Annotated in this window: 52 protein-coding genes, 1 tRNA gene and 1 riboswitch (1 of these 54 only partly in view); of the genes, 31 read left to right on the top strand and 22 right to left on the bottom strand. The window is 58.3% G+C overall.

Annotation, left to right across the window (positions count from 1 at the left end; all coding sequences use genetic code 11):
- Positions 1–70: 70 nt before the first annotated feature.
- Positions 71–146 (top strand) — tRNA-Trp (locus H7K56_RS17555).
- A 104-nt stretch (positions 147–250) separates the two neighbouring features.
- On the opposite strand, the gene hdfR is transcribed toward H7K56_RS17555, so the two are convergent.
- Positions 251–1,072: an HTH-type transcriptional regulator HdfR gene (gene hdfR / locus H7K56_RS17560; protein WP_031279770.1), complete on the bottom strand. Its 822-nt coding sequence runs from the start codon at positions 1,070–1,072 to the stop codon at positions 251–253.
- Positions 1,073–1,193: 121 nt separating this feature from the next.
- Here hdfR and H7K56_RS17565 point away from each other — a divergent pair, with 121 nt between their 5' ends.
- Positions 1,194–1,532 (top strand): MaoP family protein, encoded by a 339-nt coding sequence (locus H7K56_RS17565; protein ID WP_021507919.1) that lies wholly within the window; start codon positions 1,194–1,196, stop codon positions 1,530–1,532.
- A gap of 28 nt (positions 1,533–1,560) precedes the next feature.
- Here H7K56_RS17565 and H7K56_RS17570 read toward each other — a convergent pair whose 3' ends face one another.
- A complete protein-coding gene (locus H7K56_RS17570; RefSeq protein WP_150361656.1) occupies positions 1,561–3,081 on the bottom strand; it encodes a YifB family Mg chelatase-like AAA ATPase in 1,521 nt (506 codons plus the stop codon).
- A 328-nt stretch (positions 3,082–3,409) separates the two neighbouring features.
- Here H7K56_RS17570 and ilvL point away from each other — a divergent pair, with 328 nt between their 5' ends.
- The 6 genes from ilvL (at position 3,410) to ilvA (ending at position 9,969) form a co-directional block, all read left to right on the top strand.
- On the top strand, positions 3,410–3,508 hold the full coding sequence (ilvL, locus tag H7K56_RS17575) for an ilv operon leader peptide (RefSeq protein WP_071813600.1): 99 nt from the start codon (positions 3,410–3,412) through the stop codon (positions 3,506–3,508).
- A 149-nt stretch (positions 3,509–3,657) separates the two neighbouring features.
- Positions 3,658–5,304, top strand: coding sequence for an acetolactate synthase 2 catalytic subunit (gene ilvG / locus H7K56_RS17580; RefSeq protein ID WP_021507917.1), 1,647 nt, complete (start codon positions 3,658–3,660; stop codon positions 5,302–5,304).
- On the top strand, positions 5,301–5,558 hold the full coding sequence (gene ilvM / locus H7K56_RS17585; RefSeq protein WP_008106624.1) for an acetolactate synthase 2 small subunit: 258 nt from the start codon (positions 5,301–5,303) through the stop codon (positions 5,556–5,558). Before ilvG ends, ilvM begins: the two co-directional genes overlap by 4 nt.
- Before the next feature lie 18 nt (positions 5,559–5,576).
- Positions 5,577–6,506, top strand: coding sequence for a branched-chain amino acid transaminase (locus H7K56_RS17590; RefSeq protein ID WP_021507916.1), 930 nt, complete (start codon positions 5,577–5,579; stop codon positions 6,504–6,506).
- Between the two features lie 61 nt (positions 6,507–6,567).
- On the top strand, positions 6,568–8,418 hold the full coding sequence (ilvD, locus tag H7K56_RS17595; RefSeq protein ID WP_021507915.1) for a dihydroxy-acid dehydratase: 1,851 nt from the start codon (positions 6,568–6,570) through the stop codon (positions 8,416–8,418).
- Positions 8,419–8,424: 6 nt separating this feature from the next.
- Positions 8,425–9,969 (top strand): threonine ammonia-lyase, biosynthetic, encoded by a 1,545-nt coding sequence (gene ilvA / locus H7K56_RS17600; protein WP_150361657.1) that lies wholly within the window; start codon positions 8,425–8,427, stop codon positions 9,967–9,969.
- A 1-nt stretch (position 9,970) separates the two neighbouring features.
- On the opposite strand, the gene ilvY is transcribed toward ilvA, so the two are convergent.
- Positions 9,971–10,852 carry an HTH-type transcriptional activator IlvY gene (gene ilvY / locus H7K56_RS17605; protein WP_021507913.1) on the bottom strand — a complete coding sequence of 294 codons (882 nt, stop codon included), beginning with the start codon at positions 10,850–10,852 and terminating at the stop codon, positions 9,971–9,973.
- Between the two features lie 162 nt (positions 10,853–11,014).
- Here ilvY and ilvC point away from each other — a divergent pair, with 162 nt between their 5' ends.
- On the top strand, positions 11,015–12,490 hold the full coding sequence (ilvC, locus tag H7K56_RS17610; protein ID WP_021507912.1) for a ketol-acid reductoisomerase: 1,476 nt from the start codon (positions 11,015–11,017) through the stop codon (positions 12,488–12,490).
- A gap of 309 nt (positions 12,491–12,799) precedes the next feature.
- Here ilvC and H7K56_RS17615 read toward each other — a convergent pair whose 3' ends face one another.
- From H7K56_RS17615 to H7K56_RS17625, 3 genes are all read right to left on the bottom strand, one after another.
- Positions 12,800–14,134, bottom strand: coding sequence for an MFS transporter (locus H7K56_RS17615; protein WP_150361658.1), 1,335 nt, complete (start codon positions 14,132–14,134; stop codon positions 12,800–12,802).
- A gap of 289 nt (positions 14,135–14,423) precedes the next feature.
- Positions 14,424–15,425: an inner membrane protein YhjD gene (gene yhjD, locus H7K56_RS17620; protein ID WP_058759376.1), complete on the bottom strand. Its 1,002-nt coding sequence runs from the start codon at positions 15,423–15,425 to the stop codon at positions 14,424–14,426.
- A gap of 50 nt (positions 15,426–15,475) precedes the next feature.
- Positions 15,476–16,375, bottom strand: a complete 900-nt coding sequence (locus tag H7K56_RS17625) for a LysR family transcriptional regulator (protein WP_031279769.1) — start codon at positions 16,373–16,375, stop codon at positions 15,476–15,478.
- A 115-nt stretch (positions 16,376–16,490) separates the two neighbouring features.
- Between H7K56_RS17625 and H7K56_RS17630 the strand changes: the two genes are divergently transcribed.
- Positions 16,491–17,249, top strand: coding sequence for an SDR family NAD(P)-dependent oxidoreductase (locus H7K56_RS17630; RefSeq protein ID WP_150361659.1), 759 nt, complete (start codon positions 16,491–16,493; stop codon positions 17,247–17,249).
- A gap of 41 nt (positions 17,250–17,290) precedes the next feature.
- On the opposite strand, the gene H7K56_RS17635 is transcribed toward H7K56_RS17630, so the two are convergent.
- Positions 17,291–18,157: a PhzF family protein gene (locus H7K56_RS17635; protein ID WP_150361660.1), complete on the bottom strand. Its 867-nt coding sequence runs from the start codon at positions 18,155–18,157 to the stop codon at positions 17,291–17,293.
- A 114-nt stretch (positions 18,158–18,271) separates the two neighbouring features.
- Here H7K56_RS17635 and H7K56_RS17640 point away from each other — a divergent pair, with 114 nt between their 5' ends.
- Positions 18,272–18,895: a glutathione S-transferase family protein gene (locus H7K56_RS17640; protein WP_058780243.1), complete on the top strand. Its 624-nt coding sequence runs from the start codon at positions 18,272–18,274 to the stop codon at positions 18,893–18,895.
- On the opposite strand, the gene H7K56_RS17645 is transcribed toward H7K56_RS17640, so the two are convergent.
- A complete protein-coding gene (locus tag H7K56_RS17645; RefSeq protein WP_150361661.1) occupies positions 18,862–20,352 on the bottom strand; it encodes an aminotransferase-like domain-containing protein in 1,491 nt (496 codons plus the stop codon). The two genes, H7K56_RS17640 and H7K56_RS17645, sit on opposite strands and share 34 nt — an antisense overlap.
- A gap of 135 nt (positions 20,353–20,487) precedes the next feature.
- On the opposite strand from H7K56_RS17645, the gene H7K56_RS17650 reads away from it, so the two are divergent.
- Positions 20,488–21,075: a LysE family translocator gene (locus H7K56_RS17650; protein ID WP_058759374.1), complete on the top strand. Its 588-nt coding sequence runs from the start codon at positions 20,488–20,490 to the stop codon at positions 21,073–21,075.
- A 277-nt stretch (positions 21,076–21,352) separates the two neighbouring features.
- On the opposite strand, the gene mqo is transcribed toward H7K56_RS17650, so the two are convergent.
- Both mqo and H7K56_RS17660 read right to left on the bottom strand, forming a co-directional pair.
- Positions 21,353–22,963 carry a malate dehydrogenase (quinone) gene (gene mqo / locus H7K56_RS17655; protein ID WP_132466517.1) on the bottom strand — a complete coding sequence of 537 codons (1,611 nt, stop codon included), beginning with the start codon at positions 22,961–22,963 and terminating at the stop codon, positions 21,353–21,355.
- Between the two features lie 526 nt (positions 22,964–23,489).
- Positions 23,490–23,735, bottom strand: coding sequence for a DUF1158 domain-containing protein (locus H7K56_RS17660; RefSeq protein WP_010615729.1), 246 nt, complete (start codon positions 23,733–23,735; stop codon positions 23,490–23,492).
- Positions 23,736–24,020: 285 nt separating this feature from the next.
- On the opposite strand from H7K56_RS17660, the gene mntP reads away from it, so the two are divergent.
- From mntP to treC, 5 genes are all read left to right on the top strand, one after another.
- Positions 24,021–24,593 (top strand): manganese efflux pump MntP, encoded by a 573-nt coding sequence (mntP, locus tag H7K56_RS17665; RefSeq protein ID WP_021507902.1) that lies wholly within the window; start codon positions 24,021–24,023, stop codon positions 24,591–24,593.
- 119 nt (positions 24,594–24,712) lie between these two features.
- Positions 24,713–24,790: a stress response protein AzuC gene (gene azuC, locus H7K56_RS23555; RefSeq protein WP_125310475.1), complete on the top strand. Its 78-nt coding sequence runs from the start codon at positions 24,713–24,715 to the stop codon at positions 24,788–24,790.
- A gap of 190 nt (positions 24,791–24,980) precedes the next feature.
- A complete protein-coding gene (locus H7K56_RS17675; RefSeq protein WP_058759373.1) occupies positions 24,981–25,817 on the top strand; it encodes a fumarylacetoacetate hydrolase family protein in 837 nt (278 codons plus the stop codon).
- Between the two features lie 270 nt (positions 25,818–26,087).
- Positions 26,088–27,530 (top strand): PTS trehalose transporter subunit IIBC, encoded by a 1,443-nt coding sequence (gene treB / locus H7K56_RS17680; protein ID WP_150361662.1) that lies wholly within the window; start codon positions 26,088–26,090, stop codon positions 27,528–27,530.
- A complete protein-coding gene (gene treC, locus H7K56_RS17685) occupies positions 27,514–29,178 on the top strand; it encodes an alpha,alpha-phosphotrehalase (protein ID WP_150361663.1) in 1,665 nt (554 codons plus the stop codon). Before treB ends, treC begins: the two co-directional genes overlap by 17 nt.
- A 52-nt stretch (positions 29,179–29,230) precedes the next feature.
- Here treC and H7K56_RS17690 read toward each other — a convergent pair whose 3' ends face one another.
- The 6 genes from H7K56_RS17690 to H7K56_RS17710 all read right to left on the bottom strand — a co-directional run bounded on the left by H7K56_RS17690 (position 29,231) and on the right by H7K56_RS17710 (position 36,958).
- Positions 29,231–30,016, bottom strand: a complete 786-nt coding sequence (locus H7K56_RS17690; protein ID WP_058759370.1) for a hypothetical protein — start codon at positions 30,014–30,016, stop codon at positions 29,231–29,233.
- A gap of 48 nt (positions 30,017–30,064) precedes the next feature.
- The gene (locus H7K56_RS17695; protein WP_021507897.1) at positions 30,065–31,471 is read right to left on the bottom strand and encodes a radical SAM protein; all 1,407 of its coding nucleotides are present in this window, start codon (positions 31,469–31,471) and stop codon (positions 30,065–30,067) included.
- Positions 31,471–32,745, bottom strand: coding sequence for a glycosyltransferase family 2 protein (locus H7K56_RS23190; protein WP_150361664.1), 1,275 nt, complete (start codon positions 32,743–32,745; stop codon positions 31,471–31,473). The genes H7K56_RS17695 and H7K56_RS23190 overlap by 1 nt, the downstream gene beginning before the upstream one ends.
- A 13-nt stretch (positions 32,746–32,758) precedes the next feature.
- Complete coding sequence (locus H7K56_RS23195) at positions 32,759–34,132, bottom strand: glycosyltransferase family protein (protein ID WP_150361665.1); 1,374 nt, start codon at positions 34,130–34,132, stop codon at positions 32,759–32,761.
- 399 nt (positions 34,133–34,531) lie between these two features.
- A complete protein-coding gene (locus H7K56_RS17705) occupies positions 34,532–35,884 on the bottom strand; it encodes an MFS transporter (RefSeq protein ID WP_150361666.1) in 1,353 nt (450 codons plus the stop codon).
- A 171-nt stretch (positions 35,885–36,055) separates the two neighbouring features.
- On the bottom strand, positions 36,056–36,958 hold the full coding sequence (locus H7K56_RS17710) for a GntR family transcriptional regulator (protein ID WP_021507893.1): 903 nt from the start codon (positions 36,956–36,958) through the stop codon (positions 36,056–36,058).
- 135 nt (positions 36,959–37,093) lie between these two features.
- Between H7K56_RS17710 and H7K56_RS17715 the strand changes: the two genes are divergently transcribed.
- Positions 37,094–38,122: a zinc-binding alcohol dehydrogenase family protein gene (locus tag H7K56_RS17715; protein ID WP_150361667.1), complete on the top strand. Its 1,029-nt coding sequence runs from the start codon at positions 37,094–37,096 to the stop codon at positions 38,120–38,122.
- An 8-nt stretch (positions 38,123–38,130) separates the two neighbouring features.
- On the opposite strand, the gene H7K56_RS17720 is transcribed toward H7K56_RS17715, so the two are convergent.
- Entirely contained in the window at positions 38,131–39,048 is a 918-nt protein-coding gene (locus H7K56_RS17720; protein ID WP_058775149.1) for a nucleoside hydrolase, read from the bottom strand.
- 107 nt (positions 39,049–39,155) lie between these two features.
- Positions 39,156–39,230, top strand: a riboswitch (Fluoride riboswitch).
- 91 nt (positions 39,231–39,321) lie between these two features.
- Between H7K56_RS17720 and crcB the strand changes: the two genes are divergently transcribed.
- Both crcB and H7K56_RS17730 read left to right on the top strand, forming a co-directional pair.
- On the top strand, positions 39,322–39,699 hold the full coding sequence (gene crcB, locus H7K56_RS17725; RefSeq protein ID WP_021507890.1) for a fluoride efflux transporter CrcB: 378 nt from the start codon (positions 39,322–39,324) through the stop codon (positions 39,697–39,699).
- Between the two features lie 106 nt (positions 39,700–39,805).
- Positions 39,806–40,603 carry a sugar phosphate isomerase/epimerase family protein gene (locus H7K56_RS17730; RefSeq protein ID WP_132466538.1) on the top strand — a complete coding sequence of 266 codons (798 nt, stop codon included), beginning with the start codon at positions 39,806–39,808 and terminating at the stop codon, positions 40,601–40,603.
- On the opposite strand, the gene H7K56_RS17735 is transcribed toward H7K56_RS17730, so the two are convergent.
- The 3 genes from H7K56_RS17735 to H7K56_RS17745 form a co-directional block, all read right to left on the bottom strand.
- Positions 40,600–41,205, bottom strand: coding sequence for an alpha/beta hydrolase (locus H7K56_RS17735; protein ID WP_150361668.1), 606 nt, complete (start codon positions 41,203–41,205; stop codon positions 40,600–40,602). The two genes, H7K56_RS17730 and H7K56_RS17735, sit on opposite strands and share 4 nt — an antisense overlap.
- Before the next feature lie 11 nt (positions 41,206–41,216).
- A complete protein-coding gene (locus H7K56_RS17740; protein ID WP_150361669.1) occupies positions 41,217–42,158 on the bottom strand; it encodes a glutathione S-transferase family protein in 942 nt (313 codons plus the stop codon).
- Between the two features lie 98 nt (positions 42,159–42,256).
- On the bottom strand, positions 42,257–43,156 hold the full coding sequence (locus H7K56_RS17745; RefSeq protein WP_150361670.1) for a LysR family transcriptional regulator: 900 nt from the start codon (positions 43,154–43,156) through the stop codon (positions 42,257–42,259).
- Positions 43,157–43,341: 185 nt separating this feature from the next.
- Here H7K56_RS17745 and H7K56_RS17750 point away from each other — a divergent pair, with 185 nt between their 5' ends.
- Positions 43,342–44,466, top strand: a complete 1,125-nt coding sequence (locus H7K56_RS17750) for a GNAT family N-acetyltransferase (RefSeq protein WP_150361671.1) — start codon at positions 43,342–43,344, stop codon at positions 44,464–44,466.
- Here H7K56_RS17750 and H7K56_RS17755 read toward each other — a convergent pair.
- A complete protein-coding gene (locus tag H7K56_RS17755) occupies positions 44,463–46,295 on the bottom strand; it encodes an ABC transporter ATP-binding protein (RefSeq protein WP_150361672.1) in 1,833 nt (610 codons plus the stop codon). The two genes, H7K56_RS17750 and H7K56_RS17755, sit on opposite strands and share 4 nt — an antisense overlap.
- 63 nt (positions 46,296–46,358) lie before the next feature.
- Between H7K56_RS17755 and H7K56_RS17760 the strand changes: the two genes are divergently transcribed.
- Positions 46,359–46,853 carry a GNAT family N-acetyltransferase gene (locus H7K56_RS17760; protein ID WP_058775154.1) on the top strand — a complete coding sequence of 165 codons (495 nt, stop codon included), beginning with the start codon at positions 46,359–46,361 and terminating at the stop codon, positions 46,851–46,853.
- Positions 46,854–47,149: 296 nt separating this feature from the next.
- Here the strand turns inward: H7K56_RS17760 and H7K56_RS17765 are convergent, their stop codons facing one another.
- Positions 47,150–48,064 (bottom strand): sugar ABC transporter substrate-binding protein, encoded by a 915-nt coding sequence (locus tag H7K56_RS17765; RefSeq protein WP_021507882.1) that lies wholly within the window; start codon positions 48,062–48,064, stop codon positions 47,150–47,152.
- A gap of 435 nt (positions 48,065–48,499) precedes the next feature.
- Between H7K56_RS17765 and H7K56_RS17770 the strand changes: the two genes are divergently transcribed.
- The 9 genes from H7K56_RS17770 to kdpD all read left to right on the top strand — a co-directional run.
- On the top strand, positions 48,500–49,894 hold the full coding sequence (locus H7K56_RS17770; RefSeq protein ID WP_059013046.1) for an MFS transporter: 1,395 nt from the start codon (positions 48,500–48,502) through the stop codon (positions 49,892–49,894).
- A gap of 59 nt (positions 49,895–49,953) precedes the next feature.
- Positions 49,954–50,253, top strand: coding sequence for a type II toxin-antitoxin system RelE/ParE family toxin (locus H7K56_RS17775; protein ID WP_059013049.1), 300 nt, complete (start codon positions 49,954–49,956; stop codon positions 50,251–50,253).
- A gap of 48 nt (positions 50,254–50,301) precedes the next feature.
- Entirely contained in the window at positions 50,302–50,634 is a 333-nt protein-coding gene (locus H7K56_RS17780) for a HigA family addiction module antitoxin (protein WP_058775157.1), read from the top strand.
- 91 nt (positions 50,635–50,725) lie between these two features.
- Positions 50,726–51,889: an HD-GYP domain-containing protein gene (locus tag H7K56_RS17785; protein ID WP_021507880.1), complete on the top strand. Its 1,164-nt coding sequence runs from the start codon at positions 50,726–50,728 to the stop codon at positions 51,887–51,889.
- A gap of 108 nt (positions 51,890–51,997) precedes the next feature.
- Complete coding sequence (kdpF, locus tag H7K56_RS17790) at positions 51,998–52,087, top strand: K(+)-transporting ATPase subunit F (RefSeq protein ID WP_021507879.1); 90 nt, start codon at positions 51,998–52,000, stop codon at positions 52,085–52,087.
- The gene (gene kdpA, locus H7K56_RS17795; RefSeq protein ID WP_150361673.1) at positions 52,087–53,766 is read left to right on the top strand and encodes a potassium-transporting ATPase subunit KdpA; all 1,680 of its coding nucleotides are present in this window, start codon (positions 52,087–52,089) and stop codon (positions 53,764–53,766) included. Before kdpF ends, kdpA begins: the two co-directional genes overlap by 1 nt.
- 7 nt (positions 53,767–53,773) lie before the next feature.
- Entirely contained in the window at positions 53,774–55,822 is a 2,049-nt protein-coding gene (kdpB, locus tag H7K56_RS17800; protein ID WP_021507877.1) for a potassium-transporting ATPase subunit KdpB, read from the top strand.
- A gap of 11 nt (positions 55,823–55,833) precedes the next feature.
- The gene (kdpC, locus tag H7K56_RS17805) at positions 55,834–56,406 is read left to right on the top strand and encodes a potassium-transporting ATPase subunit KdpC (RefSeq protein ID WP_150059619.1); all 573 of its coding nucleotides are present in this window, start codon (positions 55,834–55,836) and stop codon (positions 56,404–56,406) included.
- A gap of 108 nt (positions 56,407–56,514) precedes the next feature.
- Positions 56,515–56,907, top strand: the beginning of a protein-coding gene (gene kdpD / locus H7K56_RS17810) for a two-component system sensor histidine kinase KdpD (protein ID WP_182689035.1). It continues 2,283 nt past the right edge of the window; 393 of the gene's 2,676 nt are visible here — the first part of the coding sequence; the start codon lies at positions 56,515–56,517; the stop codon falls past the right edge of the window.

The following is a 56,907-nucleotide window of genomic DNA, read 5'->3' on the forward strand; positions in this document are numbered from 1 at the left end:
TTGGTTAGAATACCTGCCTGTCACGCAGGGGGTCGCGGGTTCGAGCCCCGTCCGTTCCGCCACCCTAATTAGGGGCGTAGTTCAATTGGTAGAGCACCGGTCTCCAAAACCGGGTGTTGGGGGTTCGAGTCCCTCCGCCCCTGCCAGAAAATAATCCTTTGCTTCGGCAAAGGATTTTTTTTGCCTGAAATTCGGCACAGGCAAGAGCCTGAGTTTCATTTCTTCCACTCAAACTCCCTCAATTATTGCTTCAGTGAGTCAGGACCGGATATTTAAGCAGCTGACGAATGTGTGCCTGTTGATCGCTATTCTGCAGCCATACTGCATATAACGGTCGCACTGCGACAGGTGTGTCTGGAATAACCATCAAATCGCTATAAATGCCGTGCCAGAAATCAGGTAAAAAAGCGCAGGCTCCCGTGGTATGCAGCAATTCGCGGGTCACATGTGCTGAAGTGGTAGTTAATACCGGTACGTCATCACTGGAAAGATAACTTTCATGCTGATGGAAATCCGCGCCCCACTCGAGTTTGATGTAATCATATTTTTCACGCTTTTCAGTTTTGCGTGCGCGAAAGAGCGCGAGAGAAATATGACCGATCTGCTGGCTGGTGAGTTCATCCATTTTTGGCGCTTCAGTGGTGATCAGCAAATCGAGCTGACGCTCATGTAACTGCTTGACCAGCAAATGCCGCTGAGCAATACGTGCTTCCAGATGCAGGCTCTCCCGGTTCTCGTATAGCGTCTGCAGCCAGGGCGTAAGATACGCTTCCCAGAGCGATGCACTGGCACCGATTGATAGCTCATGGTGCTGCTGGGTATGCGAAACCTCCTTCTTTGCCATCAGCCAGGTACTCATCAGGCTCTCAGCGTAGGGCAATAAGCGCTCGCCTGCTGAAGTCAGCCGGATATTATTGCGGTGACGGGTAAAAAGATTAACGCCCAGCTGATTTTCCAGCTGACGGATGCGAAAACTAACGGCAGATTGCGTGAGGTAAAGCGCTTCAGCAGCACGCCCGAAATGACGCGTTCTGCTCACTTCGAGGAAAGTTTTCAGTAATTCCGTATCCACAGCATTCTCCCAAAAAATGTTTGTCGTACTGATTTAAATGTTTTGTTTTACACTCTGTCAAGCCTATCTAATACTCCGCGCCATAAATAGCACGGCCATATGAGAATCAGGAGCGTGTAAGATGGCGGACAGCTTCGCAACAACTAATCGTTTCTTTGATAACAAACATTACCCTCGTGGTTTTTCGCGTCATGGTGACTTCACCATTAAAGAAGCTCAGCTTCTGGAACGCCACGGATACGCTTTCAACGAACTGGATCTCGCTAAGCGCGATCCGGAGACCGAAGAAGAGCGTCTGTTTATTGAAGTCTGTCGTGGTCTGCGTGAGCCGCAGACTGAGGCTGAACGTGTCTGGTCAAAATACACTGCACGTATCAAGCGTCCGAAACGTTTTCATACCTTGTCCGGCGGTAAACCGCAGATGGACACGGTGGAAGACTTCAGCGATAGCGACGATTAACATGACGGGGCTGATTTCAGCCCCGTTGTCATTCCAGGCTTTTATGCAGGTAAATCAGTAAACGATCGATACTGCGATATCCCACCGCCTCCTGCAGATGCTGACGCGTAACCTGCCGTTCACCCGCTAAATCTGCGATGGTTCTCGCCACCTTTAAGATGCGCTGCCACGCACGCACCGATAATCCCAGTGCATTCAGGATCTCCTCCAGCCATTCCGCATCCTGCTGCTGTAACACACAATCACGGGCGATCTCCGGATTCGACAACTGCGCATTCACTTTGCCCGCGCGTGCCATCTGTATCGCCCGGGCGGCCAGTACGCGGGCGCGCACCTGCGCGCTGGTTTCGCTGTGCTGCTGCTTCTGGCTGAGCGAGCCGCCCGGTAGCAGCGGAATCTCCAGCGACAGGTCGAAGCGATCCAGAAACGGGCCAGACAGCCGGCTGAGATAGCGCAGCACCTGCTGCGGCGTGCAGCGATTATGATTCCCCTGATAATGGCCCGTCGGGCTGGGATTCATTGCACCAATCAGCTGAAAGCGTGCAGGGAAAGTGACTTTGGCGCGGGAACGGGAAATGGCGATTTCTCCGGACTCAATCGGCTCGCGTAACGCATCCAGTGCTTTGCGCTCAAACTCGGGCAGTTCATCAAGAAACAGCACCCCATTGTGCGCCAGCGAAATTTCGCCCGGCCGCGGTAGTGATCCTCCGCCGACCAGCGCATACAACGATGCGCTGTGATGAGGCGCTCTGAACGGCCGTTTACGCCACTGATGATGTAGCGTACCGCTGCTGACCAGGCTGGCAATTGCGGCGCACTCCAGCGCTTCCTGGTCGTCCAGCGGCGGCATAATGCCGGGCAATCGGGTTGCCAGCATGGTCTTACCGGTGCCGGGCGGGCCCAGCAGCAACAGGTTATGGCCACCGGCGGCGGTAATTTCCAGCGCGTGCCGTCCCTGCTGCTGGCCAATAATATCGCTCAGGTCCTGTTGCTCGTGCGGCACCGTTTCAGGCTGGTAATGGGCGACCGTCAGCGCCGTCTGGTTATGCAGGAAAGCGCAGATCTCCACCAGATGCTTGCCCACCAGCGTTTCACCCTGTTGTATCAGGCCGACATCCTGTTGATTCTGCTCCGCTAAGACCATCTGACGCCCGGCCTGCAGTGCCGCCATGGCAGCAGGAATCGCGGCCTGAACGCCACACAGCGCGCCGTTTAGCGCCAGCTCACCCAGGAACTCATAATGGGCCAATTTATCGCCTGGCAGCTGCTCTGAGGCCGCGAGAATGGCGATAGCGATCGGCAGGTCGTAGCGCCCACCCTCTTTAGGTAAATCTGCTGGCGCGAGATTAATGGTGACGCGCTTCGCCGGAAAGGTGAAACCGCTATTGATAATGGCGCTGCGCACGCGTTCGCGGGCTTCTTTGACGGTGGTTTCCGGCAGACCTACCAGCGTCAATGCTGGCAGACCATTGCTGATATGCACTTCAATCGTCACCAGTGGAGCCTGCACTCCGAGCGCCGCGCGTGTTAATACTTTCGATAAAGACATAACCGCTCCTTGTTGCCTTTATCCTTGCTGAAAAAAATCCACACGGCGATCGCTGAAACTATCATCCCGAAGCGGTATTCAGGAAAATCGCTGCGCTTTTCATCCTGTTCATTAATTTTCGCAGCCAGATCGCAAAAGCAAAATAACGGTTGCGTCGCGGGCGTAATGAATAATTATCACAAATGCGAATAACCTTTTACTTACAAAGCGATAACGCACGTCAGCTGCGCGCGTCATAAAATTTTCCGATGAAAATTATTGTAAATCCCCTGCTAACTATGGTAACTCTGTAGGTATTACTTCGAACTAACGAAAAAACAGACGACACATGAAAGCCCTTCTACAAGTGATTAGCCTAGTCGTGATTAGCGTGGTGGTGATTATTAACCCACCGTGCGGGGCTACGCTTGGAGAAAGAAAGGCTTAAAAATCAAGCCTGGAATTCGAAAAACCCCCGCACCGTAAGGTCCGGGGGTTTTTTTTCGACCAGACGAAATATCAGCGAATCAGCGAGGAACAGATTATGAGCAGTAGCATAAAATTCTGTTGTTCCAGCAGGAATACAGGAGAATAACCATGACAGGTGCACAGTGGGTAGTTCAGGCTTTACGCGCGCAGGGTGTCGACACAGTGTTTGGTTATCCTGGCGGAGCAATCATGCCAGTGTACGATGCGCTCTACGATGGCGGCGTGGAACATCTACTGTGTCGTCATGAACAAGGTGCGGTGATGGCAGCGATCGGTTATGCGCGTGCGACCGGCAAAACCGGGGTTTGCATCGCGACTTCCGGACCGGGCGCCACCAACCTGATCACCGGGCTGGCCGATGCGATGATGGATTCCGTTCCGGTTGTCGCCATCACCGGGCAGGTCTCTTCAGCGTTTATCGGTACCGACGCCTTTCAGGAGATCGACGTTCTTGGCCTGTCATTAGCCTGCACTAAACACAGCTTCCTCGTTGAATCGCTTGATGATTTACCCTCGGTGATGGCGGAAGCTTTCGCCATCGCGCAGTCCGGCCGTCCGGGACCGGTGCTGGTCGACATTCCCAAAGATATTCAGATTGCCAGCGGTGACCTGACGCCGCACCTGCTGCCGGTTGAAGAGGCACTGAGCCATTCACCGCAGCACATTGCCGAAGCGCGCGCGCTGATGGCGCAGGCGCAAAAACCGATGCTGTATATCGGCGGCGGTGTTGGCATGGCGCAGGCCGTCCCGGCGCTGCGGGCTATGGCGCAGGAGACCGGCATCCCGATGGTTTCTACCCTGAAAGGGCTGGGCAGCGCCGAAGCCAGCAGCGATCTCTATCTTGGTATGCTCGGCATGCACGGCACCAAAGCGGCCAACCTGGCGGTGCAATCCTGTGATTTGCTGATTGCCGTCGGCGCACGTTTCGACGACCGCGTCACCGGTAAGCTGGATACCTTCGCGCCGCACGCCAGCGTCATTCATATCGATATCGATCCGGCCGAATTGAACAAACTGCGTCGCGCTCACGTTTCGCTGCAGGGCGATCTCAACCAGGTGTTGCCGGCGCTGAGCATGCCGCTGCAGATCGACGGCTGGCGTACTGAAGTTAAAGCGATGAACGCGGAGTTCGCGTGGCGCTACGACCATCCCGGTGAGGCGATCTACGCGCCGCTGCTGCTGAAGCAGTTGTCAGATCGTAAACCTGACAGCGCGGTGGTAACCACCGACGTTGGCCAGCACCAGATGTGGGCGGCGCAGCACATGCGCTTCAGCGCGCCGGAAAACTTCATCACCTCCAGCGGCCTGGGCACCATGGGCTTTGGGCTGCCGGCTGCGGTGGGCGCGCAGGTTGCCCGTCCGGATGACACCGTTATCTGCGTGTCCGGTGACGGCTCAATCATGATGAATATTCAGGAGCTGGGCACCATCAAGCGTAAGCAGCTGCCGGTAAAAATCCTGCTGCTGGATAACCAGCGTCTTGGCATGGTTCGCCAGTGGCAGCAGCTGTTCTTTGATGGTCGCTACAGCGAAACCATCCTCACCGATAACCCCGATTTCCTCACGCTGGCCAGCGCCTTTGATATTCCGGGCCAGCGCATTAGCCGTAAAGATCAGGTCGACGCCGCGATTGATGCTCTGCTGAACAGTGAAGGTCCTTACTTCCTGCATGTTGCGATTGATGAGCATGAAAACGTCTGGCCACTGGTACCGCCGGGTGCCAGCAACGCAAACATGATGGAGAAAACCGTATGAACCAGCATCAATTGTCTATCGAAGCCCGCTTTCGCCCTGAAATATTGGAGCGCATTTTGCGCGTCGTGCGTCACCGTGGCTTCCAGGTCTGCGCGATGAATATGGCGTCCGCCGTCAATGCGGAGAACATTAATATCGAAATGACCGTTGCCAGCCAGCGCTCTGTCGATTTACTGTCTTCGCAGTTAAGCAAACTTATGGATGTCGCCTGTGTCGAGATCCAGCAACAGACAACACAACAAATCCGCGCCTAGTCGCCAAAGGAAATAACAATGAGTACGAAGAAAGCAGACTTTATCTGGTTCAATGGAGAGATGGTTAAGTGGGAAGACGCCAAGGTTAGCGTTATGTCTCACGCACTGCATTACGGCACCTCTGTGTTCGAAGGCGTTCGCTGCTACGACTCACACAAAGGTCCGGTGGTGTTCCGTCACCGTGAACACATGCAGCGTCTGCACGACTCCGCCAAAATTTACCGTTTCCCGATCAAAGCCAGCGTGGATGAGCTGATGGAAGCGTGCCGCGAAGTTATCCGCGTCAATAAACTGAAGAGCGCCTACATTCGTCCGCTGGCCTTTGTCGGCGACGTGGGCCTCGGCGTTAACCCGCCAGACGGCTTCACCACCGATGTGATCATCGCTGCGTTCCCGTGGGGGGCTTACCTGGGCGCCGAAGCGCTGGAGCAGGGCATTAACGCCATGGTTTCTTCCTGGAATCGCGTGGCGCCAAATACCCTGCCAACCGCGGCGAAAGCAGGCGGTAACTATCTCTCTTCCCTGCTGGTTGGCAGCGAAGCGCGCCGCCACGGCTATCAGGAAGGTATCGCGCTGGATACCCAAGGTTATATCTCCGAAGGTGCTGGCGAAAACCTGTTTGAAGTGAAAGACGGCATCCTCTTCACCCCGCCGTTCACCTCTTCAGCGCTGCCGGGCATCACCCGCGACGCCATCATCAAGCTGGCGAAGGATCTCGGTATCGAAGTGCGCGAGCAGGTGCTGTCACGCGAATCGCTGTACCTGGCGGATGAAGTGTTCATGTCCGGTACTGCCGCAGAAATCACGCCGGTACGCAGCGTGGACGGCATCCAGGTGGGTGAGGGCAAACGTGGCCCGGTGACCACCAAAATCCAGCAGGCATTCTTTGGCCTGTTCACCGGCGAAACCGAAGACAAGTACGGCTGGCTGGATCAGGTGAATCCATAACAAGACAGTAACGCGGGTGCAGCAGCGCCCGCGTCATTTTTCAGACTGGAGTAAATAGAGCATGCCTAAGTACCGTTCCGCCACCACCACCCATGGTCGTAACATGGCGGGTGCCCGTGCCCTGTGGCGCGCCACCGGAATGACCGACGACGATTTCGGTAAGCCGATTATCGCCGTGGTTAACTCCTTCACCCAATTCGTACCGGGCCACGTGCACCTGCGCGATCTTGGCAAACTGGTTGCTGAGCAAATCGAAGCCGCGGGTGGTGTAGCCAAAGAGTTCAACACCATCGCGGTGGATGACGGTATCGCCATGGGTCATGGCGGCATGCTGTATTCACTGCCTTCACGCGAGCTGATTGCCGACTCCGTGGAATATATGGTGAACGCCCACTGCGCCGACGCCATGGTATGTATCTCCAACTGCGACAAAATCACCCCCGGCATGCTGATGGCCTCGCTGCGCCTCAACATTCCGGTGATCTTTGTCTCCGGCGGTCCAATGGAAGCCGGTAAAACCAAGCTGTCAGACAAAATCATCAAGCTGGATCTGGTGGACGCGATGATTCAGGGGGCGAACCCGAACGTCAGCGATGCCGACAGCGAGCAGATTGAGCGTTCCGCCTGCCCGACCTGCGGCTCGTGCTCCGGCATGTTCACCGCGAACTCCATGAACTGTCTGACCGAAGCGCTGGGCCTGTCGCAGCCGGGCAACGGCTCGCTGCTGGCAACCCACGCCGATCGTAAAGACCTGTTCATCAACGCCGGCAAGCGCATCGTTAACCTGACCAAACAGTATTACGAGCAGGATGATGCGCGCGTGCTGCCGCGTAACATCGCCAGCAAAGCCGCGTTCGAAAACGCCATGACGCTGGATATCGCCATGGGCGGTTCCACCAATACCGTGCTGCACCTGCTGGCCGCCGCGCAGGAAGGCGAGATCGATTTCAACATTTCCGACATCGATCGCCTGTCACGTAAAGTGCCGCACCTGTGCAAAGTGGCGCCGAGCACACAGAAATATCATATGGAAGATGTGCACCGCGCGGGCGGGGTAATCGGTATTCTTGGCGAGCTGGATCGTGCCGGCCTGCTGCACACCGACGTACGCAACGTGCTGGGTCTCAACCTGCGCGAAACGCTCGATCAGTACGATATCATGCTGACCAAAGACGAAGCGGTGAAGAAGATGTTCCGCGCCGGCCCGGCGGGCATCCGTACTACCCAGGCGTTCTCACAGGATTGCCGCTGGGATACGCTGGATGACGACCGTCAGGAAGGCTGTATCCGCACGCGCGAACACGCGTTCTCTCAGGATGGCGGTCTGGCAGTGCTGTACGGCAACATGGCGGAAGATGGCTGCATCGTGAAAACCGCCGGCGTCGACAAAGAGATCCTCACCTTTAAAGGTCCGGCAAAAGTGTATGAAAGCCAGGACGATGCGGTGGAAGCGATTCTCGGCGGTAAAGTGGTCGCCGGTGACGTGGTGGTCATCCGCTACGAAGGGCCGAAAGGCGGTCCGGGCATGCAGGAAATGCTCTATCCGACCACTTATCTGAAATCGATGGGCCTTGGCAAAAGCTGTGCGCTGATCACTGACGGACGCTTCTCGGGCGGCACCTCGGGCCTCTCCATTGGCCACGCATCGCCGGAAGCGGCGAACGGCGGCACCATCGCGCTGGTTAAAGATGGCGACATCATTGAAATCGATATCCCGAATCGCGGCATTAAGCTGGCGGTACCGGATAACGAACTGCATGCCCGCCGTGAAGAAGAGGAAGCGCGTGGCGAAGCGGCTTATACGCCGCACGGTCGCGTGCGTCAGGTCTCCTTCGCACTGCGTGCTTATGCATCGCTCGCCACCAGCGCTGACAAGGGCGCGGTGCGCGATAAGTCTAAGCTGGGAGGCTAATCTCTGATGGCTGAGTCTCAACCGCTTTCCGCGTCGCCCAATGGCGCGGAGTATCTGCGCGCGGTGCTGCGTGCGCCTGTGTACGAAATTGCCCAGGTAACGCCGCTGCAAAAAATGGAAAAAATTTCGTCGCGTCTTGGCAACACCATTCTGGTGAAGCGTGAAGATCGCCAGCCGGTGCACAGCTTCAAGCTGCGCGGTGCTTACGCCATGATCGCCGGCCTGACGGAAGAGCAGAAAGCGCGCGGCGTGGTTACTGCTTCGGCGGGCAACCACGCGCAGGGCGTGGCGCTCTCGGCCAGCACGCTCGGCATCAGGTCACTGATTGTGATGCCAGTGGCGACGGCGGACATCAAGGTTGATGCAGTGCGCGCGTTTGGCGGTGAGGCTTACCTGTTTGGCGCCAACTTTGACGAGGCAAAAGCCAAAGCGATTGAACTGGCGGAGCAGCAGGGTTACACCTTCGTGCCGCCGTTTGATCATCCGGCGGTGATTGCCGGTCAGGGCACGCTGGCGATGGAGCTGTTGCAGCAGGATGCGCATCTCGATCGCGTGTTTGTGCCGGTAGGCGGCGGCGGCTTAGCGGCGGGTGTCGCGGTACTGATTAAACAGCTGATGCCGCAAATCAAGGTTATCGCGGTCGAGTCGCAGGACTCTGCCTGCCTGAAGGCGGCGCTTGATGCCGGCGAGCCGGTGGATTTGCCGCGCGTCGGGCTGTTTGCCGAAGGCGTGGCGGTCAAGCGTATCGGCAGCGAAACCTTCCGCCTGTGCAAAGAATACCTCGACGACATCATCACCGTGGACAGCGATGCCATCTGCGCAGCGATGAAGGATCTGTTCGAGGATGTGCGAGCGGTGGCGGAGCCTTCCGGCGCGCTGGCGCTGGCGGGCATGAAGAAGTACATCCAGCAGCACGACATCAAAGGCGAGCGGCTGGCGCACGTGCTGTCGGGCGCCAACGTCAACTTCCACGGTCTGCGCTATGTCTCCGAGCGCTGTGAGTTGGGTGAACAGCGTGAAGCGCTGCTGGCGGTCACCATTCCTGAGCAGCAGGGCAGCTTCCTGCGTTTCTGCCAGACGCTGGGCGGTCGTGCGGTAACTGAGTTCAACTACCGTTATGCCGATGCCGACAACGCCTGCATCTTTGTTGGCGTGCGTTTAACGCGCGGCCTTGAAGAGCGCAGCGAGATCATAAGCCAGCTGACTGAAGGCGGCTATCAGGTGGTGGATTTGTCAGACGATGAGATGGCGAAGCTGCACGTGCGCTACATGGTGGGCGGACGCCCGTCAAAACCGCTGCGTGAACGGCTGTTCAGCTTCGAATTCCCGGAAGCGCCAGGCGCGCTGCTGAAGTTCCTGCAGACGCTGGGCGCGCACTGGAATATTTCACTGTTCCACTATCGCAGCCACGGCACCGATTTTGGTCGCGTGCTGGCAGCGTTCGAGATCAACGACAAAGAGCCGGATTTCGACACTCACCTCAATGCACTCGGCTATGAGTGGCACGACGAGGCCAGCAATCCGGCGTTTCGCTTCTTCCTCGCCGGCTAAACTACAGCAGGTGCCAGAAAGCATTAATCAGCGGCTCCCCGAGCCGCTTTTTTTGTACGCATACGCCAAGCTCCAGCGGCGCCACCGACTCGACATTCTCCAGCGTCAGCACGCGATTGCGCACCGGTTCCGGACTGTTTTCCAGCACCACATCCGGCAGCAGCGCGATGCCGCAGCCGAGCGCCACCATCGACACAATCGCCTCATGACCTGACACCGTGGCGTAAATCTGCGGGTTAGCAATGCGGTGGCGGCGAAACCATAAATCAATACCGCGCCGCGCCGGCCCCTGATCCGGCAGGATAAAGGGAATCTGCGACCAGTCCGGCTGTTCCTGCGTCGCCTGGCTGCGCACCGGGCAGGGCAGCGCCGGGGCGATCAGCACCAGCGGGATCAAACCCAGCGGTGTAAAATCGATACTGGCGGGCAGCGACTCCGGCCGGCCGGCGATGGCCAGATCCGCTTCGCCGGACTGCACCATTTCAATGGCATCGGCGGCGTCGCCGGTGGTTAGTTTGATCTCCACCTGCGGATGCTCTGCGCGAAAGCGGTCGAGAATCGGCGGCAGATGGCTGTAGGCGGCGGTTACTGAGCAGAACAGGCGCAGCTCGCCGCTCAGCGACGGACCGTTCAGGTCCATGACATGGCGCAACTGCTGATACTGCAGCAGGGTCTGCTGGGCGAACTGACGCAGCCGCTCGCCGGCTTCGGTCAGCGTCACGGTACGGTTGTCGCGCAGGAACAGCGCGTGTCCGACATCCTCTTCCAGCCGCTGAATCTGGCGTGATAATGTCGACGGGCTGACGTGCATGGCGCGCGCGGTGCGGCCAAAGTGGCAGCTTTCCGCCAGGTGAAGAAACAGTTTCAGGTCTCGTAAATCCATGCGCGTTTTGCCCTCAGCGTGATGTTGCAAATTCTGCAATGTGACGTTGTTAATATATCAATTTAAGCAACAGATTTCCTGTCATATGATGGGGTCATTCGCGGCGCTAAATCCGGCGCCGTTACTGAACAAAAGCAAACACAACATCTGAGCGGAGTACCCATGGCTAACTACTTCAACACATTGAATCTGCGCAATCAGTTAGCGCAGTTAGGCAAATGTCGCTTCATGTCGCGCGATGAATTCGCGGATGGCGCTAGCTTCCTGAAAGGTAAGAAAGTGGTCATCGTCGGCTGCGGCGCGCAGGGCCTGAACCAGGGTCTGAACATGCGTGACTCTGGCCTTGATGTGTCTTACGCACTGCGCGCTGAAGCCATTGCTGAGAAGCGTGCGTCGTTCCGTAAAGCCACCGAAAACGGTTTTAAAGTGGGCACTTACGAAGAGCTGATCCCGCAGGCGGATCTGGTGGTTAACCTGACACCAGACAAGCAGCACTCTGCCGTTGTGCAGGCCGTTCAGCCGCTGATGAAAGACGGTGCCGCGCTGGGTTACTCTCACGGTTTCAACATCGTCGAAGTGGGCGAGACCATCCGTAAAGACATCACCGTGGTGATGGTGGCACCGAAGTGCCCGGGTACCGAAGTGCGTGAAGAGTACAAACGTGGCTTCGGCGTTCCAACGCTGATCGCTGTTCACCCGGAAAACGATCCAAAAGGCGAAGGCATGGCGATTGCCAAAGCCTGGGCTGCAGCCACCGGCGGCGACCGTGCAGGCGTGCTGGAATCGTCCTTCGTGGCAGAAGTCAAATCAGACCTGATGGGCGAGCAGACCATTCTGTGCGGTATGCTGCAGGCCGGTTCACTGCTGTGCTTCGACAAGCTGGTGGCTGAAGGTCACGACGCGGCGTACACCGAGAAACTGATTCAGTTCGGCTGGGAAACCATCACCGAATCGCTGAAGTTTGGCGGCATCACGCTGATGATGGATCGTCTGTCTAATCCGGCAAAAATCCGTGCTTACGCGCTGTCTGAGCAGCTGAAAACCATCATGGCACCGCTGTTCCAGAAGCACATGGATGACATCATCTCGGGTGAATTCTCTTCCGGTATGATGGCTGACTGGGCGAACGACGACAAAAACCTGCTGACCTGGCGTGAAGAGACCGGCAAAACCGCGTTCGAAAATGCCCCGCAGTTCGAAGGCAAAATCGACGAGCAGGAGTATTACGACAAAGGCGTGGTCATGGTCGCGATGGTGAAAGCGGGCGTTGAGCTGGCATTCGAAACCATGGTTGACGCGGGCATCATCGAAGAGTCGGCTTACTATGAATCGCTGCACGAGCTGCCGCTGATTGCCAACACCATCGCCCGTAAGCGTCTGTATGAAATGAACGTGGTAATTTCCGATACCGCAGAATACGGTAACTACCTGTTCTCCTTCGCGGCCGTTCCGCTGCTGAAAGAGTTCATGACCACGCTGCAGCCTGGCGATCTGGGCAAAGCGGTGGAAGGCACGCAGGTGGATAACGCGCAGCTGCGCGACGTGAACGAAGCGATCCGCCAGCATCCAATCGAAGCCGTTGGCCGCAAACTGCGTGGCTATATGACCGACATGAAACGCATCGCCGTCGCGGGCTAAGGCACGCGAGACACAGTTTTCAGCCCAATCAAACCCCGGCTTGCCGGGGTTTTTTTATGTCTTATGTCTGGGGGCAGAAGGGTTTTTCTCACTATTTCCCTCACCCTAGCCCTCTCCCGCTGGCGGGAGAGGGAACCGTTCGGTGCGGGCTGATGTTTCTACACTTATCTATCAACATCGCGCGGACGCTCCCTCTCCCGTTTACGGGAGAGGGCCGGGGTGAGGGCCAGGGTGAGGGACACACCGCACCATCCCCACACCGCCAATAAAAAACCCGGCCGGAGCCGGGTTCTGTCAACATGCAATCAATCACACCGCTTCATACAGCGTCTGATGGCGTGTCTCTTTACAGGCGATCAGCGCGATCAGCGTCAGCACCGCCATGGAGGCCAGATAGAAGCCCACCGCCTGCAAGCCGTAGTTCGCATTCAGCCAGGTCGCAATATAAGGCGCTACCGAGGCACCAAGTATTGACGACAGGTTGTAAGAGAACGACGCACCGGTATAACGAACTTCGGTCGGGAACAGTTCTGGCAGCAGCGCGCCCATCGGGCCGAATGTCAGACCCATAATACTCAGGCCGAGCAGCAGGAAGCCCATCACCAGAATCTGCGAGCCGGAGCCGAGCAGCAGCGGGAACATCAGCGCAAAGGCGATGATCATCAGCGTAATGGTGATCATCGTTTTGCGACGGCCAAAACGGTCCGCCAGCAGGCCGGCAATCGGCACCATCACACCAAAACCGATGACCGCCACCATCAGCATCCACAGGAAGCTGTTACGCGAATAACCGAGACCAGCCGGCGCCGGCGCGGTGCCGTAGCTCATCGAATACACCGTCATAATGTAGAACAGCGTATAGGTCGCCAGCATGATAAACGTGCCAAGAATGGTCGCGGTCATATGCTTGCTCAGCAGCGTACCGATAGGGATCCGCACCTGTTTCTTCTCTTTCTGCACTTTGGCAAACACCGGGCTCTCATGCAGCGATACGCGCACATACAGGCCGATAATCACCAGCACCGCAGAAAGCACAAAAGGCACGCGCCAGCCCCAGTTCATGAACTGCTCATCGGTCAGCAGCCACGAGAGCAGCAGGAACGTGCCGTTGGCAAAGAAGAAGCCAATCGGTGCGCCCAGCTGCGGGAACGAGCCGTACAGCGCACGTTTCTTCGCCGGGGCGTTCTCGGTGGCCAGCAGCGCCGCGCCGCCCCATTCGCCGCCCAGTCCCAGGCCCTGACCAAAACGCGCCAGCGCCAGCAGCAGCGGTGCCGCCACGCCAATGGTCTGATAACCCGGCAGCAGGCCGATCAGTACGGTAGAAACGCCCATGGTCAGCAGCGAGGCAACCAGTGTCGCTTTACGGCCCACGCGGTCGCCAAAGTGACCAAACAGCGCGGAGCCAATAGGGCGCGCAACAAAGGCAATAGCGAAGGTCGCCAGCGATTGCAGTGTGGCAACCGTAGCATCACCCTGCGGGAAGAAGATATGCGGAAAAACGATTACCGCGGCGGTGGCATAGATATAAAAATCGAAGAATTCGATCGCAGTGCCAACCAGCGAGGCAACTACCACTTTACTGCGTGAGTTAACCGGTGTGCCGTCGTGTGGTTGGTCGGGTGTTTCGGAGATGGAGGCTTGCATAACTGTTTCTTAATTGTAAATGTAAACAAAGAATCTTACGCACCTGTTTTGCCGCATTCAATGACGAAAAACCGCGTCACACCGGGCTTTGGCGGCGAAAAAGAGGATAATTTCTGAGTTACGGCAATCGGCGGCGGATGGGAAGGGTAAGCGCGGCTTTTCTGGCGTGATTCTCTGCAAAAGGGCCAAATAAAAGTGACCCTTTAGCGTTTCCTGCTGGTTTTTGCTGCTTTAGTAGCCAGCAGGAAACATTTTTTGCTGTTGCGGCAAATGTAACTGAATTGTCGCGTTAGGCAGAGTGATGCGGCTGCGACATCTCGGGATCATCCTTGTATTTTGCGGTGGCGATCCACGCGGCGCAGAACAGCGTCAGACGCGCGAAAAAGTAGAAGAAGGCCATCAGCCCCAGCACCGATCCAAAGGCGGCACCGGAGGGCGACGTCGCCAGCTTCGGCAGCGTCAGCGTCATAACAAACTTGATCACCTCAAACCCAATCGCCGCCAGCAGTGTTCCGCGCAGCAGCGCTTTTTTGCGCGGCTTATGGCGCGGCAGGATCCAGAAAATCCACAGGAACAGCAGATAGTTGGCGAAGATGGAGATCGACAGCGCGATGATGGTCATCGCCGGCCGCAGCCACTCAATATCGCCCAGCCCCAGCGCATTCACGATCGCCGCCTGCGCTGCGCCGGCAATCGAGGTCAGCGACAGCGTAATCACCAGCGCCAGCATCAGACCCAGCAGCGAAACCAGGTCGCGCAGATACTTCTTCCACCACTTTTCCTGGTCATCGGGCGTGCGTTCCCATACGTCACGCGACTGGGCGCGCACCGCTTCGCGCAGGTTACCCATCCAGTTAATGCCGGAGTAGAGCGCCAGCAGCAAACCGGTCAGGCCCACGGTCGCGCGCTGCTGAATCGCGGTATTCACGGTATTTTTCAGCGTGGTGGCCAGCGTCGGGTCGCTGATGCTGTTAACGATTTTGTTGATCAACTCAGAAAGCAGGTCCTGATTGGACGCCAGCACAAAGCCGACCGCCGCAAAGGAGACCATCAAAATCGGTATCAGCGAAAGAAATGAAAAATAGGTGATAGCCGCACCAAACTGGCTGCCGAGGCGATCGTTAAAGCGCTCCAGCGCGCGCAAAAAGTGCGCCACTGCCGGGATCGCCTGAAACCAGGCGGCAAAGCGTGAGACGCGCCTGATCGAGCCATCCACCGTTTTGTTCCCGGTTTTGATATCAATCAGCGGCTTAGCTTCAGCCGCTGAGGCTTTTGTGGTTTTGTCCGTCATAGACCTTCTGCATCCTGTTCACAGCGAAAATAAAATTATAGCCTGCCCGTTCAGGTCACGTATTCCTGCAGCACCTGACTCAGCCACTCCATAAACACCCGCACGCGGCGCGCCACGTTGCGACGGTGAGGATAGAGCAGGGAAATCGGCATCGGTTTGGCCGGGAAGTGGTGCAGCACTTCGACCAGCTGGCCGGATTCCAGCAGCGGCTGCACGCCAATCGCCGGTACCTGAATAATGCCCAGCCCGGCGATACAGGCGGCGCGATAGGTTTCGGTGCTGTTTACCGTCACCACGCCGCCGGTCTGCACGTAGTGGCACTGTTTGCCATCAAAGTACTCAAAGCCCGGCGAGGGCTGCCCCAGCTGTTGGGTATAGTGCACCATGGCGTGCTGGCCGAGATCGTCCAGCCGCACCGGCATGCCGAAGCGGGAAAGGTAGCCAGGGCTGGCGCAGTTGATCAAGGCGTGCGAGCCAATTTTTCGCGCAATCAGGCCGGAATCTTTCAGTTCGCCAACGCGCAACACGCAGTCAAAGCCCTCGCGAATCACATCAACCTGGCGATCGCTGCTGCTCAGTTCAATCTCCACGCCCGGATAGTGCTGCAAAAACTCCGGCAGGCGCGGCAGGATAAAACCGGTCGCCATTGCCACCGACATATCGACGCGCAGCTTGCCGCTCAGCGTGGCAGGATCGTGCTGGAACAGGCTGTCCATATCATCCAGCATCGACAGCAAATCCAGGCAGCGATCGTAATACACCAGCCCATCCTGGGTGAGATGCACACGGCGCGTGGTACGGTGCAGCAAACGTGTGCCCATCTGGTTTTCCAGCGCCTGCAGCTGGCGGGACACGCTGCCCTTGGGTAAACCCAGACTCTCAGCCGCGCGGGTAAAACTGCCCATTTCTGCCACCCGCACAAACACCTGCATAGCGTGAATTTTATCCATGTTGTTCACCGATTGTTGTTGTTAGTGAAACAGTGCTGTGTATTCCCCTGCGTTTATAGATCAATTATTCGCGAATATCCTTAATCCGTGTTCAATTTTCCAACCGGAGCGAAACATGTCTCATAAAATTGCATTGATTACCGGCGGTAACCGCGGTCTGGGCAAGAATGGCGCGCTAAAACTGGCGGCTAAGGGCGTCGATATTCTGTTTACCTGGCGCGGTCATGCTGAAGAAGCGCAGGCGGTCGTGAAGGAGATTGAGGCGCTGGGCGCGCGTGCGGTGGCGCTGCAGCTGGATGTGGGCGACAGTAAACAGTTCGATGACTTTGCGGCGCGGGTCAAAGCAACGCTGAACGAGACCTGGCAGCGCGATAACTTTGATTATTTAGTGAACAACGCTGGCCACGGTCATTACAAGCTGTTGGCCGAAACCAGTGAAGAGGAGTTTGATGCGCTGGTGAATGTGCATTTTAAAGGGCCGTATTTCCTGACGCAGAAACTGCTGCCGCTGATCGCCGATGGTGGACGCATCCTGAACATTTCCAGCGGTCTGACGCGCATGACGCTGCCGGGTTCAGGCACTTACGCCGCCATGAAAGGGGCGATGGAAGTGCTGACGCGCTATCAGGCGAAAGAGCTGGGCGAGCGCCGCATTCGCGTCAACATTCTGGCGCCGGGGGCGATTGAAACCGACTTTGGCGGCGGTCGCGTGCGCGACACGAAAGATTTGAACGCGCATATCGCTTCAGTGACCGCGCTGGGCCGCGTTGGTCTGCCGGATGATATCGGTGATGCCATCAGCGCCATCCTGAGCGACGAAACCGGCTGGATTACCGCCCAGCGTATCGAGGCCTCCGGCGGTCAGGCACTGTAAAAACATCGCGCTGCGACCGAATTAACGGAGCAGCGCCCGTTTTACACCTCAATCGTGCCATCAATCAGGGTGACGGTTTGCCCGCCGATCCAGATTGTCTCACCGGCAAAACGCACCACAATGCGACCGGCACGCTGGATGGCGCTGCCCTGACGCGCGCAGTAATCCTGCCGCGCGCAGTAATCCTGCCGCTGGCCCTGCGCCGCCAGATAGCGTGCCAGACAGGCGTTAGCGCTGCCGGTGACCGGATCTTCGACCAGGCTACCGTTCTCGACCAGCAGCGCGCGCACCTCGTACTGCGCCTCTGCATCCTGCGGCAGCGGGCCAAACAGGGCGATGCCGTTCACACCCGCATGCTGCTGCAGCCGCAGTAAATCGTCCGCCTGGGTGACCACCTCCAGCACCGCCTGCGCGCTGCTCATCGGAATCAACAGCCAGCGAATCCCCATATCCGCCACGGCTGGCGTCTGGCTGAGGTCGAACGCGTCACTGTGCAGTGCGCTGCTCATCAGCGCATCGCTGAACGGCGTCAGGCTGGCGTCCGGCGCGGCAAAGGCCAGCGTACCGTCAGCGCCAATCTGCACCTCCACCAGGCCCACGCCGCACTCCTGCACAATCTTACCCGCTGTTTTCAGGGGCCAGCCGGCTTCCAGCAAGGCATGCGCGGTGCCAAGCGTGGGGTGTCCGGCAAACGGCAGTTCGCCGCCAGGCGTAAAGATGCGCACACGATAGTCGGCTGTGGCATCCTGTGGTGGCAGCACGAAGGTGGTTTCCGACAGATTGGTCCAGCGTGCGATGGCCGCCAGCTGTGCGTCGCTCAGACCCTGGGCATCCATAATCACCGCCAGCGGATTGCCGCTGAACGCACCTGTGGAGAACACATCCACTTGTTTAAACGCCACCTGCATGTTCGCTCCTTTCCTCATTGAGGTTGTCTGAAATCCGGATTTACATCCTGCTGATTGCTTAAGGCGTCTAACAGGACTATGAATAGATTAACAATTCTGCCAGCGGAGTCCGCTATGTTAAAAATTCTGGGCCGTAACTCGTCAATCAACGTTCGTAAAGTGCTGTGGCTCTGTTCAGAGCTGGATATTGCCTGGGAGCACGAGCCGTGGGGCGAAGACCCGCAGTCGTTGCACTCACCGCAGTTTATGGCGCTCAATCCCAACGCTATGGTGCCGGTGATCATCGAAGATGACTTCGTGATGTGGGAGTCCAACGCGATTCTGCGCTATCTCGCCAACAGCAACGGCGGTGAATGGCTCTACCCGGATAATCCGCGCGCGCGTGCGCCGGTCGATCAGTGGATGGACTGGCAGGCCACCGAGCTCAACACCTCATGGCGCTATGCTTTTATGTCGCTGGTGCGCAATTCGCCAGCCCATCAGGATCCGCGCCTGCTGGCTGCCGCCGTCAAAGGCTGGAGCCACACCATGGGTATTCTTAATCAGCAGCTGGAAAAAACCGGGCGCTACGTCGCGGGCCGTAACTTTACCCTGGCCGATATTCCGGTTGGCCTGGCGGTGAACCGCTGGTTTGAAACCCCGCTCGACCATCCGGACTTCCCCGCCGTGCAAACCTATTACGAGCGGCTGACCGAACGCGAGGGTTACACCACCTGGGGCCGCAACGGTAAGCCCTGATCCTGACCTGGCGCGAGACCGGTGATTTCACAGGCCAGCGCGCCGGTGCGTTTCAGTGCCCAGGTGTAACGCTCATCAAACGGATAGCAGCAGGAGAGACGCAGCGCATGGCGATAGCGATCGCTCAGTGAATAGAGCGCGCCCGGCGTGACGCAAATCTGCTCCTGCAACAGGCGATGGAACATCTCCACCGTGTCAACTTTGCCCGGCAGCTCGACCCAAAACACAAAGCCGCCGCGCGGCAGGGTAGCACGCGTGCCCTGCGGGAAATGACGGGCAATGATGCCGCGCGCCGCATCCAGATTGGCGGCATAGCGACGCCGCAGCGAACGCAGATGGTGATCATAACCGCCGCTGGCGAGAAATTCGGCCAGCGTTTCGCTCAGCAGTTTTGATTCGGTCATCGACGATACCGCTTTCAGCCGCGCAATCGCCGGGTGGAAGCGGCCGGCAGCCGTCCAGCCCACGCGAAAATCGGGCGCGACGGTTTTGGTAAAGCTCGTGCAGTAAATCACCCAGCCGTCGCGGTCAAAGGCTTTGACCGGCGGCGACAGCGGCCAGTCAAACTGCAATTCGTCATACAGCCCATCCTCCAGCAGCGGAACGTGGTAAGTGTTCACTAACTTCGCGAGACGCTTTTTATTTTCCAGCGGCATCACGTAGCCCAGCGGATTCTGCGCGCCCGGCATGGCGATCAGCGCCTGAATGCGCTGCTCCTGTAGCAGCATCTCCAGCGCGTCCAGCGACAGACCGTTTTGCGGATCGGTGGGGATTTCCAGCGCCTTCAGCCCGAGTGAGGCCAGCAGCGGGAACAAAAAGAAGTAGGTCGGCGATTCAAGCCCGACGCAGTCGCCCGGCTTCGTCACCGCACGCAGCGCCAGCTGCAGCGCTTCCATACAGCCGTGGGTCAGGGTGATGTCCGCGACAGTCAGATTCAGGCCGGTGTGCAGGCTACGGCGCGCAATCTCCTCCCGTAAGCGCTCACTACCCGGCGGAAGCGCGTAGCGACCAATGATGTCGTTATCGCGGCGAATAAGGGAGGCGGTAATGCGTCCCAGTTTCGCCGCCGGAAACAGCTCACTATCCTGCGGGCAGGCCAGCGAAATATTGGTGTAGTCGGGGTGATTCTGTGCGGCGAACACCTGCTCGATCAGTTCCAGTTTTTGCGTGCTGGGGTCATTAACGCTGGCGCTCATTGGCCTGAGCGGTCGCGTCACCGCGGGCAGCACGCCACGCACGTAGTAGCCCGACTGCGGACGGGCTTCTATCAGGCCGCGATCTTCCAGGATATGCCAGGCACTTAGCACGGTATTGATGCTGACCTGGTGCGACTGTGCCACGCGCCGGATGGCCGGCAGGCGCTTACCCGGCTTCAGCGTGCCCTGATGGATAGATTCGGCAAAGCTGTCCGCCAGCTGCTGGTACAGCGTCTGGCCGGATGAGAGAGGAAGGGACACAAAAGCCTCCGCGCGCGATAGGTACAATTTAAAATTGCCTTAACTGTATCCATCACAATAGTGATTTTGTGTCTCTGTTGCCATCGTAATTTGCGCATTAGCATGGTGCTTCGTTGATTCTCAGGGAAACGCACCATGCTCGATCCATCCTTCTTTAGCTACGTTACGGTGATGTCGATTACACCGGGCCCGAACAATCTGTTACTGGCCACGTCCGGCGTCAATTTTGGCTTCCGGCGCACGCTGCCGATGCTGTTTGGCATCCTGCTCGGCTGTGCGTTACAGATGCTGCTGGCGAGCGTGGCGCTGGAGCTGCTGTTGCACTGGATGGCGTCTGTGCGGTTGCCGCTGACGGTGGTGGGATGCAGCTATCTGCTGTGGCTGTCGTGGAAAATCTTCCGCGCCGGTGCGCCGCAGCTGCGCGAACGTCCGCGTCCGATGACCCTGCTGGGCGGCGTGTGTTTCCAGGCGGTGAATCCCAAAGCCTGGCTGATGGTCACCAACGTGGCGCTGATGTACGCCAACAGCAACGGTGTGCTGGCGGTGCTGCTCGGCTTTGCCGCCCTCAACCTGCCGTGCATTTTAATCTGGGCAGCGCTGGGCGATCGGCTGCGCCATCACCTGCAGATTGCGTGGAAACGTCAGGCGTTCAACACGCTAATGGCGCTGTCGCTGGTGGCGACCACCGGCTGGATGCTGTATGACGCGCTGCTATTGAGCTGATGCTACGGCGTTTGATGGCGCGGTAAGCAGGGGCACCATATGGGGGGCTGGTCAGTTAACGAAGCCGTACGACGCACCCTGATGTAGCGGCGCGATTTATCGCGCAATGTGCAATGTATTGTGCCGCTAACAAACGCGCGCTTCCTGGTGAATAAATCCCAGGCTGAACCGTCAGGGATTGCGTCATCCAAAGGGCGACACCGTAATCAAAAAAAGAGGCCGCGATTGCGGCCTCAGTCAGTTCTGTATTTGCCGGTGAAGGGACAGGCGTCGCCGCTTACTTGCCCACCACATGGGCGGTTTCACGGCCTTCGTCGTTGGCAGCTTCCGGCGTGATGACCGGTGCGTAATCCAGCTGCAGCACGCGACTGGTTTCGGCCAGCACCTTCTCGGTCAGCGCCACGTCGCCGTTCAGCTTGCGGCCCCACGACGGGATTACCGCGCGGATTTTGGTTTGCCACTCGGGCGAGCGCATCTGCTCCGGGAACACTTTCGCCATCAGCTCCAGCATAATCGGTGCTGCGGTGGAGGCGCCTGGTGACGCGCCCAGCAGCGCAGAGATCGAGCCGTCGGCCGAGGTGACCACTTCGGTACCGAGACGCAGCACGCCGCCCTCTTTCTCATCATTTTTGATGATTTGCACGCGCTGACCGGCCGTGACCAGTTTCCAGTCTTCCTGTTTTGCCTGCGGCACATAAGCGCGCAGCGCTTCCATACGATCGTCATCGCTCTGCAGCACCTGATCGACCAGATATTTCACCAGATCGAAGCTTTTCAGCCCAACCTGCATCATCGGCAGCAGGTTACTGCTGTTCATCGCGCCGAACATATCCAGCAGCGAGCCCTGCTTGAGGAATTTGGTGGAGAAGGTCGCAAACGGGCCAAACAGCAGCACCTGCTTGCCATCCAGCACGCGGGTATCAACGTGCGGTACCGACATCGGCGGTGCGCCCACGCTGGCTTTGCCGTACACCTTCGCCATGTGCTGCGCCACCACGTCCGGATTTTCCGTGACGAGGAACGAGCCGCCCACCGGGAAACCGGCGTAGCCTTTCACTTCCGGGATGCCGGTTTTTTGCAGCAGCGGCAGCGCCGCACCGCCGGCACCGATAAACAGCTGGCGCGCGGTCAGCACCCGCGACTCACCGCTGGCGAGGTTGTGCAGGTTTACCTGCCAGCGCCCATCGCTCAGGCGCTTGATATCGCGCACTTCCTGACGCAGACGCAGGCGGAAATTCTCTTTCTTCTCCAGCGCAGCAATCAGCTGGCGCGTCACTTCACCGAAGTTAACGTCGGTGCCCATGTCGGTCCAGGTGGCCGCCACTTTCTGCTTGCGGTCGCGTCCGTTCATCACCAGCGGAATCCACTCAGCGATCTGGTCACGATCTTCGGAATAGTTCATGCCGCGGAACAGGGTGCTTTTCTGCAGCGCCTGGAAGCGCTTGCGCAGGAAAGCCACGTTGGCCTCGCCCCAGACAAAACTCATGTGCGGCGTGCTGTGAATAAAGCTTTGTGGATTACTCAGGTTGCCTTTCTGTACGTGATACGCCCAGAACTGGCGGGAAATCTGGAAGGATTCGTTAATCGCCACCGCTTTGGCAATGTCGATGCTGCCATCCGCTCTTTCGGGCGTATAGTTCAGCTCGGCCAGCGCCGCATGGCCGGTGCCGGCATTGTTCCAGCCGTTAGAGGATTCGACCGCGACATCATCCAGCCGCTCGACCATCTCAATCGACCAGTCCGGCTCGAGATCCTGCAGCCAGGTGCCTAAGGTAGCACTCATCACGCCTGCGCCGATCAGCAGGACATCTACGTCTTTTCGTTCCTGAAGGTGTGTGCTTTCCATGCCAGCGGCGGCTAGCGCCAGATTTACCGCAGTGTTGCTCATGAGGCGACATCTCCTCTCTGTTGCCCTGAAGCTCAACAGGTTCGCAGGCGAAACAGCCACGCTTTTTGCAAGCGCGTTGCGCTATTTCTCAAAGGTTAAGACTCAGGTTTAAGCCATAGGTGTGATAACGGTTAACTGCACGTTATGCATATGCATTCGAATATAACATTCTCGTATCGGAATTAAACGTTTGTTTATTTTTTAAATGCAGAAATGATTCAGCATAAGAATTAATCAGCCCGACGGCGCTGTCATAAGGGATTTTTATCCCCTAATCAGGCAGTTATAGTAACGTAGTTGTTGCGACAGTGTGAGGGAAATGGAGAGGGTTGATTTCACACGGTGAGCTGGATCACAAATTAACGCATTGAAAAAGATAGGTTTTAGCGAAATTGATTTTTTATGCGGATTTTATGTTGCCTGATGTTTCGCCAGATCGTGTAAAAATAATGTTACATTTGTGTGACTTTTAATTTGGGCACCGTGTCAGGCGCCCGTCAGAAGAAAAATGCATCACGCGCAACACTCAGCGCAGCTGGAACCAGCGGCGCCAGACGAAGCGGATAATGAAAAACTCAACGGTACCCAGCAGCAAAAACCAGACGCAGAACACCATGGTGTACAGCTGATTCACATCCTGCAGATGCAGAGCCTGCTGCAGCTGTTTTGCCAGCGCTACGCCAAACGAAGGGGCGGGCAGCAGTAGCGCCGAAAGAAAGCCCAGCAGCAGAATGCCGCCCGGGATGATCAGCGTTTCAAACGGGTTTTTCATCGCATCATTCCAAATCAGTTAGCGCGGGCATTAGCGCATAAAACCGCGGCGCGGTGCAATCCCCGCAGTAGCACGCGCTAAGAAATTTCTTCTATTCCATCCACTTAGCTGCAGAAATAGCGGCAGTTAAGAGTTATAGCCTTTGCTATACTTAAACCCATGATTTTGTTGTCTTTTTTTTGGCGGGTTGGCGTGCTAGACTGCGCGCACTTTTTCATTACTGAACCCGATATGCGGACAAAGTGCAGGCTTAATCGTCTTATTTCCCCGCATTGACTGAAAACCATGACATTTATCGCAACCCTGATTCTGGCCTTTGGTATGTCGATGGACGCTTTCGCTGCAGCACTGGGCAAAGGCGCGTCGCTGTATCGTCCGGGTTTCAAAGAAGCATTACGCACAGGGCTGATTTTTGGCGTCATTGAAATGCTGACGCCGCTGGTGGGCTGGGCCATCGGGCTGGCCGCCAGCCACTACATTATGGCGTGGGATCACTGGGTGGCATTTGGTCTGCTGGGCATTCTTGGCGGGCGGATGATCATGGAAGGTTTCCGTCAGACGGCCGACGAGCCGTGTGAAGCGCCGCAGCGCCACGGCTTTATGGTACTGGCGCTGACGGCGGTAGCGACCAGCCTTGATGCGCTGGCGGTGGGGGTTGGCCTCGCGTTCCTGCAGGTTAACATTGTGCTCACCGCGCTCACCATCGGTGCGGCTACCACTATCATGGCGACCACCGGTGTGCTGGTCGGCCGCTTTATCGGTCCGGTAATGGGCAAATGGGCAGAAGTGCTGGGCGGCGTGGTACTGATCAGCATTGGCTGCACCATCCTGATTGAGCACTTAGGGCTGTTCCGTTAACGTCTGGCACGATGGGGTGGGCGCGTTTTTGTGATCTGGTTCAAAAATAATTGCGTGAAAAATGCGCGGGCGTTATAATTTTCGCGTAATTCTTCAACAATTTTTGTATCAGGTGCACCATGAAACGTTTTTTCCGCTCCGTGTTTCGCTCTTATGTTGAGACCTTCAAACACGTACCGCCGGGCGCATTAAACTAAGCGCTCCGCCAGAAACCCTCGATAATCGCGGTCAGGGATCGACCTGTGGTTATCACCCGGCGCCGTTCCCCTCTGCGCACCTCTGTCACCAAAACTCACAAACATTAATTACTTTACCCTCAGGTCATACCGCTTTTCCGTCTGGCTTTTGATAACCTGCGCGCAAATTCTCTATAACATTGAGGCCATCATGCAGCTGTGCAGTTTTTCTCTTATTGACCAGGCAAGAAAAAGTTATGGCATCGTGCAACCCGACGGCGTGATCGATCTCGGTGCGCGGCTGGGCGACAGCTGTCCGGATTTGAAAACTCTGCTGCAGCGCGGTGGCCTGCGTGACCTGCAGGTTTACCTGAGCGAGCCGGTGGACTATGCCTTCAGCGCGATTCGCTTCCTGCCGGTGGTGGAAAACCCAGGTAAAGTCTTCTGCGTTGGCATGAACTATGCCGACAAGCGCCAGGAGTTTGCCGCCACGCTCGACGCGCCGACGCTATTCGTGCGCTTTGCCGATTCGCTGGCTGCGCACGAGCAGCCCCTGCTGAAACCGGCGACCACGGCTGAATTTGATTACGAAGGCGAGCTGGCGGTGATCATCGGCAAGGCGGCTTATCAGGTAAAAGCCGCCGATGCGCTACAGCATGTAGCGGGCTACAGCTGCTTTATGGATGCCACGGTGCGCGACATGCAGTTCACCTGGTTTACCGCGGGCAAAAACTGGCAGCAAACCGGCGGCTTTGGCCCATGGATGACCACCGCCGACGACATTCCGGACCCGCAGCAGCTGGCGATCAAAACCTGGCTGAATCAGCGCGAAGTGCAGAACGATACCACGGCCAGCATGGTGCATCCGGTAGCGAAGATCATTGAATACATCTCGGCATTTAGTCCGCTGTCACCGGGCGATGTCATCATCACCGGCTCACCAGGCGGCGTGGGGAAAAAGCGTACGCCACCGCTGTTTATGTTCCCTGGCGATGAGATCGAAGTGGAAATTGAGAAGATTGGTCGTCTGCGCCACCGCATCGTCTGACACATTGCTGCGCGGTGGCGAACGTTGCACAGCCACCGCGCTACCGCTTAAATAAATATTCAACAATACGAAATGTCCCGAATTTATATTTAAATTGCGCAGATTTAGTTATCAGGTTAAATAATTATTGTTAAGTTAATTTTCCTGCGATGTATTGCGTAAATATTTTTGTGATCGCCAACTAATTCCCTCGCTTTGCTATGGTTAAAATTAAAAGCAGCGGCGTATTATCGTCCACTGCCGATTCCGGCATGGAAATAAGGGATGATAATGAAAACCATCAGTCGCGAGATCATTAACGATCTCATTGACCGCGTGGGCGGTCGGGAAAATATTCTGTCACTTTCGCACTGTATTACCCGCCTGCGCTTTGTGCTGCAGGATGTCGACAAAGCCGATCCGGCGGCCATCCGCGCCACGCCCGGCGTTAAAGGATGCTTTAACGCTGCCGGACAGTTTCAGGTAATTATTGGAACCGAAGTTGACACTTATTATAAAGCGTTAGTTGAAGCACTAAATATTAGTGAGACCTCTAAGGAGCAGATTAAATCCGCGGCGCGCAGCCAGATGAAATGGCACGAGGCATTATTATCCCATTTTGCCGAGATATTTTTCCCGTTATTACCGGCGTTAATTAGCGGCGGTTTAATTCTCGGTTTCCGTAACGTGCTGGGCGATATTGCCGTGGCGGATGATAAAACCCTGGTGCAACTCTATCCCGGTGTGAAAGGGCTGTACGATTTCCTCTGGCTGATCGGTGAAGCGATCTTCTTCTATTTGCCGGTGGGGATTTGCTGGTCGGTGGTGCGCAAGCTGGGCGGTACGCCAATCCTGGGGATTGTGCTGGGCATTACGCTGGTTTCACCGCAGCTGATGAATGCGTATCTGATCGGCAGCCAGGTGCCGGAAGTGTGGAACTTCGGCTGGTTTAGCATTGATCGGGTCGGCTATCAGGCGCAGGTGATCCCGGCGCTGCTGGCCGGGCTGGCGCTGGCAAAAATCGAACTGGCGCTAAAACGTATCGTGCCCGCCTATCTGACGCTGGTGGTGGTGCCGGTGTGTGCGCTGCTGCTGTCGGTTTTCCTCGCCCACAGCCTGATTGGCCCGTTTGGCCGTCTGATTGGCGACGGCATTGCCTTCGCGGTGCGTCACCTGATGACCGGCAGCTTCGCGCCGATTGGTGCCGCGCTGTTTGGCTTCCTGTATGCGCCGATGGTGATCACCGGCGTGCATCAGACCACGCTGGCAGTTGATCTGCAGATGATTCAGAGCATGGGCGGCACGCCGGTGTGGCCGCTGATTGCGCTGTCCAATATTGCACAGGGTGCTGCGGTGGTTGGCATCATTATCGCTAACAAAGATCGTGCTGAACGCGACCTCACCGTGCCGGCCGCCATTTCAGCGTGGCTCGGCGTAACGGAGCCGGCGATGTACGGCGTCAACCTCAAGTACCGCTACCCTATGCTGTGCGCCATGATTGGCTCTGCGCTGGCGGCGCTGCTGTGCGGCCTCAACGGCGTGATGGCCAACGGCATCGGCGTAGGCGGCTTGCCGGGTATTCTCTCGATTCAGCCACAGTACTGGACGGTTTACTCGCTGGCGATTCTGGTGGCGATTCTGGTTCCGCTGCTGCTGACCATCATCATCACCAAACGTAAAGCGGCAACCGCCATCATCAGCCAGGCAGAGGTGCAACATGAACAGGCACGCTGAATATCCCTGGTGGCGCCAGGCGGTGATCTACCAAATCTATCCCAAAAGTTTTCAGGACAGCGGGGCGCGCGGCACCGGCGATCTCAACGGTGTGATTCAGCGGCTGGATTATCTGCAGCAGCTGGGCGTCGATGCGCTGTGGCTGACGCCTATCTATGTGTCGCCACAGATCGATAATGGTTACGACGTGGCGGATTACACCGCCATCGATCCCGCCTACGGCACCATGGCCGACTTTGACCACCTGCTGGCGGAGACGCACCGGCGCGGTATGCGCATGGTGCTGGATATGGTGTTCAACCACACCTCGACCGAGCATGCCTGGTTTAAGCGTGCCGAAGCCGGTGAACAGCCGTACGTCGATTTTTATATCTGGCGCGACGGGGTGCCCGGTACGCCACCCAACAACTGGCAGTCTAAGTTTGGCGGCAGCGCCTGGGCGTGGAACGAACGGCGTCAGCAATACTATCTGCACCTGTACGCGCCGGAGCAGGCCGATCTCAACTGGGAAAATCCGGCGGTGCGCGAGGCGTTAAAGCAGGTGTGTCACTTCTGGGCGGATCGAGGCGTCGATGGATTGCGGCTTGATGTGATCAACCTGGTGTCGAAGCACCAGGATTTTAGCGACGATCTGCCCGGCCATGACGGGCGGAGGTTCTACACCGATGGCCCGCGCATCCATGACTACCTGCAGGAGTTCAACCGCGATGTGTTCACGCCGCGTGGGCTGATGACGGTGGGGGAAATGTCCTCGACCACGCTGGCCAACTGCCAGCGCTATGCTTCGCTGGCGCAAAACGAGCTGTCGATGACCTTTAACTTCCACCATCTCAAGGTGGATTATCCCCAGGGCGACAAATGGACGCTGGCGGCACCGGACTTCGTTCAGCTCAAGGCAATTTTTGCGGAGTGGCAGCGCGGGATGCACGACGTGGCGTGGAATGCGCTGTTCTGGTGTAACCACGATCAGCCGCGTATCGTCACGCGCTTTGGTGATGAAGGTGCGCTGCGCATCGCCTCGGCAAAATGCTTTGCGATGCTGCTGCACGGCATGCAGGGCACGCCCTATATCTATCAGGGCGAAGAGCTGGGAATGACCAACCCTCATTTTACCCGCATTGAGCAGTATCAGGACATCGAGAGCCACAACATCCACGCTGCGTGGCTGGCGCAGGGCAAGCCGGAGGCGGCAATCCTGGCGATACTGGCCAGCAAATCGCGCGATAACAGCCGCTCGCCGATGCTGTGGGACAGCAGCGCCAATGCCGGCTTCACGCGGGGTGAGCCGTGGATAGGCGTGGCGGATAACTATACGCTGATCAACGCGGCTAACGCGCTGCTCGACAGTAACTCGGTGTTCTATGGCTACCAAACGCTGATTCGGCTGCGTAAGCGTTACGCTATCTTCACTGAGGGCGATTATCAGGATTTGGCACCGGAAGCGTCACACATCTGGTGTTATCGTCGCAATTCGCCGCGTGAAAGCCTGCTGGTGGTGGCGAACCTGAGTCACAGCGCGCAGCCACTGCTGCTGCCGGAAGTTGAAGGCAACTGGCAGGTACTGATGAGTAATTACAGTGAGGCATCGCCGCCTGGGGCATTGACGCACCTGCGGCCTTTTGAAGCGGTGTATTACTACCAGTCGTAACGGAGAAATCCGGCGGCGCGTTTCAGCAATGAGCAGAGCGCGCCGCCTGCACTCACTTCAGCGTGCCGCATTCCGCCACGGCGAGATAATCGGTATACAGCTGCGGCGAACCGGAAAAGGACGCCAGCTGCTTCCACTCTTCATACATCTGTTTGGTATCCCGGTGCGCGCGCGCAAAGTCAGCCGCGCTGGCGGTGGCGATATCAGGCTGCGGATAAAACACATTCAGCGCCGCTTCACTCTCAATCTCCATCATCACCACATAGCCGTCCAGCCGGTTGCCGCTGTGGCCTTTCAGCAGATGAAACTTCCAGCCGGGATAATCAACGATACGCGCGGCATTCTGCGCGATGAATTGCTCAAATTCCTGCGGCTGCACGCCCGGCCGCAGCGCCAGATAGTGGGTACCGAGAATGCGCGCGGTGCCGCTGCGGGCATCAAAGCGCGGGCCACCCGGCAGCGTACTGTGAGGATTCTCTGCCAGCAGATCGAAATGGGTGAAAATTGTCGGGCGCCGCGCGAAGGTTGCCAGCTGGCGCCACTCGCTGAGCAGCGCGTCCGCGTCAGGATGCAGATGCCAGAAGTGCTCTGCCTCGGCGGTAAGTTCACCGTCATCCTGCATAAAGCGCGCGCGCTGTGCCGCATCTTTCATTTCAAACAGCATCAGGTATTGATCGACGCGCTCGCCGCGCAGACCGCGAAACAGCGTCCAGCGCCAGCCGGGATAGCAGGGGAGATGCACGCCTTTTTCGCGCACGAAGGTTTCAAACTGTTCAGCGGTGACGCCCGCTTCGGTGTCGATGGCGATATAAAAAAAACTATAAACAGACTGGGACATAACAGGCTCCAGGCACGCCGTCGCGTGCCGTTGAGAGGTAAGGGCGGTTTAGTCGAACTGGGTATTGATGATGGCTTCTACCAGCACGCGGCCGGCGGGGGTGAGCGTGACGTAGCGGCCATCGCTGTGCACTAACTCGCGCTGCTGCAACTCACGCAGCGCGCGGGCGATGGTTGGCTGGGCAAACAGGCTGACGCCAAACTTCTGCTGAAACAGCACATCGTCGAGCGGAATCAGCGTTGACAGCGCCATCTTGCAGCCGTTGATGGCCTGCTGATCCGGCGACATACCGCGCACCGAGGCGATCGGCAGCTCACCGTTATCCAGTGCGCGCTGATAATCGGCGTAGTCGGTCAGGTTAATCAGCTCTGCGCCGGCACATTTGGAGCTGCCGCCAAGGCCAATCGCCACTTCCGGCGCCTGCTGGTCGAGATCGGTAATGATCGCTTTCCACTTCTCCGGCGGTGCGCTGCGATGGTGGAAATACATGGTGGGATGTTCAAGATAATCGCCATCCAGCCACTGTTCGGCCAGCGCGCGCATCTGATACTGCTGACCCAGACTGGGCATCGCCGCATTCTTACGCTGCCAGGCATTTTCTCCCTCCGCCGACACGCCGGTGCGGCTCTCGGCGAACGGCTTCATGTGCAGCTTGGTGAACACCAGATGCGACAGGTCAAGCGCGCGCGCCTGCTGCAGATCGTCACGCACGTCGTCCACCGTTTGTCCCAGCAGGCCATACATCAGGTCGACGCTGACCAGGGCGAAGCCCAGCTCGCGCGCATCACGAATCACCTTGTAGCAGGCATCCGCGCTATGCAGGCGACCACAGCCTTTGATCAGGCGGTCCGAGAATGACTGCGCGCCAAACGACAGTTTGCTGAAGCCCAGTTCGCGCAGCTGTGCGAGGAATTCGCGCGTCAACGTGCCGGGCTCGCCTTCGAAGCGCAGCGTGGCCTCGCGGAAGTTGAAATGGTTGCGGTAAAAATCCATTAAGCGCCGCAGCTCATCCGGTGGCAGCAGCGAGGGCGTGCCGCCGAACAGGTTGAACTCACCCACCGGCACTTCACCCAGTGCCGGCAGCTGCGCCAGCCACAGTTTCGCCTCCTGAATGTTGCGATCGACGATATCGCGGAACAGCTCAGGCGCGCGCGGCGACTGCGGATTTACAATCACCGTAGGAAACTGGCAGAAATGGCACTTATAGCGGCAGGTGGGGATATACGCCCACAGATGAATTTGCGGCGCATGGCTCAGGCTATGCTGCATGGCGCGGAAAAAATTCGGCAGCGGAAAATCGTCGATATCACCGGGAAACACATGGCAGCCAAAAGGATCATGCACCACGTATTCCAGCAAATCGGCGTTTTCAGGCCGGCTAAGCACCTCGCATATGGCCGGGCGAGGATAGTGACGATCGATATCCTGCAGGGATTGCAGCCAGGCAGCACGCATCAGAACACCCCGCCGTTTGCAAAGTAGTTATGCGCCTCACCGGATTCGCGATCTTCGCAGTAATACCAGACAAAGCGGGCGAAATCATTTTCCGTCACCCGGGCAAAGCAGGCCGGCAGCGGCGGTGGCTCGCCAATCTCTGCGCCGACGGCACGACGCAGCGCGGCAAACAGCTCATGGCGGAATTCAAAATAGAGGCGAAACGCCGGGGTTTTGTAGCTGTGAATCGGCAGGAAATCGGTCACGCTCATCTCCTGCATCATGCTGTGAATGCGGGCGAACAGGCGTTCAGCCACCTCTGGCGTGAAGAAATCAATCACCGCGGCATCGTCGCGCAGCAGCGACGGATTCAGCAACACCGGCAGCACCAGATTTTTTGGCACGTAATCTTTAATCGAGTAGTGCCACGCCTGCTGCGCCTGCTCTGCGCTGACATCGGTGAACGGCGTCAGCGCGGTGAGCGTGGGTCGCACATCCTTCATGATGATGGTGCCGTTATGGCCGTAGGCCACGCCTTCAATCACTTCGTGCAGCAGGTTATCCACCCGGCGGCTGTTGATCTGCACGCGGGAATTGGGCGCATACACCGGTTTGCCGCCAGCGGCGATCACCTTGATGCCAAAATCCCAGTCGTCTGACAGATGTTCAACAAACTCACCGTTTTTCAGCTGGTAAAAAATCTCGATGCCGCCCACTTCATCGTACAGCTGCTTTTCGACGCCAAAGCCTTTGCCGTCCGGAAAGCCGCCAAACAGGGAGAAGGAAGCGTGGCGGCAGCGCAGCGTTTTATCAATCTCCGCATACAGCCGCGGGCGCTCGTGAAAATCCGCGGTTTCGTAGTAGTAGTTACAGGTGCCCAGATCGCCGTTTTGCGCAATCATGGTGCCGACCAGTTCGTCGATCCACAGCGCATCAACGGTGCAGTCCGCATCGGCCGAAAGAATGTAGTGCTTGCGCTGAAAACCGCTGGCCTCGTCGCGCAGACCGGCGCGCTGTGAGGCGAAATCCATGCCTTTTTTCCGCGCCGAAGAGACGCCCTGCACCGTCTCCTGCAGCTGATGAATTGTCAGCTGCGGATGCTGCGCGGCAAAGGCTTCAATCAGCGCGACCGAATTATCGGTGGAATTATTATCCACCATGATCACTTCCAGATTATCAAAATTAAATAATCCGCCGGGTGAACGCTGCTGCAATATTGATTCCAGCACCGCGTTAATACGTGCTGCCTCGTTATAAACCGGCAGCACGACAGAAATAAAACAACGGTTATCCATAGTCACTCCTTAACTACACATTAAATATCTGCCGGAAGATGTGATCCGACAGCAGGGATTTTCCTTTCTGATAATTGCGCGTGGCGATGGCGTCGCGGCGTGCGTCATCCTGTAATAAGGCACTGACGCGCTGAATAAAATCGGCATCCGGCAGGCCATCATGGCTGGCGGAAATCGCCATCAGTTCGCCTTCAAAACCGTACTGGCCATACACCTCGTGATAATATTCATAGCGGGTGGCGATATAACAGCGCTGATGGCTGATCGCCTCGCCAATCGGATTACCGTAGCTGTCGTAATCCCATGCGGTTAAAAACGACACCACATCGCAGGCGTGATAAAGATCCTGAATGGTGGTGGCCTGTGGATTACGCTCCATAAAGTCGTGATTTAACGCGCCAAAAAAGATGACGTAGCGTTCCAGCTGGAACTGGCTAATTAACTGTTTTAACGCGTGGTAATGTACGCTGTCTTCCAAAGGATCGCCGGCCACCATTAAATAGACGCGCTGCGGCTGATGCTGCGCAATAAGTTCACTGTTCAGCGCATGCAACAGGTGAATATCGCGATCGAGCCGCTTAGCCGGAATAATCCGCGTGGTGCGGGCAATCACCTTATCCTGTGGCAGCAACCCAAACTGGCGGCGTAAATCTTTGCGCGGATGGCTCGGGTCAAAAGGATAGGTATTACGCATCACCTCGATTTCGACCTGATGTTCGCACCAGGCCGCCAGCTGTGAGGCCAGTGCCTGGTTCAGCGTGACGTAGGTGATATGCGGCGAGGGCTGCGGCCTGACGGCATGTGGCCAGGGCGCGTTGCCGTAGCGCGATGAGGTGGATTCGCTGTTCCACATCAGGTCATGGTCGCGCCACAACACAAACCGGCCTAGCTGTTTTGCGGCGCCGTATTGCGCAATCGCCTGATAGAGCGCGCGGGTAAAAATAATATTATCCGGCAGCGTCCCGTTCTCAATGATTAAATAATTGATATCCAGCGCCTGCCATTTTGCGCACAGCGCGTTTGCCACCGCCTGTGCCATCTTTTCCGTCTGCTGCACCAGGATTTTTTCTGCGGCGGCATCCAGCGTCTGGCTATGATTAATCAGTACGTCATGAATATATTGCAGAAAGGCCGGGTTATAACCTTCCACCTGACGAATCTCATCGTGCCGGACTAATGTAAAATGATGCTTTAGCGAATTAATTTCATTTTCGGAATAGGGACGTCCGAAGTTTCCCTTATCAATTTTTATGTCGTAGCCGATATCAAGAAAGGAGGTGATTCCCTGCTCGCGTAAACGAACGGCAATTTTAGTAGCTTCTACCGTAATACCCGATAATGCCACGGCATCAAAAGAGATAAAAAGGGCCTTGCGTTGTAAATCCATTTGGTCACCACGCTCATACCTGAACATTAATAGTGACTGAACGGTAAGTTAAATTATCCGGTCAAACTTTGATCTAATCCACAAAAGTTTACTGTGGCTAATTAATTCATCTTCGTTAATGCATTAATGGATAATAATGCGCTGAGGGTGGTGATTTATAATATTCGTCTTTGAGTTTTGTCTTAAAATAATAACTATTACCGGCGTGTTTAGCGGTATATTTTCCTTATTTTGGGCTTAATGGTGCTGGATAGTAATTGCCATCATGCAGTTTAATTTATCTGATCAGACCCAGAATCAGGGATAACACGGCGGCTGGAAGACATGTGGCGGGCGGATGAAGAAAGGGTGCGCATAACCTGCGCACCCGGAGAAGAGCATTAAGCAGAAACCCTGGTGTTACACCCCATCGGTGATCGGTTTTCTGACCAGCAGCAGGTAAGCCAGCGCGCCGACCACCGTGACGCCAGCACATATCATCAGCGCGAGGCTGAACGATTTGGTGGTATCCAGCACCCAGCCGGTAATTACTGGCGCAAAAGAGGCGAAAACGAAGCTGGCAAAGTTCTGGATACTGCCGACTGACGCCGTCATGCGCGCCGTGACGTTAGCGTGGATCAGGCCCCAGCATGAGGTACCGGCAAAGTGAATGCAGAACAGCGCCATACCAATCAGCGTTACCGCGCTGGTGGTGTCGGTGGCGCGCGTCACAAAGGTGGTAAAGGCCGCGGAGAGCAGCATGCCGCTGACAATCGACACCTTGCGTACTCTCACCGCGTCAAAACCGCGACGCACCAGCGCATCCACCACGTAACCGTTGAGCAGCATGCCTGCCGCGCCGAACAGGAAAGGAATGGCGGCCAGCAGGCCGGTGCTTTTCAGGTCCAGATGATAGGTCGACTGCAGATAGCCCGGCAGCCAGGCGATGTACAGCCACGCGGTATAGTTGATGCCGCTGAAGCCAATCATCATGCCCCACATGGTGCGCTGCTTAAACAGTCCACGCCACTCGGCGAAACTTAGCGGCTCTTTGCGTGATGCCACGCTGCCCGCCTGCAGATAGTGAATCTCTTCGCCGCTCAGTTTGTTGTTATCCCGGTCGCGATAGGTGAGATACCAGCCAATGGCGAGAAACATGCCCAGCACGCCGATGGTGACAAACATGCCGCGCCAGCCCATCACCAGCATCATCGCCGCCAGAATCGGCGGTGCCACCGACAGACCAATCATCGACGCCGCGTTAAACATCCCCATCGGCATACCGCGATCTTTGATGTTGAACCAGTCGTTAATCACCTTCACGCCGCACGGGTTCATCGGCGCTTCGCCAATGCCCAGCCCGATGCGCACCAGCACAAATTGTGTGAAGTTATGCACCAGCCCGGCCGCCGCCTGGAACAGTGACCAGAAGAACATGCCGATGGCCAGCATAATGCGCGGGCCTTTGCGATCGAGCAGCGCGCCGCACGGCAGCTGGGCTAAACCGTAGGCCAGCGAAAACGCCGACAGCAGCACGCCAATCTCGGTGGCCGATAAGCCCAGCTCCTCGCGGATGGTCATGTTGGCCACCGACAGCGAGCTGCGGTCAAGGTAGTTGATGATGGCGGCGAACAGCAGCAGCAGCATGGCGGTGATTTGAATCTTACGGATGCGCGGAGAGCGCACCACATCGGCGCGCGCCGGCACATAATCCTGCCCGGCGTGCTCGGGTGCTGGCGCGGTGGTACCGCCGCGCATTGATGTATTTTCCATTGCAACCTCCCAGGTTCGGGTACTTATCGTTATCAGTCTTGGGGTTCCTGCGGCAGCGAAACGGCCTGCCCTAAGGGGCTGCCTTCGAGACTAGAAGTAAACCGCGGGAGATGTTGCAAACATGTTTCTGATTCGTGCGGGCGCTTATGCTTTGTGGTTTTTAATCGGTTTTTAATTGTACTGCCGGATAGAGCGAATCATCGAGTGTTTGGCGGTTCTGAGATGAGCATGCAGCGCGCACAGTGCGTCCACATCCTGGCGGCTGATGAGCGCGGTAAGAATCGCCATATGCTCCTCCAGCGCGACAATGTTGCGTTGTTTCAGGTCGCTTTCATCCCATTGATAATGCGAGTGAAAAATCACAGAGATAATTTCCAGTGACTGATTGAAAAACGGGTTGTTGGCGGCGGAGAGAATCAGCGTATGCATCTCTTTATCCAGCGCGGCAAACTGGCGGTAGTTGCTGGCGATGGTGTCGCGCAGCGCGCGATGACGATCCAGCAGATCGCGCGCCTGCACCCAGCGTTCATCACCGGCGGCGAGGTTAAGAAAGCGGGTCAGCGCGTGCGTTTCCAGCATTTCGCGCAGTTCAAACAGCTTTTCGGCGTACTCCTGATCGAATTTCTTCATCCGCCAGTGGCCGCGCTTAACCGGTTCCAGCAGGTTATAGCGCATAAAGCGCAGCAGGAACTCGCGCACCACCACCGGGCTGACCCGCACCTGCTGCGCCAGCTGCAGTTCGGTGAAACTGTCGCCTGGCATCAGCAAACGCTGGTTAATCAGGTTAAAAAACGCCTGCTCAAACTGCACCGCCTGTTGGTCGATCGGTGGGCTGAGTACGCTAAACCCATCCTCCTCGCAGGGATCGCGCACGATCACGTAGGTCTCAGCCACTTTTTCCAGCACGCCGCGCTGATGCAGATGCTGCAACGTGTGGCGCACCGTGGTGCGGCTGATATTAAACATCTCGGCCAGCGCCGCCTGCGGGGGCAGCGGCGAGCGCACATGGCGGCGGGCAATGGCTTCCAGCATTTGATTGATGACGTTCTGGCGCAGATTCTGGCTTCGGCTCATACGGCCCTCCGGTTTTTTATGCATTAAAAACCACACAAAGCCCAAAAAAATCGCGCTGACTCACACTTCGCACAGCGCAACCTCCCGCCGCGGTCGATTTTCGCCATAACTGCGTGAACAGCCCAGGAGGAAACGATGACGAACATGAAAACGCTGGTGGTCGCCGAACCGCGCAGCATGGTGTGGCAGCAGCGCAGCGTACCGACGCCTGCCGCGCACGAAGTCCTGATTAAACCGATTGCCGCCGGCATTTGCGGCACCGACATTCACGCCTGGGCCGGCAATCAGCCGTTTTTCTCCTATCCGCGCGTGCTCGGTCATGAGCTGTGCGGTGAAGTGGTGGCGCTGGGCGCGGCGGCGCAGGGATTTCAGCCAGGGCAGCGCGTGGCGCTGATTCCTTACGTGGCCTGTCAGCGTTGCGACGCCTGCTTAAGCGGCAAAACCAACTGCTGTGAACAGATTTCAGTGATTGGCGTGCATCAGGACGGGGGTTTTTGCGAGTTTCTCAGCGTGCCGGACACTAATTTGCTGGCGGTTAATGATGTGGCGCCCGAAGCAGCGGCGCTGATTGAGCCCTTTGCCATCAGCGCCCATGCGGTGCGACGCGCGGCGCTGGTCGCCGATGAGCAGGTGCTGGTGGTCGGGGCCGGACCGATTGGCCTGGGCGTCGCGGCGATTGCCGCCGCAGCCGGTGCGCAGGTGGTGGTGGCCGATACCAGCGCTCAGCGGCGCGCGCACGTTGCGCAGCAGTTGCAGCTGGCGACGATCGATCCGCTGGCCGATGATTTTATCGCCGCGCTGCGTGCAGAGTTTGGCGGGCGGCTGGCCGCGAAAGTGATTGACGCCACCGGCAGTCCGGCGGCGATGAACAGCGCCGTGCAGCTGATTCGTCACGGCGGCACCATCGTGTTTGTTGGCCTGCACAAAGGCGATCTGGTGATCCCCGACACCGAGTTTCACAAAAAGGAGACCACGCTGCTGGGCAGCCGCAACGCCACGCGGGAAGACTTCGACAAGGTGCGCACCCTGATGGCCAGCGGTCAGCTGCGGGCCGATATGATGCTCAACCGCCATTACGACTTCTCGACGCTGGCCGAGACTTTTGAGCCCGGGGTGATCAACAACCCTGAGCTGATCAAAGGCGTCATCCATTTCGCCCGCTAGGGAGAGTGTCAGGCGCGCAGCGTGGCAAAAAAATGTTGCCGTACCGCCTCGGCGTCGACGCCCAGACACAACCGCTGGGCGCGCAGGCCGGCGAACGGATCGTCGCGCGAGGCGAGAGTGCTCACGCGCTGCAGCGTCTGGCCGCGGCTGATGCCTTCGGTCACCACGCGCACCGGCGCTGTTGTCACGCTGAACGCCTGCGGCAGCGCCAGCCACGACAGCGTCAGGGTATCGTGCAGCGCCATGCCATCAAATCCTTCTTTTTGCAGGCTGTAAGCCAGATAAGGCCGGCAGATGGCACTCAACACCGGCTGATTCAGCTGGCGCACTTCCTCTCCGCTGATCAGCACCTTGTGCGTCACATCCAGCGGCAGCATCACCACCGGCAGCGCCGAGGCCAGCACCTGATCGGCAGCATGCGGATCTTTCCAGATATTGAACTCGGCGAACGGCGTCACGTTACCGGCGTGGCCGTCGGTGCCAAACGCGCCGCCCATGATCACCAGCTCTTTCACCAGCGGAATAATGTCTGGCGCCTGGTTGATGGCGCAGGCGATGTTGGTCAGCGGCCCGATTGCCACCAGGGTAATCGCATGCGGCTGCGCGCGTACGCTGTCGATGATGAACTGCACCGCGCTGTCGGCGACATCGCTATACGGGTTATCGAAGGCATCGCCGAGACCGTCTGCGCCGTGCAGGGTGGCCGGTGCGGAAGGGGCCAGCGCCAGCGGACGCGCACAGCCGCGATACACCGGCGCGCTGATGTTCATCTTTGCACAGAACAGCCGGGCGTTTTTTACCGCCTGGCCAACCGCGACATTACCAAACACCGTAGTGATGCCCAGCAGCCGCTGCGTGCGCGCCGCATACGCCAGCGCAAAGGCGTCATCCACGCCGATATCAGTATCAAAAATCAGGGTACGCATCGGAATCTCCTTGCTGATGATGTCTGCCACGGTAAAACATAATCGTCCCCGACGATACGCTGACGGCAGGTGAATATTGTCACCTTCGGCGCGCCAGCGTATTATCGTGCCTCTGAGGTGATGGCGTGCCACCTTACCCAACCGCCCTCTGGTTACAGACGGCTGATGACGCCTGACAACTTGCTTATCCCTGCGCGGGAGACGGCGGTGTGTCAGGTGTAGTTTCTGTCCTGCCGCGGCCCTGCGCGTATCTCAATTCAGGAGCTCCAGACTATGCTGAAGTCGCTGTTCGCGGTCATGATCGGTGGTGCCATCGGTTGCACGCTGCGCTGGCTTATCTCTTTGCGTTTCAATACGTTATTCCCCAACCTGCCGCCAGGTACGCTGATCGTTAATCTGGTCGGTGGCTTTATTATTGGTGCGGCAATGGCGTGGTTTGTGCGCAATCCGCACATCGATCCCGTATGGAAACTGCTGATCGTCACCGGCCTGTGCGGCGGGCTGACGACGTTTTCGACCTTCTCGGCCGAGATCGTGGTGTTGCTACAATCAGGAAAATACCTGTGGGCAATGTCGAGCGTGATGGTGCATGTCATCGGTTCATTGCTGATGACCTTTGCCGGTTTCGCCGTGGTGAACCTGCTGGGCTAAACGACACGCTTGAAATCACCCTTGAGAGGGGGATACTGATCAGGATGCTGTGCGGGTGGCGCACAGCCTCTGTCACCGCTTTATCCGGACGATTAAGGAGCTGTTGATGTCTGCAAACCCGAAATTCCTTAACCTGGTGCTGTTAAACGGTGAATCGGCGCATAAGCTGCAGGCGGCGCGTGCCGCCGGGTTCGATCAGGTTGAAATGTGGCGGGAAGAGGTTACTGAGCACACGGCGGCGCTGGCCGCGCAGCTGCACCTGGGCTTTACCAATCTGCAGGTGCTGCGTGACTTTACCGGCGCGCCGGACAGCGAACGGCTGCAAAAGCGCGCCGAACTGCGTGATTTCATTCGCGTCGCGCAATCGCTGGGCTGCGATACCATTCAGGCGCCGGCGACCACGCGCGAAGACTGCGTTGCGGAGCGCATTGATGAAGATCTGCGCTGGCTGGCCTCGGAAGCCGCGCGCTATAACATGCGCATCATGTATGAACCGATGGCGTGGTGCAGCGTCGACAATACGCTGCCGCTGGCGTGGCAACGTTTGCAGCGGCTGGATCAGCCCAATATCGGGCTGGTGGTCGATCTGTTCCACATCTGCGCACGCGGTGGCGATGCCTCTCAGCTCGACGGCATTCCGGCCGACCGCATTTATGAAGTGCAGCTGTGCGATATGGCGCAGATGCCACCGCAGGAAAAGCAGGCGCTGAGCGACTATGCGCGCCATCAGCGCTTACTGCCCGGCGACGGCATCATTGAAGTGGAACGCTTTGTCGATAAGCTGAAAAGTGCAGGCTATCGCGGTCCGGTGGGCATCGAAGTGTTTAACGATCGCCTCAAAGCACAGCCGCCGGAAGCGGCCGCGCGTCAGGCGTGGCAGGCGCTGCAGCGCTACTGGCCTTAATCCTGCAGGCACTGGGCGATGTAGGCCGCTGCCTGCATCGCGCCGTGGCTGGAAATGGTGTGACCGGTGGTGGGTTCATACTGTGCGGTGACCGCGACGCCCGCGCTCTGCAGGCGCTGCGCGGCGGAGACGGTTTCGCTGAACGGGATGACCTCATCGGCTTTGCCGTGAATCAGCAGCGCGGAGGCATGCGGCGGCGGCGTGAGCGCCTCGTCAAAGGCCAGGCGACCGGAGAAGGCCACCACACCAGCCAGCGGATAGCGTCCGGAGGCCAGCGCATCCAGCGCCATGATCGAGCCCTGCGAGAATCCCACCAGAATCACATTTTGCCACGCGCCGGCCATCGCGTGTTGCGCCATCAGCTGCTGCAGCGTCGCGTCAAAGGCGTCGCGCGCAGCCCGTACGCGTGCCGGACGGTTTTCCGGCGTGATGCCGGTCAGGCTGAACCACTGATAGCCCATGGCGTGCTCAAAGGGAAAGGGCGCATCGGGCGCGGCAAATGCCACGTCGGGCAGCAGCGCTGACCAGTGTTGCCCCAGCACCGCCAAATCCGCGCCATTGCTGCCGACGCCATGTAAAAACACCACTAACGCTTTTGCCATTGCCCTGCTCCTTAAAAACCGTAGTCCGCCAAATCCGGTCCCGCTGGCACGATGCCGTTGGGATTCAGTGCTTTAATCGAATAATAGCCCTGTTTGATATGGTCGATGTTCACCGTTTGCCGCACGCCGGAGACCGCCAGCACACTCTTCAGATAACGATCGAGCAGCGGGTAATCGCGCAGGCGGCGCAGGTTGCATTTGAACAGGCCGTGATAGGCGACGTCAAAGCGTATCAGGGTCACGAACAGGCGGATATCGGCTTCGGTCAGTCGTTCACCCAGCAGAAAAGTGCGGCCATCTTTCAGCCGTTGCTCCAGCTCATCCAGCTGCTCAAACACCTCATTAAACGCCTGCTGATAGCTCACCTGGGTGGTAGCGAAACCGGTACGATAAACGCCGTTATTGAGACGCGGATAGATCGTTGCGTTCAGCGCGTCGATCTCCGGCCGCAGATCCTCAGGGTAGAGATCGAGTCGGTTATCTGCCAGTTCGCCAAAGCCGCTGTTGAACATGCGCAGAATATCCGCCGACTCATTGTTAACGATGGTCTGGGTTTTTTTATCCCACAGTACTGGCACGGTGGCGCGCCCGGTAAAGTCGGCGTCGGCGCGGGTATACAGCTGGTGGAGATACTCAGCGTTGTTCAGCGGGTCGCGATCGGCACCGGGATAATCGCCGAAGCGCCAGCCCTGCGCGCCAAGCTGCGGCTCGACCACCGACACGCTGACAATCTGTTCCAGCCCTTTCAGGCTGCGTGCAATGGGCGTGCGCGAGGCCCACGGGCAGATCAGCGCGACATACAGATGATAGCGATCCGGCTCGGCGGCAAATTCGCTGCTGCCATCGGCGCTGATCCAGTGACGAAAGCTGGAAGTCTGGCGTACAAAGCCACCCTGTTTATCGGTGGCCTGAACCGGATGCCACTCTGCGCTCCACTTACCGTTTACCAACATCGCTCTGCTCCTCTGAAGTGATGTCAGCAGCTTACCGTGCTGCCGTTATGCTGATAATCCGGGCAAAACGGCTTTGATTGTTTCCATAATGGAAGGAATCAGCCGGGCTGATGCAGGCGGAAGTGCTCGGCCAGAAAGTCGATCAGCAGGCGGGTTTTCTGCGCCAGATGGCGCGCGGGCGGATACAGAGCAAACAGGCCCATGGCTGGCGGCGCAAAGTCCTCCAGCAGCGTGACGATTTCGCCCCGCTGCAGCGCCGGTGCAGCGATAAAACCGGGCAGACGCGCAATGCCGAGGCCGGCCAGCGCCGCCTGCAGGCAGGCTTCGGTATTGGAGAAGCACAGGCGGCCGCGAATCGGCATGCTGACGCTGTCGCCGCACGGCGTAACGAACGGCCAGTGCCACGGATCGCGAAAATTGGTATCGCTGATGCACTGATGCGTCGCGAGGTCGCGCCAGTGCTGCGGCGTGCCGTGCTGCAGCAGATAGCCGGGCGCGGCGGCGAGGCGAATTGGCACCTCGCCCAGACGGCGCGCAATCAGGCTGCTGTCGTCCAGCTTGCCGATGCGGATCGCCATATCGAAGCCTTCATCGACGATATTCACGGCGCGGTCGGAGAAGTTGACGTCCAGTTCAATCAGCGGATAGTGACGCGCGAACGCCACCAGCACGCTGGCCAGCACCGCGGTGCCGAAGGTGCCGGGTGCGCTGATCTTCAGGCGACCGGTGGGTGAGCGGGCATTTTCCTGCACCGTGGCATCCAGCGCGTCGAACGCCTCCAGCAGGGTTTTCACCCGCTCGTAATAGGCGCGGCCGATCTCGGTGGGCGACAGCGCTCGTGTGCTGCGCTTGAACAGCTGCACGCCAAGCTGCTGCTCCAGACGCGACACCAGCTTTGACGCCTGGCCGCTGCTGGTGCCGAGCCGGGCGGCGGCACCGGCAAAACTGCCGACTTCGAGTACGGCGACAAACAAGCGATCACAATCAAGACGATCCATGGCATTTCCTGCAAGGGAAAAGGGTGAGTATACACAGGCGAAGTGAAAAATCGTGGCACGGGCCGCGGCAGCAATGTGCGCAGCATGGCGCAACGACCCGCTTTACATTCAGTGCGCCGCACCTTTCGCACGGCGGCAAAACCTGCTGAACTAGGCATTCGCCTTAAGCTGGCCGGGAGCCAACAATGCCTTTGCTTCACCTGTCATCGCTGGCGGAGATCACCGCTGCCGAATGGGATGCGCTGTTACCTGACAATCAACCTTTTTTGCGTCACGCCTTCCTGCTCGCGCTGGAAGAGAGTGGCAGCGTGCGCGCGGAAAACGGCTGGCAGCCGGATCATCTGCTGTGGCGCGAAGACGGCAGGCTGCGTGCGGCGCTGCCGGGCTACCGTAAAAACAACTCGTGGGGCGAATATGTGTTCGATCACGCGTGGGCCGATGCCTGCCAGCGTGCCGGCATCGCCTATTACCCCAAATGGCTCGGCGCCATTCCGTTCAGCCCGGTGACCGGTGCGCGTCTGCTGGGCGACGAGACGGCCATCATCCCGATGCTGGAAGCGCTGCCCGATGCGTTGCAGCGGCACGGCTTAAGCGGGGCGCATATCAACTTCACCACGCCGCACGCCAACGCGCTGCTGGCAACCCAGCCGGACTGGCTGGCGCGCCTCGGCGTGCAGTATCACTGGCACAATCGCGGCTACCGCGATTTTCACGACTTTCTCGACACGCTGATGTCGCGCAAACGCAAGCAGCTGCGCAAAGAGCGCGAACAGGTGGCCAGCAGCGGCTTTGCGTTTAACTGGTATCGCGGCGATGAGCTGCGTGAAGATCAGTGGGATTTTGTGTATACCTGCTACGCCAACACCTACGCGGTGCGCGGCCAGCATCCCTATCTGACGCGCTCCTTCTTCAGCCTGCTGGCGGAGCGGATGCCGCAGGCGATTCGCGTGGTGATCGCCACGCTACAGCAGCAGCCCGCGGCCATGGCCTTCTGTCTGGTGGATGACGACACGCTGTATGGCCGCTACTGGGGCTGTCTGGCAGAGTTTGACCGGCTGCACTTCGAGACCTGTTTCTACCAGGGCATGGATTTCGCCATCGCCGAAGGGCTGCAGCGCTTTGATGCCGGTGCGCAGGGCGAGCACAAGCTGGTGCGCGGCTTTGAACCGCAACTCACCCACTCCTGGCACTATCTGTGCCATCCGGGGCTGCGTGAGGCGGTCGGGGATTTTCTGCAGCAGGAGCGGGCAGGGGTACGCGCCTGGGCACAGGAAGCGCGCGACGCCCTGCCTTACCGGCGCGGCGATTAATCGACGCCGACAAATCCGCCGGTCTGATGCTGCCACAGGCGCGCGTACAGCCCGCCGTGCGCCAGCAGTTCGCGATGGTTACCCATCTCAACAATGCCGCCGTTCTCCAGCACCACCAGCCGGTCCATTTTCGCGATGGTCGACAGGCGATGGGCGATGGCGATCACCGTTTTGCCCTGCATCAGCGTCTCCAGGCTCTCCTGAATCGCCGCTTCCACTTCCGAGTCGAGCGCCGACGTGGCTTCATCCATGATCAGAACCGGCGCATCTTTCAGCAGCACGCGGGCGATGGCAATACGCTGGCGCTGGCCGCCAGAGAGTTTGACGCCGCGCTCGCCGACGTGCGCATCCAGCCCGGTACGGCCCTGCGGATCGGAGAGCAGCGGGATAAACTCGTCGGCGCGGGCGCGCAAAATCGCCGCCTGCAGTTCGGCTTCGCTGGCATCCGGGCGACCGTACAGCAGGTTTTCGCGAATCGAGCGGTGCAGCAGCGACGTATCCTGGGTGATCATGCCAATCTGACTGCGCAGGCTCGCCTGTGTGACCTGCGCGATGTCCTGATCGTCAATCAGGATGCGCCCGCCGTTGATGTCATACAGCCGCAGCAGCAGGTTCACGAGGGTCGATTTACCGGCGCCGGACGGGCCAATCAGACCGATTTTCTCGCCAGGCTTGATATTGAGATTCAGGCGGTTAATCACCTGGCGGCCGCCGCCGTAGTCAAAACGCACATCCTCAAAGCGGATCTGGCCACGCATCACCTGCAGCTTTTTCGCCTGCGGCGCATCCTGCACGCTGAGCGGTTGCGCAATGGTGTTCAGGCCATCCTGCACCATGCCGATGTTTTCGAAGATGCCGTTCACCACCCACATGATCCAGCCGGACATGTTCACCAGGCGAATCACCAGCCCGGTGGCCAGCGCGATGGCGCCTACGCTGATCAGCGACTGGCTCCACAGCCACAGCGCGAGGCCGGAGGTGCTGACAATCAGCAGGCCATTGAGCGTCGACAGCGTGATATCCATGCTGGTCACCATGCGGCTGGCATGCTGGGTTTTGTCGGTCTGTTCCTGAATGGCGTCGCGCGCGTAGCGTTTTTCCAGATCGTTATGGGCAAACAGTTTCAGGGTAGCGATGTTGGTGTAACCGTCAACGATAGTGCCCATCAGCTTCGAGCGCGCCTCGGATGACACCACCGAGCGCTGCTTGACGCGCGGCACAAAGAAGCGCAGCGACAAACTGTACGCCACAATCCAGATGATCAGCGGAATCATCAGGCGCCAGTCGGCTTCCGCGAACAGCACCAGTGAGGTCACGGCGTAAATCACCACGTGCCAGATGGCATCCACCAGCTGAACCGCCGAGTCACGCAGCGAGTTACCGGTTTGCATGATGCGCTGGGCGATACGGCCGGCAAAATCGTTCTGGAAGAAATTGAGGCTCTGCCGCAGCACATAGTTGTGATGCTGCCAGCGAATCATGCTGGTCATGCTGGGGTTAATACTTTGATGCACCAGCATATCGTGCAGTGCGATCACCACCGGCCGCAGCACCAGCGCCACCGCCGCCATCCACAGCAGAATCGGCCAGTTATCGCTGAACAGCGTGGCGGGCGTGGTGTGATTGACCAGATCGATAATACGGCTGAGATAGCTGAAAAGCGCCACTTCGATCAGCGCCTGCGCCAGTCCGACAATCAGCAGCGCGACAAAACTTGGCCACACCTGACGCAGATAATAGAGGTAAAACGGCCACACGCTGGCGGGTGGGGAATCGGTGGGGGCATCCTGAAAAATATTGATAAAACGTTCAAAACGACGATACAACATAAGGCCACTCTTTCCGATCGGTGAGAGTTAACAGCTTAGTGCAACTGAACAGGGATTATCGACATGGATTTGCAGATTCGCGGACGCGAACCGGGCGATGCCGCCGCCTATCAACGTTTATACAGTCATCCCGAGGTGTATCGCTGGACCACGCAGTTGCCGTTTCCCAGCGTCGCCACCTGGCAGAAAAAATTCGAGCCGATGAACAGCGAAGGCCATATCGGCTTTGTGGCGGAAATCGACGGGCAGATGGTGGGCGAGCTGACGCTGTTTACCGAACAGCGGCCGCGTACGCGTCACAGCATCAGCTTTGGTATTGGCGTCGATCCGGCGTTTAGCGGTCGTGGCATCGGTGAGCGGCTGATCCGCACCGGTATCGACTATGCCTTTAACTGGCTGGGCGTGATCCGCGTTGAGCTGGAAGTGTTTCACGACAACCAGCGCGCGCTGCGTCTGTATCAGCGCCTGGGCTTTGAGCAGGAAGGCGTGAAGCGCAAAGCCTGCCTGCGCGAGGGCGAGTACCACGACATCATCGTCATGGCGATACTGCGCGAGTGATGGTTGCGTCGGCCTGGAACCAGGGCGCCCGGTAACCAGGTCGCCATAAATGGCGCCCCTACAATTTCACAGACTACCTGTAGGGTGCGCATTCATGCGCACCAGGAATCAGGTCGCCATAAATAGCGCCCCTACAGTGTTCACAGAATATCTGTAGGGTGCGCATTCATGCGCACCAGGAACCAGGTCGCCATAAATGGTGCCCCTACAGTGTTCGCAGAATATCTGTAGGGTGCGCATTCATGCGCACCAGGCAACCCAGCTCGCCACAATCGCGCCCCGGCAGTGTCCGCCTGCTACTGGCTGCGCTCGACGTATTTTTGCATATTCTCTTTGGTCACCAGCTCGAACGGAATCCACACGTGTGAAGCCACTTTCTCGCCTTTAATCAGCTTCTGCGCCACGTCTACCGAGGTTTTGCCCTGACCGATGGCGTCCTGAAACACCGTCACCTGCATCTTATCCTGCGCCAGAGCCTTCAGGCCGTCCGGCGTGGCGTCGATGCCGCCCACCAGAATCTTTTTATTGCTCTTTGCCAGCGCCATTGCCGCGCCAATCGCCATCTCATCGTTATTGGCCGCGACGATATCGATCGCTTCACCGTTGCCAATCCAGTTGAGCATCAGGTCCATGCCTTCGTTGCGCGCATAATTTGCTGGCTGCTTCTGTACCACTTTCATGCCTGGGTATTTCGCCACCACCTGCTCGACATCTTTGGTGCGCTGCAGCGCGCCGGCATCGGTCAGGTTGCCGATCATGATCGCCACGTTACCTTTATAATTTGCCAGCTTAGCCAGCGCCTCCATTTGCAGCGTGCCGGATTCGCGTTCGTCCGAACCAACAAACACCACGCCGGGCGGCAGGGTTTTATCGCCTGGCGTGCGGTTGACGTACACCAGCGGAATTTTCGCCTGCTGCGCCAGTCTGGTCAGCTGTGGTGTGCTGGCAGAATCCACCGGATCGACGATGATGGCATCCACGCCAGCGCTGATAAAACTCTGCACCTGGTCGGTCTGGCGGCCGACGTCGCCGCGCGCATCTTCAAACTGGGCATCCAGCCCGCGCGCTTTGGCTTCTTTATCAATGGCATGACGAATAATGGTAAGGAAGTTCTGGTCAAAATAGGCCATCGACACGCCGATCTTCTCCGCCAGCGCGGAAGCAGAACTGGTCAGCAGGCCAAGTAACAGTATCGCCTTGAGGGTTTTCATCGCAGACTCCAGAGTAAGCTGTTTATTAGAATAAATTTTTCATTGGTGTTAAAAATGGCTCAATGAAATCATTTTCAGCCTACGAGCCGGCAGCAGAGCTGGCAATCTGCTGCGTGGTAATTTGCTGTGTAGCGCACAATTTGCCCGACGCGCATGGATGCTTTGCCTGCTCATAGTGATCGCGCAAACTCTTTTCTCAGCGCTGGCGCACATTCCGCGGCGAAAGCCAGCACGGATTGAAGATTTTGTGCGCTACCGCACCCGGCTTTGTGTCAGCGACCAAAACCCGCGCCGTTTCGCCGCGCGGATTCCTTCATTCGCACAATGACCAGAGCAACACTGGCTTCCTATAGTTGCTGAACAGGGAAATCTGCGCGGTATTCCTGACCATCATCGCTTCGGGGCAGGATGCTCCTCCATCAAGGAATTCAGCCTATGTTGCAACGCAAAAACCGCAGCCAGAACAGCCATGTGCGTATCTGGATCCTTTGCCTGATTCTGTTCCTGTCAGTGGTCGCTTATGCCGATCGCTCGATCCTGTCGATCTCCGGCTCAGCGATCAAACAGGAGTTTGGCCTGTCGGCGATCCAGCTCGGCCTGATCCTTTCGGCCTTTAGTTGGGCGTATGTTATCGGTCAGATCCCCGGCGGATTGATTCTCGATCGCTTCGGCACCAAAAAGGTCTACGGCGTGACGCTGGCGCTGTGGTCGGTTTCGACCCTGCTGATGGGATTTGTCGGTGAGTTTTCCAGTGGCATGACCATGGCGCTGACGCTGATGTTTGCGCTGCGCTTCGCGCTGGGCCTGATTGAGGCGCCGAGCTTTCCCGCCAACGCCCGCGCAGTCATCATGTGGTTCCCGGGCGCAGAGCGCGGACGCGCATCGTCGCTGTTTGCCTCGGCACAATACTTTGCCGTGGCGATATTCTCACCGCTCTCCGGCTGGCTGGTGTCGCGTTATGGCTGGGAATGGCCATTCTTTGTGCTCGGCGGCATCGGCGTGCTGGCGGTGTTTGTCTGGGCGGGCTATATGCGCAGCCCGCGTCAGCATCCGCACGTTTCCGCCAGCGAGTTGCATTACATTGAACAGGGCGGCGCGCTGGTGGATATCGACGCCGCGCAAACGCTGCGGGCACGGCCACCGATCAGCAAAGCGATGTTTAAAACATTGCTCACCAACCGCATGCTGTGGTGCGCCTACCTCGGCCAGTATTGCACTATCGCGCTTAGCTACTTCTTCATTACCTGGTTCCCGATCTATCTGGTGCAGGCGCGCGGCATGAACATTCTGGATGCCGGTTTCGCCACCATTGCACCGGCGCTGTTTGGCTTTCTGGGCGGCATCAGCGGTGGCTACATCTCAGATAAGCTGCTGGCGCGCGGCTGGAGCCTGTCGTGGGCGCGCAAAACGCCGTACATCGTTGGCATGCTGATGGCCGCATCGCTGATTCTGGCGGCGGTGATCCCTTCCAACGCCGGCATTATCGCCATCATGTCGTTTGCCTTCTTCGGCAAAGGCGTGGCGGCGGGCGCGGGCACCTGGACCGTGGTCAGCGATACGGCCCCCAAAGAGGCGGTTGGCCTCGCCGGCGCGATCTTCAACGGCATCGGCAACATGGCAGGATTTATTACGCCGCTGTTGTTTGGCGTGATCGTTGGCCTGACCGGCAGCTACAGCATTGGCCTGGTGTTCGTCGGTGCGCACTGTGTCGTCGCGGCACTGCTGTTCCTGCTGGTGATGGGCCCGATTGAACGCGTAGGCGATCGGTCTGAGGTTGCCGATCTGGAATCCCGATCGGAAATAAACTATGATGTTAAAAAGTGCACTTGAGCACTGTGCATGAGTGCACTATTTTACCTGCTGGTTCGTAAGACAGGCAGGGAAGCAGGATGGGTTCAATCAGGGCGTTTCGTCAGGCCTGGCTGGCACAATTTTATACCCATGGGACACCGCATGCGCAGATTCCGCGTGCGATTGAATCAGCGCTGGCGCGTAAGCTGGATATCATTCATGCCGCCACTTCGCATCAGGATTTGCGTTCGCCGCCGGGTAACCGTTTTGAAGCGTTAAAGCCGCCGCTGCTGGGTTATTATTCGATTCGGGTTAACGCGCAGTATCGGCTAATTTTCCAGTGGGCAAAAGGCGAAGCCTGGGATCTGTATCTGGATCCGCACCGCTACAAAAAATAGCGCTAACGATCCCTTCTGGCCCGCTACCCGTACCAAAGAGAGCACCTTATGAAACAAGCAATGCGCAAACCCACCAGCGTGGGGGACGTCCTGCAGTATGAATTTCTCGAACCGCTCAACCTCAAAGTGAATGATCTGGCGGAGATGCTGAATGTGCATCGCAACACCGTCAGCGCGCTGGTGAATAACAACCGTAAACTCAGCACTGAGATGGCCTACCGGCTGGCACGGGTTTTCGCCACCTCGATTGAATTCTGGCTTAACCTGCAGCGTCATCTCGATCAGTGGGAAGTGGAAAATGACGCCAGAACGCAGGAGGAGTTAAGCCGTGTCATGACGCTGAGTGCCTTTTTAGCCCAGCGCGGCACGCAGGTTGCCTGAACCTGACCCGACCAGTCACGCCGCCCTGAAGATTTTTTGCTCAGCTGCCGATATCACTCCTTACCATCCACTGATATTAAGGAGCGATATCGTGATAAAGCTGATTACCGTTGACGAGCTGCGGCCAGGCATGTTTATCCACAAGCTTGAGGTCTGGTGGATCAAGGACAAACGCATTCGCAACCAGATGCTGATCACCGATAAGCGTCAGATCGCCCTGATCCGTAACGAGGGGATCCAGCAGGTATGGATCGATCCCGAGCGGTCGGTGCGCGCGCCTGCCACGCCGCAGCCGAAAAAAGACATTCCACAGACGCCGTTTTTCCGCGAGATGGATCAGGCGCAGTGCATCTTCAACCAGGGCAAGCCGCAGGTGCTGGCGATGTTCAACGAAGCGCGCATGGGGCAGGGCCTCGATCTTGCCTTTACCCTTGAGCTGGTCGATGAAATTGCCGGATCGATTACCCGCGAGCCAACCGCGCTGCTCAGCGTGGCGCGGCTGAAAAATCATGACGATTACACTTACCTGCACTCCATGGCGGTGTGCGGTCTGATGATTTCGCTGGGCAAGAAAATGGGGCTGGATGAGCAGCAGTTGCGTCGCGTGGGCATGGGCGGATTGCTGCATGACGTCGGTAAAGCCGCGGTGCCGCTGACCATCCTCAACAAGCCGGATAAGCTCACCGACGAAGAGTTTACGATTATGCGGCAGCATCCAATCGTCGGTGCGCAAATGCTGATGGAAGCCCATGCGGATGAAGATTTGCTGGATATTGCGCTGCATCACCATGAAAAATTCGATGGCAGCGGCTATCCGCATCGGCTGCAGGGCGAAGAGATCTCGCTGTACGCACGCATGGCGGCGGTGTGTGACGTCTACGACGCGGTGACCTCCGATCGCCCGTATCGCAAAGGCTGGACGCCGGCGGAGGCGATGCACAATATGCTGAGCTGGCGCGGCCACTTTGACAGTGCGCTGCTGCACGCGTTTGTGCGCACCATCGGTATTTATCCGGTGGGCTCGCTGGTACGGCTGGCCTCCGGGCGCGTGGCGCTGGTGGTGCAGGCCGGGGAAAAATCGCTGCTGAAACCCAAAGTGCATGTGTTCTGGTCGCTGCATTCGCAGCGCGAGGTCAAACCGGAAGCGCTGGACCTCGGCGACAGCTTCTGCACCGATACCATCACTGGCGCTGAGGACAGCGGCTTGTGGCACAACGTTGACCTGAACCGCATCTGGGCGCTGGAAAGCGCCTGATCTGCCCGCGTTTTTATACTTTCTTTACGCCCGCTCTGCGCCTTTTTACCCCTTCTTTATGCCGCGCCGCGCATGCTTGCTGCACTACCAAATCCTCTGGAGGTTGCTGTGAGTGTGGGCGTGATAGCCGGCATCGTGCTGGTATTTTTATTACTGGGCTACCTGATTTATGCCCTGCTTAATGCGGAGGCATTCTGATGGCGGCGAATGCGTTTTTACTGATTGCGTGCTATCTGCTGGTGCTGATGGTGCTGGCGCAGCCGCTGGGCCGCTTGCTGGCGCTGATGGTGGCGGATAAACCCCTGCTAACGCGCAGCGAACGCGTGCTGTGGCGTCTGGCCGGCGTTGACGGCGCGGCGATGCGCTGGCCGCACTATCTGCTGGCCATCCTGCTGTTTAACGCGCTCGGCTTTGTGCTGCTGCTGGCGATGCTGATGGGGCAGGGCGCGCTGCCGCTCAATCCTCAGCATCTGCCTGGCCTGAGCTGGGATCTGGCGCTCAATACGGCGATCAGCTTTGTCACCAACACCAACTGGCAGGCGTACGCAGGCGAGAGCACGCTGAGTTACTTCAGCCAGATGGCGGGCTTAACGGTGCAAAACTTCCTTTCGGCGGCAACCGGTATTGCGGTGGCGTTTGCGCTGATGCGCGGTTTTGCCAACCGTTCGCTGGAAACGCTCGGTAACGCCTGGCGCGACCTGACGCGTATCACCGTCTACGTGCTGCTGCCGATTAGCCTGCTGATGGCGCTGTTTTTTGTCAGCCAGGGCAGCATTCAGAACTTTGAACCCTATCATGCCTTCACCACGCTGGAAGGCGCGCAGCAAACGCTGCCGCTCGGGCCGGTAGCCTCGCAGGAAGCGATCAAAATGCTCGGCACCAACGGTGGCGGTTTCTTCAACGCCAACTCGGCGCATCCGTTCGAAAACCCTACGGCACTGACCAACTTTGTGCAGATGCTGAGCATCTTCCTGATCCCGGCCGCGCTGTGCTTTGCCTTTGGTCAGCAGCTGGGCGATCGCCGTCAGGGCCATATGCTGCTGTGGGCCATGAGCATCATGTTTGTGCTGGCGGTGGTCGCGGTGATGTGGGCTGAGCTGCGCGGCAATCCGCACTTTCTGACCCTGGGCGCCGATAGCGCGATCAACATGGAAGGCAAGGAGACACGCTTCGGCATTCTCAACTCCAGCCTGTTTGCGGTGATCACCACCGCGGCGTCGTGCGGTGCGGTAAACGCCATGCATGACTCCTTCACTGCTCTGGGCGGTATGGTGCCGATGTGGCTGATGCAGCTGGGCGAAGTGGTGTTCGGCGGCGTCGGTGCCGGCTTGTACGGCATGCTGCTGTTCGTGCTGCTTGGGGTGTTTATCGCCGGTCTGATGATTGGCCGTACGCCGGAGTACATGGGCAAAAAGATCGATGTGTGGGAGATGAAAATGACCGCGCTGGCGATTCTGGTGACGCCGACGCTGGTGCTGCTGGGTACTGCGCTGGCGATGATGACCGAAGCCGGACGCGCCGGTATGGCCAACCCTGGCATTCACGGCTTCAGTGAGGTGCTGTATGCGGTATCGTCGGCGGCCAACAACAACGGCAGCGCCTTCGCCGGTCTCAGCGCCAACACCCCGTTCTGGAACCTGCTGCTGGGCTTCTGCATGCTGGTCGGCCGCTTCGGCATCATCGTTCCGGTGCTGGCCATTGCCGGTTCGCTGGCGGCGAAGAAAATTCAGCCGGTGGGCAACGGCACGCTGCCGACTCACGGCCCGCTGTTTATCGCACTGCTGGTGGGCACCGTGCTGCTGGTGGGTGCGCTGACCTTCGTTCCCGCGCTGGCGCTTGGCCCGGTGGCGGAACATCTGCAACTTATTCAGGGATAACGGAATCATGAGTCGTCAACAACTGGCGCTGTTTGATGCGGCGCTGACGCGCACCGCGATGCTGGATGCGGTGAAAAAACTCGATCCGCGCGTACAGTTTCGCAACCCGGTGATGTTTCTGGTGTGGATCGGCAGCGTGCTCACCTCGCTGCTGGCCATCGGTATGGCGGCGGGGCAGCTGAACGGCAGCGCCGGCTTTACCGCGGCGGTCGCCATCTGGCTGTGGTTTACCGTGCTGTTCGCTAACTTCGCCGAAGCGCTGGCGGAAGGGCGCAGCAAGGCGCAGGCCAACAGCCTGAAAGGGGTGAACAAGCACAGCGATGCGAAGAAACTGGCGGAACCGTTTCACGGTGCGCAGTGGCGGCCGGTGGCGGCCGATACGCTGCGCAAAGGCGATGTGGTGCTGGTGGAAGCCGGTGACATCATCCCGTGCGACGGTGAAGTGCTGGAGGGCGGCGCGTCAGTGGATGAGAGCGCCATCACCGGCGAATCGGCACCGGTGATTCGTGAATCCGGCGGGGATTTTGCCTCGGTGACCGGCGGGACGCGCATCCTGTCGGACTGGCTGGTGATTCAGTGCAGCGTCAATCCGGGCGAAACCTTCCTCGACCGCATGATCGCCATGGTGGAAGGCGCTAAACGCCGCAAAACGCCCAACGAAATCGCCCTGACCATTCTGCTGGTGTCGCTGACCATTGTGTTCCTGCTGGCGACCGCCACGCTGTGGCCGTTTTCCGCCTGGGGCGGCACGCCGGTTAGCGTGACGGTGCTGGTGGCGCTGCTGGTGTGCCTGATTCCCACCACCATCGGCGGACTGCTGTCGGCGATTGGCGTGGCGGGCATGAGCCGCATGCTGGGAGCCAATGTGATTGCCACCAGCGGGCGCGCCGTGGAGGCCGCCGGTGATGTGGATGTGCTGATGCTGGACAAAACCGGCACCATCACGCTCGGTAACCGCCAGGCGACGCAGTTCCTGCCCGCGCCGGGCGTCAGCGAGCAGCAGCTGGCCGACGCGGCGCAGCTGGCATCGCTGGCCGATGAAACGCCGGAAGGGCGCAGCATCGTGGTGTTGGCGAAGCAGAAATTTAACCTGCGCGAACGCGATCTCAGCAGCATGGGCGCCAGCTTTATCCCGTTCTCCGCGCAGACGCGCATGAGCGGCGTCAACGTGCAGGATCGCCTGATCCGCAAAGGTGCGGTCGACGCGGTACGCCGTCATATCGAAGCCAGCCACGGCAGCTTCCCGGCTGAGGTTAATGCCCGGGTGGAAGAGGTGGCGCGCGCCGGCGGTACGCCGCTGGTGGTGGCTGAAGGCGCGCAGGTGCTGGGCGTGGTGGCGTTGAAGGACATCGTTAAAGGCGGCATTAAGGAGCGTTTCGCCGAGCTGCGCAAGATGGGCATCAAAACGGTGATGATCACCGGTGATAACCCGTTAACCGCCGCGGCGATTGCGGCGGAAGCCGGTGTCGATGACTTCCTGTCGGAAGCGACGCCGGAAGCCAAGCTGGCACTGATTCGCCAGTATCAGGCGGAAGGGCGCCTGGTGGCGATGACCGGCGACGGCACCAACGATGCGCCCGCGCTGGCGCAGGCCGACGTGGCGGTGGCGATGAACTCCGGCACCCAGGCGGCGAAAGAGGCGGGCAACATGGTCGATCTTGACTCGAACCCGACCAAACTGCTGGAAGTGGTGCACATCGGCAAACAGATGCTGATGACGCGCGGTTCGCTTACCACCTTCAGTATCGCCAACGATGTGGCGAAATACTTCGCCATCATCCCGGCGGCGTTTGCCGTGACCTATCCGCAGCTCAATATGCTGAACGTGATGGCGTTGCATTCACCGGCCTCGGCGATTCTGTCGGCGGTGATCTTTAACGCGCTGGTAATTGTGTTTTTGATTCCGCTGGCGCTGAAAGGCGTGAGCTATCGGCCGATGAGCGCGGCAGCGCTGCTGCGCCGCAATCTGTGGATTTATGGCGTAGGCGGTTTAGTGGTGCCGTTTATTGGCATTAAAGCGATCGACCTGCTGCTGACGCTGTCGGGTCTGGTGTAAGGAGAAGAGAAATGAGTCAGTTACGTCCGGCTATAGTATTGTTAATCCTGCTTACCCTGCTGACCGGCGCGGTCTATCCGCTGCTGACCACCGGCCTGGCGCAGTGGTGGTTTCCGTCGCAGGCCAACGGTTCGCTGATTGAGCGCGACGGCGCGGTGCGCGGCTCAGAGCAGATCGGTCAGGCGTTCAGCCAGCCGGGGCACTTCTGGGGCCGTCCATCGGCCACCAGCGACGTGCCGTACAACGCGCAGGCGTCAGGCGGCAGCAACCTTGCCGCCAGTAATCCGGCGCTGGATAAAGCGGTGGCGGAGCGGGTCGCTGCGCTGCGCGCTGCCAACCCGCAGGCGCCGGCAGCGGTGCCGGTGGAGCTGGTAACCGCTTCAGGCAGCGGCCTGGATCCGGATATCTCCCCTGAAGCGGCGCTGTGGCAGGCACCGCGCGTTGCGGCAGCGCGCAACATGACGCTGAAAGACGTTGAGGCGCTGATTGCGCGCAACACCGAGCGCCCGCTGCTGCCGTTTATCGGCGAAGAAACGGTGAACGTGCTGCGGCTGAATATGGCGCTGGATGATTTGCAGGGATAGTTTCAAACCGCGCGAAGAATCGTGCCGCTACAAAAATGTGCACATACCGTAGCGGCGCAATTTATTGCGCAATGCCACATTGGTGCACGCGATAAAAATGGACCTCGCATGAACGACGAATTACCGCGCCCCGATCCCGATGCCCTGCTGCTCAATCACAGCGACAGCCATCGCGGTAAACTGAAAATCTACTTCGGCGCCTGTGCTGGCGTAGGGAAAACCTACGCCATGCTGCAGGAGGCGCAGCGCCTGCGTGCGCAGGGGCTGGACGTGCTGGCTGGCGTGGTCGAAACCCACGGCCGTGAAGAGACCGCCGCGCTACTGCAGGGGCTGGCGGTGCTGGCGCGGCGCGCCACCGGTCGGTCGCGCCATGCGGAATTCGACCTCGACGCCGCGCTGGCGCGCCATCCGGCGGTGATCCTGATGGATGAACTGGCGCACACTAACGTACAGGGCTCGCGCCATCCCAAGCGCTGGCAGGACATTGAAGAGCTGCTGGAT

This window comes from Pantoea dispersa, from assembly GCF_014155765.1.
GTDB lineage: Bacteria > Pseudomonadota > Gammaproteobacteria > Enterobacterales > Enterobacteriaceae > Pantoea > Pantoea dispersa.

What these genes read in the sequence shown, in the direction of transcription:
- H7K56_RS17565 (WP_021507919.1), top strand. Translation starts at nt 1,194, where the DNA reads ATGGCGGACAGCTTCGCAACAACTAATCGTTTCTTTGATAACAAACAT.
- H7K56_RS17570 (WP_150361656.1), bottom strand. Translation starts at nt 3,081, where the DNA reads ATGTCTTTATCGAAAGTATTAACACGCGCGGCGCTCGGAGTGCAGGCT.
- ilvL (WP_071813600.1), top strand. Translation starts at nt 3,410, where the DNA reads ATGAAAGCCCTTCTACAAGTGATTAGCCTAGTCGTGATTAGCGTGGTG.
- ilvG (WP_021507917.1), top strand. Translation starts at nt 3,658, where the DNA reads ATGACAGGTGCACAGTGGGTAGTTCAGGCTTTACGCGCGCAGGGTGTC.
- ilvM (WP_008106624.1), top strand. Translation starts at nt 5,301, where the DNA reads ATGAACCAGCATCAATTGTCTATCGAAGCCCGCTTTCGCCCTGAAATA.
- H7K56_RS17590 (WP_021507916.1), top strand. Translation starts at nt 5,577, where the DNA reads ATGAGTACGAAGAAAGCAGACTTTATCTGGTTCAATGGAGAGATGGTT.
- ilvD (WP_021507915.1), top strand. Translation starts at nt 6,568, where the DNA reads ATGCCTAAGTACCGTTCCGCCACCACCACCCATGGTCGTAACATGGCG.
- ilvA (WP_150361657.1), top strand. Translation starts at nt 8,425, where the DNA reads ATGGCTGAGTCTCAACCGCTTTCCGCGTCGCCCAATGGCGCGGAGTAT.
- ilvY (WP_021507913.1), bottom strand. Translation starts at nt 10,852, where the DNA reads ATGGATTTACGAGACCTGAAACTGTTTCTTCACCTGGCGGAAAGCTGC.
- ilvC (WP_021507912.1), top strand. Translation starts at nt 11,015, where the DNA reads ATGGCTAACTACTTCAACACATTGAATCTGCGCAATCAGTTAGCGCAG.
- H7K56_RS17615 (WP_150361658.1), bottom strand. Translation starts at nt 14,134, where the DNA reads ATGCAAGCCTCCATCTCCGAAACACCCGACCAACCACACGACGGCACA.
- yhjD (WP_058759376.1), bottom strand. Translation starts at nt 15,425, where the DNA reads ATGACGGACAAAACCACAAAAGCCTCAGCGGCTGAAGCTAAGCCGCTG.
- H7K56_RS17625 (WP_031279769.1), bottom strand. Translation starts at nt 16,375, where the DNA reads ATGGATAAAATTCACGCTATGCAGGTGTTTGTGCGGGTGGCAGAAATG.
- H7K56_RS17630 (WP_150361659.1), top strand. Translation starts at nt 16,491, where the DNA reads ATGTCTCATAAAATTGCATTGATTACCGGCGGTAACCGCGGTCTGGGC.
- H7K56_RS17635 (WP_150361660.1), bottom strand. Translation starts at nt 18,157, where the DNA reads ATGCAGGTGGCGTTTAAACAAGTGGATGTGTTCTCCACAGGTGCGTTC.
- H7K56_RS17640 (WP_058780243.1), top strand. Translation starts at nt 18,272, where the DNA reads ATGTTAAAAATTCTGGGCCGTAACTCGTCAATCAACGTTCGTAAAGTG.
- H7K56_RS17650 (WP_058759374.1), top strand. Translation starts at nt 20,488, where the DNA reads ATGCTCGATCCATCCTTCTTTAGCTACGTTACGGTGATGTCGATTACA.
- mqo (WP_132466517.1), bottom strand. Translation starts at nt 22,963, where the DNA reads ATGAGCAACACTGCGGTAAATCTGGCGCTAGCCGCCGCTGGCATGGAA.
- H7K56_RS17660 (WP_010615729.1), bottom strand. Translation starts at nt 23,735, where the DNA reads ATGAAAAACCCGTTTGAAACGCTGATCATCCCGGGCGGCATTCTGCTG.
- mntP (WP_021507902.1), top strand. Translation starts at nt 24,021, where the DNA reads ATGACATTTATCGCAACCCTGATTCTGGCCTTTGGTATGTCGATGGAC.
- azuC (WP_125310475.1), top strand. Translation starts at nt 24,713, where the DNA reads ATGAAACGTTTTTTCCGCTCCGTGTTTCGCTCTTATGTTGAGACCTTC.
- H7K56_RS17675 (WP_058759373.1), top strand. Translation starts at nt 24,981, where the DNA reads ATGCAGCTGTGCAGTTTTTCTCTTATTGACCAGGCAAGAAAAAGTTAT.
- treB (WP_150361662.1), top strand. Translation starts at nt 26,088, where the DNA reads ATGAAAACCATCAGTCGCGAGATCATTAACGATCTCATTGACCGCGTG.
- treC (WP_150361663.1), top strand. Translation starts at nt 27,514, where the DNA reads ATGAACAGGCACGCTGAATATCCCTGGTGGCGCCAGGCGGTGATCTAC.
- H7K56_RS17690 (WP_058759370.1), bottom strand. Translation starts at nt 30,016, where the DNA reads ATGTCCCAGTCTGTTTATAGTTTTTTTTATATCGCCATCGACACCGAA.
- H7K56_RS17695 (WP_021507897.1), bottom strand. Translation starts at nt 31,471, where the DNA reads ATGCGTGCTGCCTGGCTGCAATCCCTGCAGGATATCGATCGTCACTAT.
- H7K56_RS23190 (WP_150361664.1), bottom strand. Translation starts at nt 32,745, where the DNA reads ATGGATAACCGTTGTTTTATTTCTGTCGTGCTGCCGGTTTATAACGAG.
- H7K56_RS23195 (WP_150361665.1), bottom strand. Translation starts at nt 34,132, where the DNA reads ATGGATTTACAACGCAAGGCCCTTTTTATCTCTTTTGATGCCGTGGCA.
- H7K56_RS17705 (WP_150361666.1), bottom strand. Translation starts at nt 35,884, where the DNA reads ATGGAAAATACATCAATGCGCGGCGGTACCACCGCGCCAGCACCCGAG.
- H7K56_RS17710 (WP_021507893.1), bottom strand. Translation starts at nt 36,958, where the DNA reads ATGAGCCGAAGCCAGAATCTGCGCCAGAACGTCATCAATCAAATGCTG.
- H7K56_RS17715 (WP_150361667.1), top strand. Translation starts at nt 37,094, where the DNA reads ATGACGAACATGAAAACGCTGGTGGTCGCCGAACCGCGCAGCATGGTG.
- H7K56_RS17720 (WP_058775149.1), bottom strand. Translation starts at nt 39,048, where the DNA reads ATGCGTACCCTGATTTTTGATACTGATATCGGCGTGGATGACGCCTTT.
- crcB (WP_021507890.1), top strand. Translation starts at nt 39,322, where the DNA reads ATGCTGAAGTCGCTGTTCGCGGTCATGATCGGTGGTGCCATCGGTTGC.
- H7K56_RS17730 (WP_132466538.1), top strand. Translation starts at nt 39,806, where the DNA reads ATGTCTGCAAACCCGAAATTCCTTAACCTGGTGCTGTTAAACGGTGAA.
- H7K56_RS17735 (WP_150361668.1), bottom strand. Translation starts at nt 41,205, where the DNA reads ATGGCAAAAGCGTTAGTGGTGTTTTTACATGGCGTCGGCAGCAATGGC.
- H7K56_RS17740 (WP_150361669.1), bottom strand. Translation starts at nt 42,158, where the DNA reads ATGTTGGTAAACGGTAAGTGGAGCGCAGAGTGGCATCCGGTTCAGGCC.
- H7K56_RS17745 (WP_150361670.1), bottom strand. Translation starts at nt 43,156, where the DNA reads ATGGATCGTCTTGATTGTGATCGCTTGTTTGTCGCCGTACTCGAAGTC.
- H7K56_RS17750 (WP_150361671.1), top strand. Translation starts at nt 43,342, where the DNA reads ATGCCTTTGCTTCACCTGTCATCGCTGGCGGAGATCACCGCTGCCGAA.
- H7K56_RS17755 (WP_150361672.1), bottom strand. Translation starts at nt 46,295, where the DNA reads ATGTTGTATCGTCGTTTTGAACGTTTTATCAATATTTTTCAGGATGCC.
- H7K56_RS17760 (WP_058775154.1), top strand. Translation starts at nt 46,359, where the DNA reads ATGGATTTGCAGATTCGCGGACGCGAACCGGGCGATGCCGCCGCCTAT.
- H7K56_RS17765 (WP_021507882.1), bottom strand. Translation starts at nt 48,064, where the DNA reads ATGAAAACCCTCAAGGCGATACTGTTACTTGGCCTGCTGACCAGTTCT.
- H7K56_RS17770 (WP_059013046.1), top strand. Translation starts at nt 48,500, where the DNA reads ATGTTGCAACGCAAAAACCGCAGCCAGAACAGCCATGTGCGTATCTGG.
- H7K56_RS17775 (WP_059013049.1), top strand. Translation starts at nt 49,954, where the DNA reads ATGGGTTCAATCAGGGCGTTTCGTCAGGCCTGGCTGGCACAATTTTAT.
- H7K56_RS17780 (WP_058775157.1), top strand. Translation starts at nt 50,302, where the DNA reads ATGAAACAAGCAATGCGCAAACCCACCAGCGTGGGGGACGTCCTGCAG.
- kdpA (WP_150361673.1), top strand. Translation starts at nt 52,087, where the DNA reads ATGGCGGCGAATGCGTTTTTACTGATTGCGTGCTATCTGCTGGTGCTG.
- kdpB (WP_021507877.1), top strand. Translation starts at nt 53,774, where the DNA reads ATGAGTCGTCAACAACTGGCGCTGTTTGATGCGGCGCTGACGCGCACC.
- kdpC (WP_150059619.1), top strand. Translation starts at nt 55,834, where the DNA reads ATGAGTCAGTTACGTCCGGCTATAGTATTGTTAATCCTGCTTACCCTG.